The sequence below is a fragment of the Paenibacillus sp. FSL W8-0187 genome, from assembly GCF_037969755.1.
Taxonomy (GTDB): domain Bacteria; phylum Bacillota; class Bacilli; order Paenibacillales; family Paenibacillaceae; genus Paenibacillus_AQ.
In genome coordinates, this window is sequence record NZ_CP150206.1 from 4,546,014 (window position 1) to 4,603,684 (window position 57,671).

General features: G+C 48.9%; 50 protein-coding genes and 1 riboswitch (2 of these 51 cut by a window edge). Of the genes, 8 read left to right on the plus strand and 42 right to left on the minus strand.

The genetic code is table 11. From position 1 onward, the window contains the following. On the minus strand, positions 1-267 hold the 5' portion of the coding sequence (gene hxlA, locus MKY48_RS20340) for a 3-hexulose-6-phosphate synthase (RefSeq protein WP_339265881.1). The gene continues 366 nt to the left of window position 1, outside the view; the window shows 267 of its 633 coding nt (coding positions 1-267); it begins with the start codon at positions 265-267; its stop codon lies off the left edge, out of view. A gap of 385 nt (positions 268-652) precedes the next feature. Here hxlA and MKY48_RS20345 point away from each other — a divergent pair, with 385 nt between their 5' ends. After that, positions 653-1,198, plus strand: coding sequence for an AAA family ATPase (locus MKY48_RS20345; RefSeq protein WP_339290590.1), 546 nt, complete (start codon positions 653-655; stop codon positions 1,196-1,198). Positions 1,199-1,421: 223 nt separating this feature from the next. Here the strand turns inward: MKY48_RS20345 and MKY48_RS20350 are convergent, their stop codons facing one another. The 11 genes from MKY48_RS20350 to MKY48_RS20400 all read right to left on the minus strand — a co-directional run bounded on the left by MKY48_RS20350 (position 1,422) and on the right by MKY48_RS20400 (position 15,152). Next, positions 1,422-2,441, minus strand: coding sequence for an ABC transporter substrate-binding protein (locus MKY48_RS20350; protein WP_339293533.1), 1,020 nt, complete (start codon positions 2,439-2,441; stop codon positions 1,422-1,424). 108 nt (positions 2,442-2,549) lie between these two features. Continuing rightward, positions 2,550-3,518, minus strand: coding sequence for an ABC transporter permease (locus MKY48_RS20355; RefSeq protein WP_076321977.1), 969 nt, complete (start codon positions 3,516-3,518; stop codon positions 2,550-2,552). 34 nt (positions 3,519-3,552) lie between these two features. Further along, positions 3,553-5,052, minus strand: a complete 1,500-nt coding sequence (locus tag MKY48_RS20360; RefSeq protein WP_215154055.1) for a sugar ABC transporter ATP-binding protein — start codon at positions 5,050-5,052, stop codon at positions 3,553-3,555. A gap of 133 nt (positions 5,053-5,185) precedes the next feature. After that, entirely contained in the window at positions 5,186-6,166 is a 981-nt protein-coding gene (locus MKY48_RS20365) for a substrate-binding domain-containing protein (protein ID WP_339265888.1), read from the minus strand. Continuing rightward, positions 6,163-7,959 (minus strand): sensor histidine kinase, encoded by a 1,797-nt coding sequence (locus MKY48_RS20370; protein WP_339265890.1) that lies wholly within the window; start codon positions 7,957-7,959, stop codon positions 6,163-6,165. The genes MKY48_RS20365 and MKY48_RS20370 overlap by 4 nt, the downstream gene beginning before the upstream one ends. Continuing rightward, positions 7,956-9,575 (minus strand): response regulator transcription factor, encoded by a 1,620-nt coding sequence (locus MKY48_RS20375; protein WP_339265891.1) that lies wholly within the window; start codon positions 9,573-9,575, stop codon positions 7,956-7,958. Before MKY48_RS20375 ends, MKY48_RS20370 begins: the two co-directional genes overlap by 4 nt. A gap of 119 nt (positions 9,576-9,694) precedes the next feature. Continuing rightward, positions 9,695-10,237, minus strand: coding sequence for an NAD(P)H-dependent oxidoreductase (locus MKY48_RS20380; protein ID WP_339265893.1), 543 nt, complete (start codon positions 10,235-10,237; stop codon positions 9,695-9,697). A 103-nt stretch (positions 10,238-10,340) separates the two neighbouring features. Next, positions 10,341-12,053 carry a VOC family protein gene (locus MKY48_RS20385; protein ID WP_339290594.1) on the minus strand — a complete coding sequence of 571 codons (1,713 nt, stop codon included), beginning with the start codon at positions 12,051-12,053 and terminating at the stop codon, positions 10,341-10,343. Beyond that, a complete protein-coding gene (locus MKY48_RS20390; RefSeq protein WP_339290596.1) occupies positions 12,050-12,610 on the minus strand; it encodes an NADPH-dependent FMN reductase in 561 nt (186 codons plus the stop codon). Before MKY48_RS20390 ends, MKY48_RS20385 begins: the two co-directional genes overlap by 4 nt. Positions 12,611-12,789: 179 nt before the next feature. Next, positions 12,790-13,455, minus strand: coding sequence for a response regulator transcription factor (locus tag MKY48_RS20395; RefSeq protein WP_339290598.1), 666 nt, complete (start codon positions 13,453-13,455; stop codon positions 12,790-12,792). After that, positions 13,452-15,152 (minus strand): GAF domain-containing sensor histidine kinase, encoded by a 1,701-nt coding sequence (locus MKY48_RS20400; RefSeq protein WP_339290600.1) that lies wholly within the window; start codon positions 15,150-15,152, stop codon positions 13,452-13,454. Before MKY48_RS20400 ends, MKY48_RS20395 begins: the two co-directional genes overlap by 4 nt. A gap of 437 nt (positions 15,153-15,589) precedes the next feature. Here MKY48_RS20400 and MKY48_RS20405 point away from each other — a divergent pair, with 437 nt between their 5' ends. After that, on the plus strand, positions 15,590-15,871 hold the full coding sequence (locus tag MKY48_RS20405) for a CD3324 family protein (RefSeq protein ID WP_006211013.1): 282 nt from the start codon (positions 15,590-15,592) through the stop codon (positions 15,869-15,871). A 734-nt stretch (positions 15,872-16,605) separates the two neighbouring features. On the opposite strand, the gene MKY48_RS20410 is transcribed toward MKY48_RS20405, so the two are convergent. The 7 genes from MKY48_RS20410 to MKY48_RS20440 all read right to left on the minus strand — a co-directional run bounded on the left by MKY48_RS20410 (position 16,606) and on the right by MKY48_RS20440 (position 23,928). Further along, entirely contained in the window at positions 16,606-16,944 is a 339-nt protein-coding gene (locus tag MKY48_RS20410; protein ID WP_339265901.1) for a DUF3221 domain-containing protein, read from the minus strand. Positions 16,945-16,983: 39 nt separating this feature from the next. Then, the gene (locus MKY48_RS20415) at positions 16,984-18,264 is read right to left on the minus strand and encodes a S1 family peptidase (RefSeq protein WP_339290602.1); all 1,281 of its coding nucleotides are present in this window, start codon (positions 18,262-18,264) and stop codon (positions 16,984-16,986) included. Between the two features lie 413 nt (positions 18,265-18,677). Further along, a complete protein-coding gene (locus MKY48_RS20420) occupies positions 18,678-19,205 on the minus strand; it encodes a hypothetical protein (protein WP_339290604.1) in 528 nt (175 codons plus the stop codon). A gap of 20 nt (positions 19,206-19,225) precedes the next feature. After that, positions 19,226-20,722, minus strand: coding sequence for an amidase family protein (locus MKY48_RS20425; RefSeq protein ID WP_339290606.1), 1,497 nt, complete (start codon positions 20,720-20,722; stop codon positions 19,226-19,228). A gap of 281 nt (positions 20,723-21,003) precedes the next feature. Next, positions 21,004-22,782 carry an ABC transporter ATP-binding protein gene (locus tag MKY48_RS20430; RefSeq protein WP_339293534.1) on the minus strand — a complete coding sequence of 593 codons (1,779 nt, stop codon included), beginning with the start codon at positions 22,780-22,782 and terminating at the stop codon, positions 21,004-21,006. A gap of 28 nt (positions 22,783-22,810) precedes the next feature. Beyond that, on the minus strand, positions 22,811-23,401 hold the full coding sequence (locus MKY48_RS20435; protein WP_339290607.1) for a hypothetical protein: 591 nt from the start codon (positions 23,399-23,401) through the stop codon (positions 22,811-22,813). A 5-nt stretch (positions 23,402-23,406) separates the two neighbouring features. Beyond that, positions 23,407-23,928 (minus strand): MauE/DoxX family redox-associated membrane protein, encoded by a 522-nt coding sequence (locus MKY48_RS20440; RefSeq protein ID WP_339293535.1) that lies wholly within the window; start codon positions 23,926-23,928, stop codon positions 23,407-23,409. Between the two features lie 663 nt (positions 23,929-24,591). On the opposite strand from MKY48_RS20440, the gene MKY48_RS20445 reads away from it, so the two are divergent. Continuing rightward, a complete protein-coding gene (locus MKY48_RS20445) occupies positions 24,592-24,972 on the plus strand; it encodes a DUF4183 domain-containing protein (RefSeq protein WP_339290608.1) in 381 nt (126 codons plus the stop codon). Positions 24,973-25,024: 52 nt separating this feature from the next. Here the strand turns inward: MKY48_RS20445 and fucU are convergent, their stop codons facing one another. The 4 genes from fucU to MKY48_RS20465 all read right to left on the minus strand — a co-directional run bounded on the left by fucU (position 25,025) and on the right by MKY48_RS20465 (position 29,599). After that, positions 25,025-25,453 carry an L-fucose mutarotase gene (fucU, locus tag MKY48_RS20450; protein ID WP_339290610.1) on the minus strand — a complete coding sequence of 143 codons (429 nt, stop codon included), beginning with the start codon at positions 25,451-25,453 and terminating at the stop codon, positions 25,025-25,027. 81 nt (positions 25,454-25,534) lie between these two features. Continuing rightward, the gene (locus MKY48_RS20455; protein WP_339290612.1) at positions 25,535-27,046 is read right to left on the minus strand and encodes a rhamnulokinase family protein; all 1,512 of its coding nucleotides are present in this window, start codon (positions 27,044-27,046) and stop codon (positions 25,535-25,537) included. Positions 27,047-27,120: 74 nt separating this feature from the next. Next, positions 27,121-27,780 (minus strand): class II aldolase/adducin family protein, encoded by a 660-nt coding sequence (locus tag MKY48_RS20460; protein ID WP_339290613.1) that lies wholly within the window; start codon positions 27,778-27,780, stop codon positions 27,121-27,123. 25 nt (positions 27,781-27,805) lie between these two features. Then, a complete protein-coding gene (locus MKY48_RS20465) occupies positions 27,806-29,599 on the minus strand; it encodes an L-fucose isomerase (RefSeq protein ID WP_339290614.1) in 1,794 nt (597 codons plus the stop codon). 203 nt (positions 29,600-29,802) lie between these two features. Between MKY48_RS20465 and MKY48_RS20470 the strand changes: the two genes are divergently transcribed. Continuing rightward, on the plus strand, positions 29,803-30,660 hold the full coding sequence (locus tag MKY48_RS20470) for an AraC family transcriptional regulator (RefSeq protein ID WP_339290616.1): 858 nt from the start codon (positions 29,803-29,805) through the stop codon (positions 30,658-30,660). 220 nt (positions 30,661-30,880) lie between these two features. Here the strand turns inward: MKY48_RS20470 and MKY48_RS20475 are convergent, their stop codons facing one another. The 3 genes from MKY48_RS20475 to MKY48_RS20485 form a co-directional block, all read right to left on the minus strand. Beyond that, the gene (locus MKY48_RS20475) at positions 30,881-31,372 is read right to left on the minus strand and encodes a hypothetical protein (protein ID WP_339290618.1); all 492 of its coding nucleotides are present in this window, start codon (positions 31,370-31,372) and stop codon (positions 30,881-30,883) included. 4 nt (positions 31,373-31,376) lie between these two features. Next, on the minus strand, positions 31,377-33,662 hold the full coding sequence (locus MKY48_RS20480; RefSeq protein WP_339290620.1) for a PrsW family glutamic-type intramembrane protease: 2,286 nt from the start codon (positions 33,660-33,662) through the stop codon (positions 31,377-31,379). A gap of 415 nt (positions 33,663-34,077) precedes the next feature. Then, positions 34,078-34,464 (minus strand): 2Fe-2S iron-sulfur cluster-binding protein, encoded by a 387-nt coding sequence (locus MKY48_RS20485; RefSeq protein WP_339290622.1) that lies wholly within the window; start codon positions 34,462-34,464, stop codon positions 34,078-34,080. Positions 34,465-34,691: 227 nt separating this feature from the next. Here MKY48_RS20485 and MKY48_RS20490 point away from each other — a divergent pair, with 227 nt between their 5' ends. Next, entirely contained in the window at positions 34,692-35,966 is a 1,275-nt protein-coding gene (locus tag MKY48_RS20490) for a stalk domain-containing protein (protein ID WP_339265924.1), read from the plus strand. A 229-nt stretch (positions 35,967-36,195) separates the two neighbouring features. On the opposite strand, the gene MKY48_RS20495 is transcribed toward MKY48_RS20490, so the two are convergent. Next, complete coding sequence (locus MKY48_RS20495; RefSeq protein ID WP_076321999.1) at positions 36,196-36,672, minus strand: C40 family peptidase; 477 nt, start codon at positions 36,670-36,672, stop codon at positions 36,196-36,198. 3 nt (positions 36,673-36,675) lie between these two features. Beyond that, a riboswitch (cyclic di-AMP (ydaO/yuaA leader) is annotated at positions 36,676-36,804 on the minus strand. A gap of 358 nt (positions 36,805-37,162) precedes the next feature. Between MKY48_RS20495 and MKY48_RS20500 the strand changes: the two genes are divergently transcribed. Next, a complete protein-coding gene (locus MKY48_RS20500) occupies positions 37,163-37,690 on the plus strand; it encodes a hypothetical protein (protein ID WP_339290625.1) in 528 nt (175 codons plus the stop codon). Positions 37,691-38,096: 406 nt separating this feature from the next. Here the strand turns inward: MKY48_RS20500 and MKY48_RS20505 are convergent, their stop codons facing one another. From MKY48_RS20505 to MKY48_RS20555, 11 genes are all read right to left on the minus strand, one after another. Next, positions 38,097-39,050 (minus strand): ROK family protein, encoded by a 954-nt coding sequence (locus MKY48_RS20505; protein ID WP_339290627.1) that lies wholly within the window; start codon positions 39,048-39,050, stop codon positions 38,097-38,099. 35 nt (positions 39,051-39,085) lie between these two features. Next, a complete protein-coding gene (locus MKY48_RS20510) occupies positions 39,086-39,772 on the minus strand; it encodes a copper homeostasis protein CutC (RefSeq protein ID WP_339290629.1) in 687 nt (228 codons plus the stop codon). A gap of 29 nt (positions 39,773-39,801) precedes the next feature. Continuing rightward, positions 39,802-41,262 carry a leucyl aminopeptidase family protein gene (locus MKY48_RS20515; RefSeq protein ID WP_339290631.1) on the minus strand — a complete coding sequence of 487 codons (1,461 nt, stop codon included), beginning with the start codon at positions 41,260-41,262 and terminating at the stop codon, positions 39,802-39,804. Between the two features lie 38 nt (positions 41,263-41,300). Further along, positions 41,301-42,290, minus strand: coding sequence for a dipeptide ABC transporter ATP-binding protein (locus MKY48_RS20520; RefSeq protein WP_076322004.1), 990 nt, complete (start codon positions 42,288-42,290; stop codon positions 41,301-41,303). Further along, positions 42,287-43,291 (minus strand): ABC transporter ATP-binding protein, encoded by a 1,005-nt coding sequence (locus tag MKY48_RS20525; RefSeq protein WP_076322005.1) that lies wholly within the window; start codon positions 43,289-43,291, stop codon positions 42,287-42,289. Before MKY48_RS20525 ends, MKY48_RS20520 begins: the two co-directional genes overlap by 4 nt. A 15-nt stretch (positions 43,292-43,306) precedes the next feature. Then, positions 43,307-44,215, minus strand: a complete 909-nt coding sequence (locus MKY48_RS20530; protein ID WP_076322006.1) for an ABC transporter permease subunit — start codon at positions 44,213-44,215, stop codon at positions 43,307-43,309. A 12-nt stretch (positions 44,216-44,227) separates the two neighbouring features. Further along, a complete protein-coding gene (locus MKY48_RS20535; protein WP_076322007.1) occupies positions 44,228-45,154 on the minus strand; it encodes an ABC transporter permease subunit in 927 nt (308 codons plus the stop codon). Between the two features lie 114 nt (positions 45,155-45,268). Then, complete coding sequence (locus tag MKY48_RS20540) at positions 45,269-46,858, minus strand: glutathione ABC transporter substrate-binding protein (RefSeq protein WP_339265938.1); 1,590 nt, start codon at positions 46,856-46,858, stop codon at positions 45,269-45,271. 94 nt (positions 46,859-46,952) lie between these two features. After that, entirely contained in the window at positions 46,953-47,957 is a 1,005-nt protein-coding gene (locus tag MKY48_RS20545; protein ID WP_339265940.1) for an asparaginase, read from the minus strand. 28 nt (positions 47,958-47,985) lie between these two features. Then, a complete protein-coding gene (locus MKY48_RS20550) occupies positions 47,986-49,146 on the minus strand; it encodes an ROK family transcriptional regulator (RefSeq protein ID WP_339290633.1) in 1,161 nt (386 codons plus the stop codon). An 804-nt stretch (positions 49,147-49,950) separates the two neighbouring features. Then, entirely contained in the window at positions 49,951-50,187 is a 237-nt protein-coding gene (locus MKY48_RS20555; RefSeq protein ID WP_015736133.1) for a 4Fe-4S binding protein, read from the minus strand. A 287-nt stretch (positions 50,188-50,474) separates the two neighbouring features. Between MKY48_RS20555 and MKY48_RS20560 the strand changes: the two genes are divergently transcribed. After that, positions 50,475-51,122, plus strand: coding sequence for a metalloregulator ArsR/SmtB family transcription factor (locus tag MKY48_RS20560; RefSeq protein ID WP_076322011.1), 648 nt, complete (start codon positions 50,475-50,477; stop codon positions 51,120-51,122). Positions 51,123-51,344: 222 nt separating this feature from the next. Here the strand turns inward: MKY48_RS20560 and MKY48_RS20565 are convergent, their stop codons facing one another. Further along, complete coding sequence (locus MKY48_RS20565; protein WP_339293536.1) at positions 51,345-52,421, minus strand: PQQ-dependent sugar dehydrogenase; 1,077 nt, start codon at positions 52,419-52,421, stop codon at positions 51,345-51,347. Between the two features lie 32 nt (positions 52,422-52,453). Beyond that, positions 52,454-53,962, minus strand: a complete 1,509-nt coding sequence (locus MKY48_RS20570; protein ID WP_339290635.1) for a UDP-N-acetylmuramoyl-L-alanyl-D-glutamate--2,6-diaminopimelate ligase — start codon at positions 53,960-53,962, stop codon at positions 52,454-52,456. 963 nt (positions 53,963-54,925) lie between these two features. Here MKY48_RS20570 and MKY48_RS20575 point away from each other — a divergent pair. Then, positions 54,926-55,780, plus strand: a complete 855-nt coding sequence (locus MKY48_RS20575; protein WP_339290637.1) for an SDR family oxidoreductase — start codon at positions 54,926-54,928, stop codon at positions 55,778-55,780. A gap of 200 nt (positions 55,781-55,980) precedes the next feature. Here MKY48_RS20575 and MKY48_RS20580 read toward each other — a convergent pair whose 3' ends face one another. Together MKY48_RS20580 and MKY48_RS20585 are read right to left on the minus strand one after the other, a co-directional pair. Beyond that, positions 55,981-56,721, minus strand: a complete 741-nt coding sequence (locus tag MKY48_RS20580) for a lactate utilization protein (RefSeq protein ID WP_339290639.1) — start codon at positions 56,719-56,721, stop codon at positions 55,981-55,983. Then, positions 56,714-57,671 carry the 3' portion of a LutB/LldF family L-lactate oxidation iron-sulfur protein gene (locus tag MKY48_RS20585; protein ID WP_076322016.1) on the minus strand. The gene runs 563 nt beyond the window's last position, so 958 of the gene's 1,521 nt are visible here — the last part of the coding sequence; its start codon lies off the right edge, out of view; it ends in the stop codon at positions 56,714-56,716. Before MKY48_RS20585 ends, MKY48_RS20580 begins: the two co-directional genes overlap by 8 nt.

Below are 57,671 nucleotides of genomic sequence, written 5' to 3' on the forward strand. Positions count from 1 at the left end.
ATCGTCGGATACGCCAAGCACCGTAATGATATCCGCGCCCGCTTCGGATGCCTTCATGACCTCATAACCGCCCGCATCCATAATTTTTAGATCGGCCAGCACGCGCAGATGCGGGAAAGCCTCTTTAATCGCTTTTACGGCATGAAGCCCTTCGTTAATGACAACCGGCGTGCCGATCTCCACGATATCGATAAACTCGGCGACTTCAGCCACCACTTGTTTTGCTTCCGGAATATTCACCAAATCCAATGCCAATTGAAGTTCCATATTGTCAATCTCTCCTTATGAGTGTATTGGTTAATAACTACACAATTATTGTAGAGTAGACAGTTTACTTTACGGAAGTACGTACTTATAAGTGAGATACTTACGTGGAAGTAAGTAATATGGAGGGACAAGGGTTAGTTGCTTCATTTTTTTCTGTTATGCATGCTGTCTCAATGCGGCTGGTAAAAAACAATTAAGCCTGTTTGTTCACTTTCGACTGACATCCGGCTGTGGTTTAATATAATTGTCAGGCCGGACAAAATGATCGGAAAGGAGGCTGAACGAATTGATTCAGAATATGGAGGTGGCATCCGCATAAGCGGGTGTCACGTTTAGGGGAGCCCTATATAGGGCTCCCCTTCATTTGAAAATTGGAGGAAACGCGATGTCATATTTAGGTCAACCAGCCGTTATCGTCGTCACTGGCGTCATGGCCTCTGGTAAGTCGACGGTAGCCCAGCTGCTAGCGGAGAAGTTTGAACGCGGGGTCCATTTGCGAGGGGACTCGTTTCGGAAAATGATAGTCAGGGGCAGAGAAGAAATGCTTCCGGATGCTTCGCTAGAGGCGGAGAGGCAGCTCGCATTACGGTATCAGCTATCCGCCTCCGTTGCCAGAACCTATGCTGAAGCCGGTTTTCATGTCGTTCTGCAGGACGTCATTCTCGGCCCGGCGCTGCACCAAATAACCGAAATGCTAAACGGCCTTCCTGTTTTCGTCGTTGTGTTAAACCCATCCGAGAATGCTATTAGCGCACGAGAGCAGATACGTGACAAAAAAGGCTACGGGGTATGGACCATCCATGAGTTGAACCGGCGGTTAACCGACGAAACGCCAAGGATCGGCCTGTGGCTGGATACCTCCGATTTATCTCCTGAAGAAACGGTTGAAGAGATTTGGAAGCGGATGTGGGACGAGGGGCAGATCCGTTAAAATAAACCCGGTATCATTCATGACAAGGCTTCCTGGTAAAAAACAATTAAGCCTGTTTATTCACTTCATTCCCGGCGCCAGCCATGGTTTAATATAGATGTCCGGCTGGACCAAATGATCGGAAAGGAGGCTGAACGAATTGATTCAGAATATGGAGGTGGCGTCTGCGTAAGCGGATGTCACGTTTAGGGGAGCCCCATATAGGGCTCCCCTTCATTTCATCTTACTCGTAAATCACGGCTTTGATCTCGTCGCTATCGATATTGTTTTTGTCGTACCAGTAGAATCCCGTATCGATCTGCGGTTCAACCTTCTCCCCTTTGATGGCCGCCACAGCGGCTTTTACCGTCTCGTATCCGATGCCGACCGGATTTTGCGTGATGGCTCCCGCCATTGTCCCGTTCTTGATTGCGTCAATCTGTGCTTTTCCGGAATCGAATCCGACCACGATGATCTGACCTTCCTTTTTCATCTCCGTTACTGCGTTAATGACGCCAACCGCAGAACCTTCATTCGCCCCGAATATCCCTTTCAAATCCGAATGCGCCTGCATCATCGCCTTGGCCAGGTCTGTTGATTTCAGGTGATCCCCGCCTCCATACTGGATGTCAACGATTTCGATATTCGGGTACTTCTCTTCGATCTGCTTCTTAAAGCCGTCGCGGCGGCTAACCCCCGTTACGCTGGTCTGGTCATGGACCACCATCGCGATTTTGCCTTCATTTCCGATGAGCTCCGCCATTTTGTCTGCCGCAAGCGCGGATGCAGCCATATTGTCCGTCGATGCCGTCGTGACCGGAATGTCGCTTTCCACGCCCGAATCGAAGGCGATGACAGGGATGTTGTTTTCCTGGGCTTTTTTCAGATAAGGTATGGAGGCCTGGCTATCCAATGCGGCAAAGCCGATCGCGCTTGGTTTCTTGTCGAGTGCTGCCTGCAGCATTTCGATCTGCTTATCCACCTGGGATTCCGTCTCCGGTCCTTCAAAGGTAATCTTTACGCCAAGCTCTTCCCCTGCCTGCTCGGCACCCGCTTTTACAGCCTGCCAGAACTGGTGCTGAAAACCTTTGGAAATGATCGGAATGTAGATTTCCCCTTCGGCTGCCGAACCGGAGCCGGATCCGCCCTCGCTTGGACTGTCGGTTCCAGCAGCGTTCTTGCCGGATGAACCGCAGGCCGCCAGCATACTTGCAGTCAGCATGAGAATCAGAGCCAATACGGATAGCTTTTTCATAATCTTCATCTCCCCTTGTTTATCAAAATAGTACATCTATAGAACTTCCATTCAAGGAAGCTTCTAACCCGTTAACATTCGGCTAACTTAGCGCGGAACGCAGCTCTAACAAAGGCCCTACGCTTTGCGTCTGCGCAAAATATCCGCATACACCGCTAGTATGATAACGAACCCTACGACAACGGTTTGCCACTCCTGCGGCACGGACAGAATGCGTAATCCATTCGTCAGCACACTCATGATCAAAGCGCCGATCACCGTACCGATGATGGTCCCCTTCCCTCCGCTGAGCGAAGTTCCCCCGATCACGACCGCCGCAATGGCTTCCAGCTCATACCCGGCACCCAGGGCCGGATTGGCCGAATTCAGCCTCGATGCCATCATGACACCGGCCAAGCCGGTAAAGGCGCCGGTTAGGGTGTAAATGACGATTTTCCAGAAGCCCACATGGACGCCGGACAATCGGGTCGCTTCTTCATTGCTGCCCAGTGCAAAGTTATATCGGCCGATGATGGTCTTCGATAAGATGAGGTAACCTACAACCGCCGCAATGAAGAAAATAACGACCGCATTCGGAATATCGAGACCCGGTATCAACCAGCCCAGCACACTGCCTTGGGACACCTCGGCAAAGCTTTCCGCGTCGTTGAAATAGACCGGCTTGGCTCCGGAGATAATCAGGGCCAGTCCTTTGGCGATCATCATCATCGCCAGCGTTGCGATAAAAGGCGGGATCTTCATCTTCGCCACCGCCGTTCCGGACAGAAGCCCGCACAGCGCGCCCGTCAAGATGCCGCCAAGGATGCCGACAGGAACCGGTAATCCCCAGAAGGTGATGCATACGCCGGTCATAACACCGCTCAGCGTCATGACCGTCCCGACGGACAGATCAATGCCGCCGGTAATGATGACAAAGGTAGATCCCAAAGCCAGCACGCCGATCACCGCGGTCGAGAGAAGAATGCCCACGATATTGGAGAACTGAAAGAAATTGCTGGATGAGAACGTAAAGAATAGAATGAGAACGACCAGGCTGGCTAGAGCCAGCACTTGCTGCAGCGCACCCGATTTGATTTGAATGTTCATCTGCTTATTCCTCCTGACGTGTATGGATAACGGCTTACATTCTCGCTGTAGCCAGATGCATAATGCTTTCTTGGGTCGCCTCTTCATGTTCCAGCTCGCCTGTAATCCGGCCTTCACACATCACGAGAATCCGATGACTCATTCGAAGGATTTCAGGCAGCTCCGACGAGATCATGATGATTGATTTGCCCTGTGCCGTTAGATCGTTCAGCAAACGGTAGATTTCGCTCTTGGCCCCTACATCGATCCCGCGGGTCGGTTCGTCGAAGATCAGAATGTCGCAATCGCGGGTCAGCCATTTGCCGATGACGACTTTCTGCTGATTGCCGCCGGAGAGGTACTTTACTTCCTGGTCCACATGTGGTGTTTTGACCTTCAATCGCGACACTATTTCCTCTGCCTGCTCGCGAATCCTGGCCGTACTCATCCAGCCCCCGGGACGCACGAAGTTACCGTATGACGCGATAGCCACATTGCTCTTCACATCCAGATCGACAACGCATCCATAGCGCTTACGATCCTCGGATAGATAGCCGATCCCTTGCCGCACCGCATCGTGGGGGCCCTTGATCGTTATCTTGCGGCCATGAACGTGGATCTCGCCGGATTGAATGCGGTCGGCACCGAAGATCGCCCGGGCAAGCTCGGTCCGCCCCGCGCCAACCAGCCCTGCAATGCCAAGGATTTCTCCCTTTTTCAGAGTGAAGTTAATGTCCTTCAAAGTTCGACCTTGATTCAGTCCTTTAACCTCCAATACCGTCTCACGTTCACCTGCGCTCCTCTCCGGCTTCGAGGTCTCGTAGATTTGCCGGCCAACCATCTTGGAAATAATGTCCTGGGTGGTAACTTCAGCTGTGGATACCGTATCGATGTACTGCCCGTCACGCATGACCGTAATGCGATCCGTAATTCGCTTGATCTCATCCATCCGATGGGAAATGTAAACGATTCCAACTCCGCCTTCTCGAAGCTGACGAATGATGCGAAACAAATCCTCAATCTCGGTTTCGCTTAAAGCCGCAGTAGGCTCATCCATGACCAGCACGTCGGCGCTATAAGACAATGCCTTGGCAATCTCCACCATCTGCTGCTTGGCAACCGTTAGTTCCGAAACCTTGATGGATGGGTCCATGTCCAGTCCCATCCGCTCGAACAGTTCCTTCACTTGTCGGTTTAGCGCCTGCTCATCCAGAAACAATCGGAGCTTTCGTCGCGGCTCCCGCCCGATGAATATATTCTGAGCAACTGTCAGATCGGGCGCCAAGTTCAATTCCTGATGGATCATGCTGATCCCCGCGTCTTGTGCCGCTTTCGGATTCGTTAAATCCACGGGCTGCCCCTTGTACGTGATCGTTCCTGCATCCTTCTGGTATACGCCGGTCAGGATTTTCATCATGGTTGATTTGCCAGCACCGTTCTCACCCATAAGCGCATGAACCTCACCGCGCAGCAGTTCAAATCGGCAGTTATTTAATGCAAGCACGCCCGGAAATCCCTTCGTGATTCCTTCCATCTGTATCAATACTTCGCTCAAAACCCCTCACCTCTCAAGCTGGCACCTTTTATGAATCATTGTACAAATCGTTCCCCTTGCGGAGGAATGGAATATTCTCTGATCGATGTTGAATAATCTATGATCTGTTAACAGGACCCCATAAAGGAAGAAGCTACTCTTCCACAAAGGGAAAGAGCAGCTTCTGGTTCTCCTCGGTATACATATTGTCTTTGTTGATGACTACGGAATCGGTGTACACGTTGCGTGACACCTTGTCTCCTTCGATGATGGATACGGCTGTTTTGATGCCTAAATAGCCGATGTTGAAGGGTTTCTGAACGATCGTGGCTTGCAGGACTCCCTCTTCGAGCAGCTTGACTTCCTTCACCGAGCTGTCGAATCCGACCAGCTTGACCTTGCCCCCCAGCCCCAGTTCTCGAATCGCTCTGCCTGCCCCCACCGTAGAAGGCTCATTCAGTCCCACGATTCCATTCAGGTCAGGCCTCTCCAGCAGCAGCTTCTTCGTGATTTCATAGGCTCTCTCCTCCTTGCCTTCGCTATAGTAAGTGCCCACAATTTCCGTGCCGCTGCGCGACTCCAAAATACTTCGGACCCCTTGTTCCCTCTCGATCTGCGTCGAGGTCCCCTGTACGAAACTGACGATAGCAACCTTGGCATCTGCCGGGAGTAATGAAGAGAGCTCTTTGCCTGCCTTCTGTCCAGCATTCACATTGTCGGTCGCGATCAAGCTCTGCGCATAATCACCATTAACGGCGGAATCAATCATAATTAGCGGGATGTCAGCCTTACGAATGGACTCTGCTACGGGAACAAGGCGGTTATAATCTCCAGCGGCCATGACAATCGCATCCGGCTTCTGTTTGATGGCTTCCTCCAGCAATTGGATCTGCAAGTCCACTTCGATTTCCTGGGTGGGTCCTACCACCGAGACATCCACACCGAATTCACGAGAAGCCGTGTTCACCCCTTCAATCAGTACCCGCCAGAATTCAATTTCATCCAGTGCTTTAACACCCACGATGATCTTCTTGGCACCAGGCTCTGCCTTGGACCATTGAAAGGCGACATAACCCAGGATTAGCACCGAAATCAGCAGCAGTAAAATATATCGCAGTCTCATGTACGACTTCATGGCACATCCCCCTCCAAGCTCCGCCATTCCTCCGGATGAACAGCTGGAATGAGCACCTTTACGCATGTCCCCGATCCGGGCTCGCTCGTATAGCTAAGGCCATATTCCGCTCCAAAATATAACTGAATCCGCTGGTGGACGTTCGCAATCCCAACGCTGTTTCTCGCTGGGTTGCCTTCTTTGGACGTTAGCAGAGTCTCAACCTTGGACTGATCCATGCCGATGCCGTCATCCCTGACTTGAAACTCGATCCGGTTATGTTGAAACTTCCCTGTAATCGTGACCGTTCCCGGACCTTCCTTGTTCTTGATGCCATGATAAATGGCATTCTCCACCAGCGGCTGCAGCAGCACCTTCAATGTCAGATACGGGTAAAGTTCGCGATCGATAGCCAGGGCAAAACGGATTTTGTCCTGGTATCGCATTTGTTGTATTTTTAAATAATTCGTTATATGTTCCACCTCGGTAGCAATCGGTATCATCTCCCTCCCTTTGCTGAGCGAAGCTCGAAACAACCTTGCTAAAGCCGATGTCATCAGAATCACCTCATCATGCTTCTTGCTTTCGGCCATCCATATGATGGAATCCAGCGTATTATAGAGAAAATGGGGATTGATTTGGGCTTGCAGGGCATTCAGCTCGCTTTTCCTCTTAATTTCCTGCTCTACCACGATCTGATCCATCAATTCCTTAACCTTCAGCACCATCACGTTGAAGCTGCGGGCCAGGCCGGAGATTTCCCTGGAATGCCCCACGGGAACCCGGATATCGAAATTCCCCTTCTCCACTTCCATCATTTTCTCTTGGAGTTTCTTGATGGGACGCGTCAGGTTCCGGGAGATGACAACGGAAAACAGCACGCCCACGCCAAGACATAACAACCCCGCTATAGCAAAAGAAAGCTGCATTTGCTTCTTATTGTCCACCAGCTCATTCTCATAAAAAACGCCAACGATTTTCCAGCCGAAATCCGTATCCTTGATGCTGTATATCCGGCTTGCCCCGCCCTCCTTCACGACAAATCCCCCTTGCTTGTCCGAAATTACCCGCTCTAATCTCTCCGTCTTCAAATTGCTGTAGAGCAGCTGCTGCTGCGGGTGATACACAATCCGGCCTTGACGGTCAATCACAAACACGTAACCCCGGTTCCCCAGATCCAGCTTGCTGAGCATATCGTTAATCACCTTGAAGTTGAGATCGATCAACAGAATGCCCAGCCCATTCGAAGGATTCACGCCGCTGAGCTCGCGGCTCAGTGATACGACCCAGCGGTACTCTCCCTTGATGACCGGCTGTACATGGGACGAGGAGATCACTGTCTGTCCCTTGTTTTCCTTCGCCTGCCGATACCAGGGCTGCTCCGATAACGCAATATAGGGATTCAGTTCGGCGTCCGCCCGATCGGAGATAAAGGTGTCGCCGGCTCCAAAAATATTAATCGACGCAATATCTTTGCGCGAAACCCGAATCGAGTGGAAATATTCCGATATCTTCGCTTTCAATATAGCCAGTTCCGCAGGCTGCAGTTCATCGGCCGAGGCCAGATATTCTCTGACGTTCGGATTGTTCATCGCTGCGAGCGAGATGTCCTTCATGCCCGTAATGTAGGTTTGGATATTCGCATTCACTTGATTGATCAGCTCGGAGGTATAACTCTCCGCCGTTTCGCGAACAGCCGATTCGGACAGCCGATAGGAGATGAAGATCAGCAGCAGCGCCGTAAACAGCACTAACATCACGAAGGAGCTGGCGATGCGGGATTGAATGGTTTTGATTCGCTGCGGTGCCTTCATGGCCATACCTCGTCTGACGCCATTTTATTTCGGTACTCGGTCGGGGTATCTCCGGTATGTTTCTTAAACAGCACGCTAAAATATTGTGGATCCTGATAACCGGTCTTTGCCGCAATTTCATAGGTTTTCATCGAGGAATGCTTCAGCAGTTCCTTTGCTTTTTCCATACGGACTTCCGTTACGTATTCAACGAAGGTTCTCCCGGTATGCGTTTTGAACAGAGCGCTGAAGTAACTCGTGCTCATGAAGATCCGGCTGCACACGGTCTTAATCGATAACTCCGGATCCTCGTAATGTCGCTGGATGAAATCGACCGCCTCCAGCATCTGGGAGCGGGTCAAGTCCTTTCTCGTCTTGGCAACGTCCCTTAGCGCCTGCTCGCACACCTCGTTTAACCAACCCTCGATCTCATCCAAGGACCGAAAAGAATGTAGATCGGATAGCAGACTTTTCTCTTTGCCGATCAACTCGTTCTCATTGCAGCCGATTTCCATCAAAGTTTGAAGAACCGCAAGCATCACTCGTACGATCCGAACATAACAGAGCTCGATTGAAATTGAAGCGCTTCCAAGTTCGCTGATCAACCGCCGGATGCACGTCTTTACTTCGGAGTCCGTACCAGCCCGGATCGCGGAGATTAGCGCTGACTCGGTTTCGATCCCATCCAGGAGAGGAGCGTCCCCCCGCTTTTCAAGATCCGTGATATGGACCACCTGATCGCGGCCGATCAGGAGCCGGTATTCCAATGCAGCCTCCGAAGCCCTGCAGGAATAACGGATGTCCTGAAGCTCACGGCAAATCGTTCCGATGCCCAGCGTGACCGTGAATTTCATGAACTGTTTCGTAGATCCGCGAATTCCCTCCGCCAGCTCCTGCGCCCGAGCGTGCAGCTCCTCCTCGCCGAAGCCCGACAGAATGGCCATAACCTTGTTCTCCTTGTACCGAAAAACGGCTGCACCGGGCTCACCCGCCAATAATTCCTGCATGATATTGTATAAGGCAAAAGCATACAGCTCATTATCGACGTGCTCTTCATCCGAACGAAGCTCATCCCTATCCGCTGCTATTGCGATATAAAGCGGCCCCGGAAGCGGAATATCAAAGTAAATCAGCTTGCTCTCGATCTCGGATCGCTTCATCGGCGATGACGCCAGTCGTTCGAGAAATCGTTCCTTAAGCAAGACCAAGCTCTCATTCAACTGATATTTGAGCCTCTTCAAGTGCTCCGTACGTCCGTGTTCCTCATCCATCTCCAGCTTGAGTTTATCAAGCATCTCCCTTAATTCCGCCGAGGTAACCGGTTTCATAATAAAATCCGTGACCTGCAGCTTCACCGCCTGCTGGGCATATTCGAAATCGTCAAACCCGGTCAGAATGATGATCTTCGTCTTAGGAAAACGTTCTGTAATATGGCGGGACAATTCCAGGCCATCCATGTACGGCATGTTGATGTCCGTTAACACCACATCAGGTGGTTGGCGGGTGACAGTCTCCAATGCATCCCTGCCGTTCTCGCAAACTCCGATGCATTCAAAGCCATGGTCCGCCCACTGAATCTGGTTTCGAATCCCTTCCCTTACAATCGGTTCGTCGTCCACAATAAGAATCGTATACAATCAAAGCTTCCCCCGTTCATAAGCAAATCCCATTTGCTTAGGTTCTATCGTGTTACGAGGTGAATATACAGGAAAAGCCCTTTGGCAAGCAACTGCCAAAGGGCTCCATGACTTCATATTTATTTGCGGGTGTTCATCCATGTAATGAAATTGTTCACCACAATATCGAGGAAACCGATGGTTGGCTCATGGATTAACTTGCCAGCCTCATCCATCTTCTCGTGTACCGCGCCGATGTATACTTCATTGTTCGGAAGCAGCGGCGAAGTAATGCCGACAGAAAACAGAATATCCCGGAGATGCTCTTGAGCGCGAACCGTTCCAAGCTGTCCCATCGACGCCCCCATAATCCATGAAGGCTTCCCGTTCATGACCTTATCAACGCGCGATAACCAATCGAGCGCGTTCTTGAGCACGCCCGGTATGGAGTAATTATACTCCGGTGTGATCCACAATACCGCATCGGCGGCAGCAATCCGCTCTTTGAAATCCTTAACAACCGCAGGAGGATCCAGCTCAATGTCTTGATCATAAAACGGAAGATCTCGAAGCCCCAAGATTTCAAACGCAATCTGATCCGAGTAGCGCTGCTTCAAATATTCCGCCAGTTTCATATTGTACGACTCTTTTCTAATGCTTCCTACAACGATTGCGACTTTCATGATACCCTCCAGTTCTATGCCTTCTAAGCATATTTCAATCTATTTTTAACAACTAATTTTTAGCCTAACACCATATTTTACCAATGTCAAAATATCCTTTGTCCTACTTCATCAACGAGAGCAGTTTACATACGCCGCGTTCCATATCTGCTCTTCTCTCTGGCGGCACGTACCGCATCAAGGACAGTGCGGCATATGGCACCTTGATTGCATGCGGATCTTCATACAGCCCGCTCCAATAGGCCGAATCCGTAATCGAAGCTTCCTCTGCAGCCTCAACTCTCTGATTCGATAGCGCTTGTGGCTTTAAACGGTTGAGTTTTATTTGCAGCCTGTGATTGTTTTGACCAAGCTTAGCAAGCTGGGCATAACCGAGCCGTTCCAGCTCAATCAATGCGTGGGCGTGGGTAATGCCATGCTCAAGCTCACCTGCAAAAAAGTAGTACTTCCCTTCAACGTGTTGATCCGGCAGCACATGATCCAACTCGGATAAAGCACGAATGGCCAGATCGGATGCATTCCGGTACGGCGGTATTTCCGAGAGTGAGATCTCCGATCGATCCAGCTTCCTATAATCATCAATTCCGTAATACCTGGCAAGCTTGTGTTCAACTGCTGCATCTTCCATCAGCTTAAGTAAACCTCGCACGATTGACGGCGTCAGTAAGTCCGGACGCTCACGCAATGCTTTCAGTCCCAAGACGGCCAGGGTTACCCCGTGTCCGGAGGTACTCAGATTCGTCAGGTTAGGCAGCAGTCCTTCAATAAATCGATTCATTAATTCAGGCTGTGCAGGTTCGGGAGGATAGGGTTCGAACCAATCTTCATGCTGACTGCGCAAGTGCAAGCAATTGGAAGCCAACCCCTGCAGTACATCTTGCGGCAGATCAAACTCCTTCTGCATGTAATAAGCCGCCAAATACGCTCCGCCAACATGTCCTTCAAACCAGCCAATCTCGCCGCCGCGGCTCAAGGCTGTAAGACCATCCTCCAAATACCGGTCACTAATGACCGAATTCACCTCCTTCCCTTCAATTGCACTTGGCAGATTCAGCCTGACTGCAATGTCTTTAGGAAAGCTTGTGATCTTTAGTCGGATGCTGTAACCATACATTCTAAAATGCAAACCATCCTCGGTATCCGAAACCATCATCCGCCGATCCAGAGTGGATCGAACCCGGTCCAGAAACCGTTCGTTGGTTACTCCATAAGTTATCTCCAGGGATGGTGCCAGCGCATACATCGAAATCGGAATCCATTTGCGCTTTGTTGATACAACAACAGCATGGGCTGTTCCTCCAATGACAAAAGCGAATTGCTCCGACTCCTTGGCGATCGTTAAACCGAGCGTCTTCTGCATCCATAATCTTGCGGCTATCGGATCCTCCACAGGTAATCCCACCTCCCGCAAATACAGGACGCCATAGGTGCCGTTCGGCGCCAGTACCCCTTCCTTCAGATCATCGTGCGCGATAAACTCAAGCAAGTTTCCATCGCCATCCTTGAAGTACACATTCACGCCGGAATCAAACCGCTCAACCACTTCACCATCAGGCCATTTCAATAAAGGCATCTGCTCTGCGAGCTTCTGGATCATGGATTCAAACTGGGAATAAGGCACTTCAAACGCGATATGGGCAGGAGCTATAGATTCATACGCTTCTTCAAATGCGAGTGTGAAATCCGGTGTAGGCTGGAATACGATCTCAACCTCGCTTTCGCTTGCAATCGGGAAATGAAGTAGTCCGTTGTAAAATTGTTTCACACCCTGAATGGAGACCGTTTTTAATTTCAATCCGGCAAAATGAGTGATCATGAGGGCTCAACCTCCTCTTTACCGCTGACCTTCTTTACCAGCTCCATAAAGATGGATAGCGCCTCTTTAGCCCGATAATCCAGCACAATCGTGCCTTCTGCCGCTTCGGATTCGTAAATGGTCCGCTGAGAACCACCAATGGAAATCCATTCCGGACTATTAATCCCGTGCAAATTGCGTATGGTAGCCTGCATTTGCTGCAGTGAACTCACACCGACCGCCCCTCCCGCCGAGCTTACCGATAGAACCGGTTTACCTGAGAAATGCATCTGTCCCAAATGATCCAAAGCGTTCTTCAGGACTCCGCTCATCCCTCCGTGGTACTCTGGTGTCGTCAAAATAATGCCATCCGCCTCCATTAACAGACGCTGCAGCTCGCGCACGCCAGCATGGCGATTGAATATCTCGTCTGGTGAATAGAACGGGAGTGGTGTTTCATACAGGTTAAACAGCTTCACTTCCACGAACAACGTATTCATTTGCGCTTCCAAGGCTTTGGCCAGAACGGTACTTGTTGCTTCCTTGCGATTACTGCCAGCTATAATCACGATCTTCATGGTACTGCCTCCCTTGTTGGTATTGAATGTTTTGTTAAGTCCATTGTAGAGGAGGCAAGCCATGGAAATCGTCAACATTTGGAGTGATTTTACGAGCAAAAGCTCTCCTGCCTTCGGCTGAGAGCTTCTACAACTATAGTCTTAGATATGATCGTTATGTACGCCAAATACAGCAATCCTCATACGATTCCATGCTTGAGCGCATAAATGGCCGCCTGTGTCCGGTCGGCAACCCCCAGCTTATCGAGCAGATGACTGACATGGGTTTTAACCGTCTTCTCGGTGATGTAAAGCGCTTCGCTGATTTCCCTGTTGTTCATGCCCGATGCAATCAGCTGCAGTACCTCCTGCTCCCGGCGGGTAAGTTTATCCAACTGCGCTGCCTCTTCCTGATGGCCGGACAAGCTGGTCTCATCTGCTCCCGCTGGCGATGTAACATGCGTCATGAGCAGGCCTGCCGCATCCGGATGCAGTTCAACTTGGCCTTCATACACGCGCCTGATCGCAGCCACCAGATCCTCAGGCTCAATATCTTTAAGAAGATAGCCGCGTGCGCCTGCCCGAATGGCGGGCAAAACATGGTCATAATCGATAAACGAGGTCAGCACGATGACTTTAATGTGAGGCTGTTCTTTTTTTAACCGTGCGGTCGTATCGATTCCATTGAGGATTGGCATATTCAGATCCATTAATACGACATCGGGATTTAGATGTTTGGCCGTTTCCAGCGTCTCCTCGCCATTCGCGGCTTCGCCAACCATCTCGATATCCGGCTGCGTAGCCAGAAAAACCTGCAATCCCCGGCGTACCATGGCATGATCGTCAGCGATCAACAATCGGATCATCCGTTATCCCCCCCCTTCTCTGTTGATCTACCCCTTAAGGGCAGCGAAACCTCAATGATGGTTCCCTCTCTGTACACACTGTATAGACGGAATTGTCCTCCGAGCGATTCGGCCCGTTCCCGCATGCTCGACAACCCAATTGAATGCCGCGTCAGCTCGTTCAATCGTTGCTTGGTAATCCCGCGGCCATGATCTTCGATCCGAAGTTCAACTTCATTTTCCTGTAGAGTTAATACGACCGTTACTTCCTTCGTATCCGCATGCTTGCTTACATTGTTCAGCGCCTCTTGACCGATCCTCCACAAGGCTTCTTCCACGATCCGGGGCAGGTCCTGTATCCCGCTGATATGTGAACTTACATGAAGCTTCAATCGTTCGCCGTATTGTTTAAGGCCTGTCATAAGCCCTTCCTCAAGTCCGGGTGGGCGAAGCTGCATGATCAGTTCCCGCATTTCCTTAAGGGCGCTTTGCGATAAAAACTGTATATCATGGATGGTGTCCTGCAGCATGCTTTTCCGCTCATGCGGCTCCGCGGCAAGCATTCCCCCCACCCCCTTGGACATCATGACTAACGAGAACAGGGTTTGACTTACCGAGTCGTGCAGGTCTCGGGCTAGACGATTGCGTTCATCCATTCTTGCGAGCTCCCGCCGGTTCTCCTCCAGACGGATGCGCTGAAGGGTCATGCCGATATGTTCAGCCAGTGCCTCGATCACCTCCATATCCGCCCGGTACGCATCCCCGTAATGATCGTACCCTATCAAAAGCAGTCCAAAAAAGGTGTCTCCGGCAGCCGCCAGCGGAACCGCAACCGCTCGGGTGATGGAGGCTATCCATCCCTGTTCAACCAATAAATCCGCAAGCCGCTGCGCGTCTTCGGCACTGACCGGATCCGCAGAGACCTTTCCCTTGCCAGACCGGATTCGTGCGGTTTCAGGAAGTGGAAATTGGGCATGGGGCAGCGTCGTCTGACCTCCGCTGTATAGGGCACGCAGTGTCATTTCGTTACCGATAGGTTCCAGTAATGCGGCAACATGCCAGTCAAAGTAACGTCCCATTAAACTCATGACTTGCTTCGTTAATTCGGCCCGGTTAACCGCCTGGGAAGCATAAGCACCGAGAGCACTGCTATATTCCCCAAGCCGGGCAAACAAATCCGCGCGGCGCTGCTCGGCTGCGTACAGCCGCATGCGCTCAATGGCGCTGCCGATTTGGTAGGCTACCGATTCCAGCAGTGCCAGTTCCTCTTTGGTAAAATGCAGCTTCCCGGGTGCAGCGACATTCAGTACGCCGAACCTGCGGCTGCCGGATCGAAGTGGAACGGTTGCATGGTGGGTTATGCCCTCCGTATCCCCCCACTGATACCGAACGGCGTTATCCAGTCGTTTGCAATTCAAAATGTTCACTGCATTTTTCAGACGTCCGTCATCGTAACGCTCCAGGCACCAGCAGCTGCCGCATCTCATGGGTTCGTTATCATCCCGGCTCAGGGCAGGCGGCAAATTCCGGCTGGCTACGAATTCATGCGTTCCCCGATCTTCCACCAGGAACAGCCAGCCGGTCGTAAGTCCCGTTAGCTCCAGCAGCTTGGCAATTACAACGTCCAGCATGGGAGCAAGCTCATTGGACTCGTTCAACGTTTCTGCGATCGTTTTCAGCGTAATTAACTCCTGAATATGCGGATCGTGATTGGACATACACGAAAGCTCCTTCTTTTTTTGCATTCTGAAGTAACTATATTATATAATCCTGTCACACACCATCAAAATCCCCTATGAGCCCTTCGGCTTTTCATAGATCATTCACCCCATGAATTTTGGTAAAAAACAATTAATATTGTTTTATCTCTTGCAAATTTCCACCTACATATGGCTTAATATAGAAGTCGGGGCCGACGAAATGAGCTGAAAGGAGGCTGATTGCAATGATTCAGATCCGTGAGGTGGTATTCGCGTAAAGCGAATATCCGTTAAATGGGAGCCCGCTGCGGGCTCCCTATATCTATTTTTAAATCCAAAAATCTAAAAACCCAAAAAAACCAATATCACGAAAGGAGGAGGGCAAGCATGATCAATGCAATTGTTTTGAAACTCAACGATAGCTTAAATATGTATACAGAAAGAGGAGGGCATCGATGGGCCATTACAAGAACGGAAGAGAAGTGCTTCCCCCCGAGCTGCTGCAGCAAATTCAACAGTATATAGATGGAGAATTACTCTACATACCGAAACAGAGCGAGCAAAGAGCCGGCTGGGGAGAGTTAAGCGGTTCCAAACAACGCATCGAAAGTCGAAATAAAGAAATGTATCGCGCTTACTGCAAAGGACGGTCCATTGAGGAATTGGAACGGACCTACTTCCTGTCTGGAGAAAGCGTGCGCAAGATCATAAGTAAACTTACCCGCGTAGGGACCTGAATCGATGAGATTTAACGGTCTGTACACGGATTAACATAGGACTGTTCCCCTGGGGCGCAGTCCTTTTCACGTTGTATTGCATTAAAACTCACTTGTATCTGGCTAAAAACGTCAGCGCTATTAAGCATATCGATAACAAAGCATAATGAAGACTTAAAAATGCTGATCTTTGCATCCGGGATAAGCCAAGTAAGGCATAAGTATCGGATATAAACCGTGACTTGAAAATACTATTACGGAAGACAGTAAAAAAGGAGAAAATGAGACATTGAGTTAAACTTATTTGACCACCGAGTTCTTTGCGTCAGCGAAAAAGAAACCACGAAGTAGTGGTTTGTCACAATGACTTTGAAAAGTCCAAAACAGGGTAAAATTGTTGTTTTATGAGCCAGCCTTGTTCGATTCAAATCAGTGATTTCAATAACATGACACAAACTACGATAAGCATTTGACTGAGTAAATGAGAAAAACTGAGCATAAGCCGATGAGGGCAGTTGCTCTGAAATGACTGTGTATACCTTTTTCATTTCAAAAACGACGAAATTAGTCAGTGAAAATATATTTAAAAGAAAATACGGCGACCCTTCCCAAGTCAATCTCGGGAGAAGATCGCCGCATATTAAACTCTCTTTCTATGTCTAATCTAACGGACATTGAATAGCAGTCCATTCTCTTGTTTAACTGAGACTATGTTTTCATTGGATGATAATTCTTAGTCTGATCCAATTTATTTTCTAACGATCTAATCTATTGATTTTTTTCGCAGTGACCTGACCTGGATATGAATCTTCTATAGAATTATATACAATCTCAATTTCCTCACCGACTGTAAACATAGCAGGATCTGTTCCAGTTACCCATAGTACATCTTTATACTTTTTTGACTCGATTAAGACGTTAGAATCTTCATGTAAATCCTCATTCTTCAACCCAGAAATGACTAGGATTTTTTTATTGTCTATATCAATCTCTTTAACAACACCAATTAATGTCTCATAATCAGAACTTGAACCATTACAAGCAGTTAGTAAGCATAAACATAAACATATTAAAAATGCTTTTTTTTTATACATAATTTCGCTCCCAGTTAGTATTACTTAGAAAAAGCTGATTTAATTTAATATGGCGTTCATTTGAAGCCGACTTAATACATTGCCAACATGTGAATATGTTCCATCCCCATTATATCTCCCTTTATGAACGCCTTTTAAAATCGAACTATAATAGATTGGTCCTCCACTATCTCCTGGGTTTGAACTGTAACTTGCACTTCTTAAACCTGTAAAATTCACACCTTCAATCGTGTAAGAAACAGATTTACTTTTCAGCACTCCACAAGAAACTGGATTGTTAGATGAAGAAGCGCCTGAAATACAAATCATCTCCCCAACAAATTCATTACTACTATTTTGAACAAGATCAAAATATCCTCCTCTTGAATTATTAGTGTACAGATTATTACTATATGTTAATGAAGATATACCAATTGCCGCTGCATCTACATTACCACCGTATATTCTTGCACCCATTGAGCCAACGTTATTTGTCCCTTGTTTAAAATTATTTCCAGTACTTCCACAATGTGCTGCCGTAATGATATATCCAGAACTTGTACTTGGATATTTGGCCATAAAGCCAAGCGTACAAAGACCACCATTAGCATTAGTAATGGAAGTACCGGCTTGAAGAGGATTATATCCCAAACTTCTATTTTGATCTCTAACTAATGAAGATTCTCTTATCAATAACATATCAGAATTAAACTCTTCTTCCAGCACTTTTCTTTTTTCTAAATCTAGATTTTTGACTCCTACTTCTACTTTCTGTTCTGGTAGATTTATCAATGTATCAGTTATTATCACTCCATTATGCTCTACATTTAATAGCGTTAGTAATCTTTCATTAATTTTAATCAGTTCTTGCTCAGTATACTTAGTTATGAAAACGTTAATTAACGTGGGATCACCATAAATTTGTTTCAAATCAGATTCATACTTTGCTTTATCGTCCTCATTCTTAATTCCAACATTTAAGACTCCACCTAATTTTTGATCAATAAATACGATAGTATCATTTTCATAATTATTGGTGTGCAGGTAATTTTTCACCAAAGGCAACTTTTTTAATTGATGTTCAATACGTAACGATAGTTGCTCTTCCTCAACTCTTGTTAATTTAATACCAAATTTAGAATCATCCGTTTTGTCATTGTTAAACAGAATTATATTATCTTCGCTTAACTGAGTTTTCAATCCAAATTCTTCTCTGAATTTCAATTCATTTAAATAGCTATAGTAGGAATCAGTTTCGACTTCGTTTGCAATTACATTACCCGAAGAGAAAATAAGACTTATTATTACTATGAATGTAAAAGCTAAGTTTTTAATTTTCATGTTATTCTCCTTTATTTTAGATTTCAAAAATGTGTTTCGTTAGCAACCTTCTATCACTCTAAGGCAACCAAAAAATCCATACATATCATTCCCTTCCTAATTTTTACACTACACTATTAATGACTACTTAATTCAAGAGAAAGTTAAGGATAATTTTATTTTATTTTATTTTATTTTATTTTATTTTATTTTATTTTATTTTCAAAATTATGTATTTAATTCATTTAATTAAACACCAGAAAATGGGGATTAGGACTACTCCATTGGTGGCTCACTCTGGTTGCCAACACAAAAACACCTCCAAGGTGACACCCATATCTTACGACATGATTTGGCAGATTTCTCTTGAAGGTGTTTGGATTTATCTCGATTAAGAGGTCAGTCTCCTCTGAGGAGAATACCTTTTTAGTTTGCTATGCCTTCTCCCCCGCGACATCCCAACGATGGCGAAATTTCTCCAATCGCGGATGAAGCTGCGGCGGCTCGGACAAGAGGATGAGCCTCAGCTTCACAATCCATTCCTCGAATGAAGAAAAAGATGCAAACACATTGGCCATCTCAGGTGTCAGTATAAGAAAATGGGGACTTCCGTATTTCTCTACCAGATGACGAAGCGCGGTATCGATCGGCGTGTATTTTTTCCGTTTCGACTCGAAGGGTTCAATCACAACCGATGATCCTTCATGCTCCTCTATCCATTCCTGAAGCTGTTTCTCCCGCTTGTAATAAGGGCTAACCGGCTCCTTGAACATCCGCCTGGCCGTCTCTTCATGCAGCGGATACAGCACCAATTTTACAAATGACCGTTCTTCTAAAATGGCAGCAGCCTGCTCCAAATCCTTCTGGATCTGCTCGAAGAGATCGTAGAATATTAAGGTCCCTTTGGTTGTCGGCTTCGGGGGCTCGTAACCGTAAGGAACATACTCCAAATTGCGCGGCATGATGGAACTTCACCTCTCTTTTACTCTGATGACTGGGATGAAAGCTTTGGTGGAACCCGATGCTGGGTAGCCTGCTCAAAGCCGTAAGCTAATTGGATCAGTACGGGCTCGCTATATGCCGTCCCGATGAACGTAATACCCTGTGGTCCCTTCGTAATATAGCCTCCAGGTGCAATGACGCCATTCTCGGCATAACCGCCGGGAACGGTAACCGATGGATACCCTGCCCGGGCAGCTAAATCTGGTCCATATTCATTACCCAGGAACAGCAGGGCGTCCAGCTGATATGTCTGCAGAACATGGTCAATCCCTCTCGTTCCCGCCATTTCTTTATTCTTCTGTTTGCTCTCAAGATACTCTGCTTCGGTTAGCGTACCGCTCGCCTCCTCGGCCCAAATCAATGTCCCCTGTCCATATTTCAAGGCAGCATCGGCGTGTGCCTCATTATAAGCGATAACTTCAGCCAACGAATGAACCGGCAGAGACGCGTCTAGGTTCGCCAAATAATCATTGACATATTTCTTGAACTCATAGCGAAGGACATTGGCATCCCACTTGGTATCCTGGCAAGGCAGCTCCACCGGATCAATAATAGTGGCTCCTTGATCCCGCAGCACTTCAATGGCGGACTCTACAATATTTAGTCTATCCCGATCCAGGTGGTTATAGTAGTATCGGGGAATCCCGATTCGAGCTTTCTTCAAAAACTTTGAATCCAGAAACTTCGTGTAGTCCTCAACCCTTTTTTGGGGATCTATCTGGGTCACTTCGTCCAAATCATCGGTTCCCGCGATCACGGTAAGCAGAATTGCGGCATCTTCCACCGTTCTGGTCATCGGACCGGCCGTATCCTGCGTATGGGTGATGGGTATGATACCTGACCGGCTTACCAGTCCGATCGTCGGCTTAATGCCAACCAGACTGTTCTGGCTGGAAGGGCTGATAATCGATCCGGATGTTTCCGTCCCGATGGCCGCTGCAGCCAAATTCGCCGCCACCGCAGCACCGGAGCCTGAGCTTGAACCTCCAATGAACATTTCGCCAGGGCCGTATGGATTTAACGTAAGTCCATGTCTTGATGAGTATCCGGCCCACATCGTCGATGACATGAAATTCGCCCACTCGGTCATATTGCCCTTACCCAAAATAACAGCACCCGCCTTACGCAGCTTCGCTGCAACAAAAGAGTCTTTCGTGGCAAACGAATCCGCAAGGGCGATGGAGCCGGCGCTCGTATGCAGCCGATCCCCGGTGTCGATATTGTCTTTGAGCAGGATGGGAATCCCGTGCAGCAATCCTCTTGCTCCCTGGTCTTTGCGCTCCCGATCCAACTCCTCGGCAATTTGCAGCGCTTCAGGGTTCACTTCAAGAACCGAACGGAGAATTCCATCGTATAACCCGATCCGCTCCAGATACAATTGAACTAGCTCAACTGAAGTCATCCAACCCTCTGCCATCGCCTGCTGCATATCCGAAATGGTTGCTTCCACAATCCATGTTTTTTTATCCATGATCATATATAGTCCCCCTGACTACTTATCTTTCTGACCTTACGGTAGGTGATGGGGATTAATGTTTCATATTTTAGCCTCCAGTCTGTTTATATCCTTATTTAATTCGGAATTCAGGAACAAAATTCCTCTTATTATGCGTAATCCAAGCGGTACCTGTATGTTTTCGTCTTCCCTGATCTCTGCTTGCTATCTCTTTAATCGCCAACGAAACACAAAACGCGGACCAAGAATAGTTCTTGATCCGCTCCTGTCCCCATTCGAAATCTTCAACTTAAGGTACGATTCTACCGATACCATTGAGCCTGCTTGTTGAACATCTCGGCATAGTGGGCACCCTGCTCAATTAACTCCTCATGTCTTCCCTCTTCGACGATTCTCCCATCCTTGAGAACAAGAATGCGGTCCGCATGTCTGCAGCTTCCCAATCGGTGGGATATGAATATGGCAGTTTTGCTATCGGTCATGGACATCAGATTCTCGAAAATGGCGGATTCCGTCAACGGGTCTACTGCTGCTGTCGGCTCGTCCAGATAAATCACTTCGAAATCCCTATAGAACGCCCGGGCGATCGCTACCTTCTGCCATTGGCCCTGAGACAGTTCACGCCCTCCCGAGAAACGCGTTCCAAGCTGGGTTGTAACACCATCCTGCAGCGAATCCGCAAGTGAGGTCATCGATGCCTTTTCCATGGCATCGTTCAATTGGTAATGCGCTTGGCGATCATCCGGATCAATCTCCCGCAGCGCTATGTTGGCCTCAAGGGTCAATTCATATCGGTAAAAATCTTGAAAGACCGCCGTTACTCTACTGCGAAAGCTCGCAGGATCATAATCCTGTATCGGGACGCCGTCATAACGCACGACGCCATGCGTCGGTTCATATAGTCCCAGCATAACTTTTACGAGGGTACTCTTCCCCGCACCGTTCTCACCGACAATCGCGATCTTCTCTCCGGGCTTGATGCGAATCGTCAAATCCTCAAGAACAGGCTGTTTCTGATTCGGATATCGAAATGTTACGCCTTCCACATCGATTCCTTCCCGTAAAGGCGTGTCCATCGGCAGGGCTTGATCCGTTTGCGGAACCGGCGTATCCAGAAATTCAAACAGTTCGTGGATGAACAAGCCGTCATGATAGATTTGCCCGATGTTCTGACTGATGTTTTGTATGGAATAACGGGTGTCCTGTACCGCTTGATAGAGCGCGACATAGCTGCCGATGGTTAGTTTGACGCGGGAGGCGATCCATATGAATACAGCTAAAATACTAAAAGAAAAAATCGTGACGGCCGATTCCACGATCAGGCGATTCTTCATATTTTTCCGTTCGACGCCCAGCATTTCATACGTATTCTTGAAATAGATGCCCCGCCATTTGTTCAATAAGTAGTCTTTAGCATGAAACAGCCGGATTTCCTTGGCCGCTTCCTTCGTCTGCAGCAGCTGGTTCATATACGCCGCCATCCTGGATGAAGCGGTCTGCTGATGGATCACCACGAATCGGGAAGTGCCCTCTTTCTTCTGGATGATCAGCAGTGGTATGATCAGAAGCAGCATGACAATAGGCAATATGTAATGAAAGCTAAACAATAGAATGAGCAAACCGACCAGCGTAATGACGCTCTGTGCAATCGAGAACATGTAGAACACCATGTTAATACCGCAGATATTCAGATTGCGCAGAGCCCGCTGCAGCTTGTCATAGCTTTCTGGAGATTCAAAGAATACGAACGGAAGCTTGCTTAACTTCTCAGATACCTGAAGGTTAAACCAGAAGGAGACATAAGCATTCATCTTTCGCTCGGTATACTTTTGAAGGGAAGCCAGCACAATGCCAATCAGCATAGCCATCAGTTGAAGAGCCAGCCAATATAATGCGTTGATTGGAGCTTCGCCCCGAGTAAGAACGCCGGTAATGGCGTTTATGACTTGAGCTGTAACGTAAATCTGTGCTACAGGTAGAAAAGCTTGGAGTAAATATATCATCGTAGATCTAGTAAACATGCGTGGTGAGACACGGTACACCTGCTTCATAACCTCAAACATCAGGTTTGCATATTTCATGTTGTGCAACCTTAAGCCTCCTTCGTCATTATGCCGATTTGTTAAGGGCTGAAGGTTTTGCCTGCGGCAGCTGCTTGATCATTTGTTCAAAATGATGCAAGTAATTGGTTACGCTTTTGTTGATCACGATCTGCTCCTCAGATAAATAGAACGCCAACGGAAAACGGTTCACCTTAAACGAATCGATCAAAGCCCGATCAGCCCAGACCACCTGCAAATCCGTTAATCCGTTGGCACTGGCCATTTCAGCAGCCTCCTCGGCATCCTGGGCGTACAGAAACAACGTAATCGGAAGTTCCGGATGCGATGTCATGAACGTTTTGATAGCCCCGTATGTTTCCTTGCATGCATTGCAATGATTCATCGTGAACAGGAGGATTTTGGACTTATCGTCATACAGATTAAGGGGGTCCCCGTTCATGCTCACATAGGTTGTTCGGGGAATCTGCATGCCGAGCTCTAGTCCCTCCTTCGGAACGGTCGGTTCCTCATCACCGCTTACGGCTACCTGCGGCCTCAACTTCAACTCTCGAACATGCCGGTACAGCTTCATAACGAAGAAGGCCAAACTGAATATCAAGCCATATTGAATCACGAGTACAGTTGTAATCAAATCCATAGATTTTATTCTCCCCTCGCCTGTATGGAATCAAGAGTATAAACATTCAATGCAATTAACGAAATAGCGGCAATCCCGACGGAGGACAGCAAGGTGAGAACCGCCTCTTGGACCGGCATACTGAGTGGATTCACGGGTTCTGAAAAAAGCCAAATTAGCGCATTTAATAAACCTAAGCATGCAACTTTGACAACCGTATTCCTGCCGAGAGTCTCATTAGACCATGAGCCGAAGCAGCTGCATGTTATCTCCTGTTTCTGCACGATCCTTGCTTGGTAAACAGCGTAGCCGAACCCTGCCAGCAAAATAAAAATCACAATTTGCGCAAGCATCCTGCTCCAGGAAAACAATAAACCTGCCCCAGCTGCGATCTCAGAGGTGCAAATGAGAACAGGTACAATCGGTAAGTGACCTGCAGGCAGCTGCAGTCGTTCGATTGTCGTCCTGAAATCCGCTAACGACAACAGTTTCGACACTCCCGAAAACACAAAAATCAAGCTCAGATACATTAGGCATAGCGCACTCATGGACACCGTTCATTCTCCTTCCCGACAACCAGGGAGACCAAGCCCCCATCCGATGACATTGATATCTTGCTAACACTGCTCCTTGCTGTTTTTCTTCGCTGTTCACTGTCTCTCTTTCATATTGCAATTGCAATGGACCCGTCATCATAATTGATACCTCACTCTTCAACGGTGATAAGAAACCAGAGGACCGGCGCTAAATATAAACAGCGGAACAAGGAGTTCCGCTGTTTATGCATGCGCTTTCATAAAATGTTAGCAGCCGCAAGTATATCTCTCTTCGGAACCATTGCCGCAGTCCCATACCTCAAGACGAACGCCAAATTTATCACGTCCGCATTGCTCCGTTGTGTTACAGGAAGTATGACGAAGAATACACATAAATGTTCACCTCCTTTCAAGTCATGAAATTCATCCATATATATGAAAGGTGTTGCCGTGCTGAAGGATCGAGGTGTATTAAACGCTGGATGTAGGAGCTTTCATTTCATAAGCCGAAAATTCTGTAAGCGGGTTCAATTCAGAAGTAGCGTAAGAGGAGCTTGTCCTAACTAACTAGCTTTCAAGATACTATAAATATAATATATTTGTAATTTATTACAAGGATAATATCTTACAGTAAAATAATAGGATATTATCCCTAAATAGAAAAAGGAGACGACCGTGCAAATCCAGATCCGATTATCCAACCATCATCCCAAAGGCATCCAAGGATTACCCGGTAGCGTGATTGTGCCGGAGATCATTGTAATACCGACAACGCTTCGTTATTTTTACGTTTTGATGTCCGAAGTTAATCTGGATGCTCCTTTTGTCATATCTGTCCAGCAATTTACGGATGATGACGGAAACCATACATTTCAGAGCATTGAGGTCGGTCCGAACACCACCTCAACGGTTTATATCAATGGCATGATTCAGGAAGGCCGAATATACACCCTCACGCCGGGAGCACTAACCTTGTATTCTCCCGGCGATGTACTCCTGGCCGGCACGCCGATCTTGCTGGAGGTTTTATACCTCACCGTTCAGGTGGTGGCTTAACACACACAAAGACCCCCCACTCCATTTAGGCAGTGAGGGGTCTTTAGCGTAATTAAATGACAACGCCTTTTTTGAGGATCACATTTGCATACAGCGCCTTTTCACCTGTCGACACGATGGCATAAGCATTCTTCGCCCGTTCATAGAACGAGAATCGCTCTACCTCATCAAATTCTATGGGAACGCTGTGAAACTGCTGAATGATCTCAAGGTATTCACCCCAGATCGGAGTTTCCACGGTATCCCCAGGCGTCACAGCCATCAGCGCTACCGGGGACTCAACATACGTATCCAGCGGGAGTAACGGCAATATCGCGTTTAACAACGCAGGAATCCCGTGTCCGTCTGCCCGGACCAACCGCTGGGCATGACTGGCTGCCGGAAAATTGGCATCACCGAGCACAATTTCATCCGCGTGACCCATCTCCATCAGGATCTTCAGCAGCTCAGGCGAGAGCAAATGAGATATGCCTTTTAGCATGGTATGACATCCTTTTTCATCAGATTAAGATGCAAAGACTGAATCTACGCCAGGAACGTCAGTCCCAGGAGTCGATGAACCTCACTGTTGTACCTGCTGCTGTTCGACAATGGTCTTGTAATGTTGGAATGCTGCCTCCCAATCCTCGTTGGACTCAGGCTCGTACCAGGCAAGCGGAAAAGACCGCTTGACGAGTTCTACTCCCTCTTCCCGAGTGCGCAATGTACCATTCGCCACAAATTGAACCAGCATATTCCCGATAGCACTTGCTTCGATCGGTCCGGCCCACACCGTACGGCCCATGGCATTGGCCGTATACCGGCATAACAGCTCGTTTTGAATGCCGCCGCCAACCATATGAAGCCCATCGTAATACTGTCCTGTAAGAACCTCCATCCGCTCAAGCACTTCACGGTATCTTAGGGCCAAGCTCTGCAGTATGCACTGGACATACTCTCCGGTGCTATGCGGCATAGGCTGCCCTGTCTCCCGGCAGTAATCCCGAATTTCAGCCGTCATATCCGCCGGATTCATGAAGCGCAGGTCATCCGGGTTTATGAAGCTGCGGAACGATTCCGCAGCCTGCGCGAGTTCAACCAGCTCTGCAAAAGAATACGTTAATCCTTGATTCTCCCATTGCCGCTTGCACTCCTGAAGAATCCAAAGGCCCATGATATTCTTCAGCAATTGAAAGGTTTGATAAGCTCCACCCTCATTGGAGAAGTCTTCTTCCAGCACGCCTGTATGGACAAGCGGCTCCGGAAGCTCGGTTCCAAGAAGCGACCAGGTTCCACATACAAGATAGGCAAAACGGGGTGTGTTTGCCGGAACGGCTACCACGGCGGATTCCGTATCATGCGAAGCTACAGCAATCGCTTTAATCGCCGGAACGCCCAGCTCTTGCGCCACGGTATCCTGCAGCCTTCCAATCACGGTTCCCGGCTGCACAGGATCAATGAACAGGGATGCGGGAAGCCCCAGCTCCTCCATTAACGGTTCATTCCACTTGCCTTCAGTAACATGGTATAGCTGAGTAGTGGTTGCCATAGTAAACTCGCACGCCTGGACCCCCGTCAGAAAATAGTTCAGAAGATCCGGAGTGAGCAGAAACTTATCCGCAATTTCCAGCATCGGGGATTTTGACTTCAGCATCGCATTTAACTGGAAGATCGTGTTAAACGGCATGAATTGCAGACCGGTTTCTTGAAACAGACGTTCTCTGCCGACCTGGTCGCAGGTTTCCTCCACCATGCCTTCCGTCCGCAGATCCCGGTAATGATAAGGAACTCCGATGAGCTCTCCATTACGGTCAATCAGTCCATAATCGACGCCCCATGAATCGATGCCATAACTGACCGGTTGATAGCCGGCCTGGAACGCTTTGCGGATGCCATGCTTAACCTCCTGCAGCAGCATCGGGAAATTCCAGTGCAAATGTTTTCCCATCTGGACGGGTATATTGGCAAAGCGGTGAATCTCGGTAATCTTTAGCGTGCCGAGTGATTCATGATCAGAAGAGGTGATCTCGCCCAGCAGCGCCCGGCCGCTGCTGGCCCCCAAGTCAAACGCAAGCACCGCAGATGATTTGCTCATAAGCCGCATCCTTTCTCACCTTTAGTACTATACCGATCCGAGTTTTGAACAACCGGATCTGTTCCACAATCTTTCTATTTCATCTTCTGCAGAAGCTGAATACGATAATCTTCGCTCTCCAGCGCAGCAATATCGTCCACTTCCTGGTCTGTCAGTGGCACCGGTGTGCCGGCTGCCTTGGCGCTCAGATAAATTTTGGCGCTCTCTTCAACTACCTGAGTTCGGTAATACGCTTCACGCAGATTCCGGCCAGTTGTGACCAGTCCGTGGTTCCCCAGCAGGATTGAACTGGCTGCAGTTACTTTCTCCGCGACGGCATCTGCCAGCAAATCCGTCGTAGGAATGATGTAAGGGATATAGGCTGTACGTCCAACCAATGCCGCCTGGTCGGGAAACATCACTGGTAGTTCCTTCTCAACCAACGTGAAGGCAATGCAATGGGATGGATGTGTATGCACCATCGCCCCGATATCGGGGTTGCTGCGGTATCCATACAGATGCATCAGCACTTCGGAAGATGGTCGTAGACCTATATCGGTAATATCGCCGGTCGGGATATCCACTTCAATCCATTGCTCCGGTCCAATCTCCTCCAGCGCAAAACCGCTCGGGGACAAATACATTTTGTCCCCGGCTCTGGCGCTGATGTTTCCTCCCGGTCCTACAACGAGTCCACTGTCAACGATTTTTTTGGCATACTTGCAGAGCTCGTTTCTCGTGTCCATATTCAGCATGATGTCCTACTCCTCTCGATTGACCTTATTTATATAGAGGACCGAAGTTCTGACAAGCGCGGAAATCGGCGCTCTCCGGATCGGTCGTTCCGAACATCCCCCATGCACGCGGGCGGAACACCTCTTCGGCAGGCACATTATGCATGTTGACCGGAATACGCAGAACTGAAGCCAGGGTGATCAGATCCGCTCCGATATGTCCGTAACTGATCACGCCATGGTTAGCCCCCCACTGATTCATGACCTCATAAACGCTTGAGAACGCACCCTGTCCCGTAAGGTTCGGTACAAACCAGGTTGTTGGCCATGTTGGGTCAGTACGCTTGTCGAGCGTGTCGTGCACCTCCGCCGGCAGGTCCACGGAATAGCCTTCGGCGATTTGCAGGACGGGACCAAGCCCTTTTACCAAGTTTAGACGGAACATCGTCATCGGCATGCCGCCGCGCGTCAAGTAGTCGGTTGAGTAACCGCCGCCTCGGAAATACTCCAGGTTAGCCGGTCTCCATTGCGTGGCCTTCAGCGTACGATCAACCTCTTCATCCGTGATCTCCCAGAACGGTTTCATGGCCGGTTTGCCGTCAATCTCCTGCTCGCCCGTTCCATCCAGTGCAGCCGAGCCGGAATTGATCAAATGCAGGATGCCGTTCTCCGCTTTGCCTTCAAGCTTATAGCCGGTCACCCGTTCCACCGAAGCCGGACTCCAGTACGTCCGTACATCCGCAAAAATCTGTGCCGTATTGGTTAACAGGTATCCGAACAGCATGCCGACTCCATTGAGGCTGTCATTCTCCGTTGCCACGATATAAGGCGAACGTCTGCCGTTCCAATCGAAGGAGGAATTGAGGATGGTCTCCAGAAAGTCACCGTTAGGGGAATGATCCGTCCACTGGCGCTGACCTTGGAATCCGGAAGCGATTGCGCTGTGGCCCTGAGCTTCCTCTTCGAAGCCAAGCTCCTTCAGACGCGGATTGCCGATCATCAAATCACGGGTGATCAGCGTCATTTTGACGACGGTTTCCCACTCCATATCCTTGCGCTCCCGGCTGTTCTGTAGATGATCCGGATTGTTATCCGCTCCTTCGGTACAGTTCTCCTTCACCCAAGCGAGCGCCTGCTTATACTCTTCAGGGTCATAAATGCCTTCTTCCAAGCGGCGCGTAAACTCGCTCATGTCCACATATTCATTCCGCATGCCCAGATACTCCTGGAAGAAGCTGTCGTCCACGATCGAGCCGGCGATGCCCATCGACACCGAGCCCATAGATAAATACGATTGTTCGCGCATATACGCAGCAGCCAAGCCGCTCCGTGCAAAACGCAGAAGCTTCTCTTGAACGTCATCCGGAATACGGGTATCCCCTTCATCCTGAACGTCTTCACCATAGATACCGAATGCAGGAAGCCCCTTCTGGGCATGGGCCGACAATACAGCGGCCAGGTAAACCGCCCCTGGACGTCCTGTTCCGTTGAAGCCCCATACCGCCTTCGGACGGGAAGGATCGGCATCCATCGTCTCGGTGCCGTAACACCAGCAAGGCGTAACGGTTATCGTCAGGCCGACCTCGGCATTCTTGAATTTTTTGGCGGCTGCAGTCGCTTCGGCAACACCACCAATGCACGTATCCGCAATCACGCATTCAACCGGCTCGCCGTTCGGATATTTGAGCTCCTTCGTCAACATCTCGGCGACAGCCTTAGCCAGATTCATGGTCTGTTCCTCGAGAGATTCCCGTACCCCTCTCCGTCTTCCATCTATCGTAGGGCGAATGCCGATTTTCGGAAATCCGTCCCGCCATCTGTAATCGTTTTCAATTGTCATGTGTGTTACGCCTCCCTATAAGGATTATGACATCATTGTAAGATTATTCGGTGCAAGAGATAACCCACTATTTTGTTATATCGAATCATAATTTCAGCAAGACAGTGAACCATTCCGAATAGCAGATGTAAACGATATCCGCATCGAAGGGCATTTTGCATTATAATAGGTAGAGGATGTTGCTTTCCAGGAGGGACAAGACCGTGCCAAAGATCGAAATCTCACATAGCAAAAGCGATCACTTCCGCTTCATCAAAAATCCGCAGCTGCTCTTTGCCGGGCAGGTTGTGGACGAGGACTTCTTTTATGGACCGCCGCAAATTCATGATTTCTGTGAAATCATCTATATAGTAGAAGGACGCGGAGAATTCACTATTGCAGGAAAAGTATACGAACTCCACAAAGGCGATGTTGCGATTTATAACCCCGGCATTCCTCACGAGGAGAGATCTATCACGGACGGGCCTTTTAAGGTGATCTACTGCGGCGTGGATTCGCTTCACATTGAAGGGGTTCCCCAGGGCATGCTGCTCCCGGCTTATGTGGAGCCGGTCATATCCTGTGAGAAATACGCCTATAAAGTGGAGAGCTATCTTTCCGAGATCCTCCGTGAATGCGATTCTCAGGTGCTGGGGTATGAAACACTGAGCACCAACCTGCTGATGTCATTGATTACCGTGATCTATCGCATTGTGGACGTGAAGCACCAATTCCAGTCCTTGAAAGGCAAGAACGAAATTGCGCTGCGGACCAAACATTTTATCGACACCAACTATACCCAGAGCATCAGTCTCAAGGACATTGCCGATACGATGTATGTCAGTCAGCATTATTTATCCCATCTGTTCAAAAAAGAAGTCGGCGATTCCCCCTTCAATTACTTGATATCCCGCCGGATTGAAGAGGCCAAGCGCCTGCTGGCAGATTCCGAAATGCCGATACATGAGGTTGCTTCTCAAGTGGGTTACGGCAACGATAAGTACTTCTCGATGTTATTCAAGAAAATTACCGGACAAACGCCGAGTTCGTTCCGGGAACAAAGTAAATTGGCCATGGAGTAAGGTATTCATAGTTGTAGACAGTTTAACGTGAATCCTCCTTTAAGCAGCCTAGTTCGGTACTCAACCGCACTATGGTTGTTTAATTTTTCATGAAAAATGGTTTTCCCTTGAGACATACTCGCTTTCTACGCTTCAAAAAGGCATGCAAAAAAGGCTCATTTCTCCTTATCCAAGTTGAATGAGCCTTTGAGAGTTTATCAAGTGTTGGTTACTTAAATGATTATCCAAAACTTTCTCTAGGATTTTTATAACACCAATCTGAGTCAAATGGTAGGGATTTTAATTGTTGCACGTCTTCCCAGCTGTAAACCCAATCATAATCCGCAACCCAAAAATAGTCGTCAGGATTTATTTTGAGATATTGATATATAAATCGAAATACCAACTCTTCGACGCCAAAAATATCTTCAATTGCTCCTACTTGGTATAGTTTATGATTGGAATCCAAACCCACATCCTCATAGTAAAAAAAATCAAGTTGTGGATTATCCAATGCATCTACATAAAGTATAAACGATTCATTATTTTCTCGTACTTTCTTATCATTAATATTCAACGTCGTAGAAAGCAATTGTCCATTACTGGCATAGTTTTTACTGTTATGAAAGTTCAGCATTACATCCGCATGGAAAGCAGAAATGATGGAATCAGCTAAAAGACGCTCCGGTGTATACTTTTTTTGGTTCATTAAGATAAAAGCAGAAGTCCCCATCCGATTATATAACCCCCTTCAAATCCTCTAATGAGTTAATGATCGTAACACCTTTAGATTTTATGGTTTCCAGCATGGCTTGTTGTTCGGGTCTTAAATTACTCAATGACTTATCAATATACAAAACAACCTTTTTATTCTCTGGATTAAAGAATAAATCATGAGTTGGATCCGTAAATTTATTAAATTGATCTACTTTTACTGCTTTAATGGATGCTTTGACTTCAATAATCGCATCTTTTGTTACAACATCTAAATCACCGGCAACTTGACCATCACTCCTCATCACTTTTTGCGCATACGCTTTTACTTCTACATCTGTTTTATTTCTTACAAAGTCCGCAACCTTAGCCTCAGTTGCTTTACCAACGTTTTTACTATTTAAGAATTGGTCAATATCTCGATTAATATTTTTAGGAGATTGATCAACCCAAGTAAGTTCATTTCCAGCTGGATTCGTATATTTCGTTTTATTTCCTTCCTTAACTACGTCTCCAATGGTCTCATCTTGTTCCGTCCCCTCATCGGCTTTATCCTTATTCGGTGGCGAATCGTCATCCGACTTCTTGGGACCGTCATCCGACTCCTTGGGCTCGTCATCCGGCTTCTTGGGATCGTCATCTGGCTTCTTGGGATCGTCCTGATGCTTACCCGGGCCGTCATTCTTCGGAGGTTTCGGTTTAACCGGGACGTCGGTATCCGGCTTCCGGGATCCGAGCTTATCCAGAAGCTTACGCACATAGCTGCGCCCTTTTTTACCAGCCCAGCTTAACGCTTTGCCGAATGGAATTCGGCTTAGTACAATGCCTATAGCGACAGAAAGCGCATTTTCGGGAGCCAACAGCTTCTTCGGATCGCGGATATAACCGGCAATCTCATGTCCGCTCCCGGCGATTCCCATCCCTGTCATTGCGATGCCAAAAGCCGGCCAGAATCCGACGAATAGCAGTGACAAGGCAAGAGCTCCAAGAAGGATCGCGCCCTGTTCATACCAATCCAGCCGATCCCACCAATCTTGCAGCGAGTCGAACATACAGGCAAAACATGCCGTTTCTCCACCGCTCGCATATGTCCCGATACCTGTGAACAGACCGGCCACGAGCAGAATTATAGCGAACCCGGTTAACGCCTGGCAAAGAGCTTTTACCCGAGCATCGATAGGTTCCTGTCTACTGGCTGCTTCTTCATTTCCATAAAGCAAATGAAATCCAAGCTCCCTGCGCTCCCGGTAAAATCCGAGCCAATAGACGAATTTTCCCCGGTCCAGACAAAAAGAGCGGGTCATATTCCACAGCTCGGTAAACGGATTAAGCAGCGGCTCGTTCGGCAGCGACGGTAGACGGTTTCGTATTTTGTTCAGCGACCAGTAGTCGGCAAAAATCGATGCGGCCAGCATCAGCAGGAAGGTCGGCTGAGTTTTATAACCGCTGCCGGTCCAATCATGAAGTTGGAGCACCCAACCCGGCAGCTGATGCTGACCGTTATATGCCGCGTGATCCAGGATGGCCCACAGCAATATGATTACCGGGAACAGAAAAACCCATTTCGTCAGTTTTGTCCGCAGCCGATAGGCTATTCCGCACGCAAGCGCGATCATGGCGGTATGCACAGGATGACCGATGGTCATCAGCGTCGGAAAGACACTTTCTTCGAAACGCCCAGGAAACAACGAGAACAAATCCCAATGGATCGTTTCGCCGCCCAGCCATGTAAAGCTGTAGCCGAACTTTTCCTCAAGCGGGCCGGAACTTAGCCATCTTCGGGAGAGCTCTTCCATCAGTTGGAAGCCAACGCCAGTCGCCGCGCCGATGAGCGTGTAATCGCTTAAACTCAAAGCGGAAGCTCGACGCGAGAACAACAGAAATATGCCTAGCGGAAGGAGCTTCCACAATTCTTCGAAAATTGGCGTGATCACGGCAATGGACCAGGTGTCAGATGTGCTTCCGCCGAAAAGCACGTGGAGAGCATTGACCGTAAGCGTCGTAAAAGGTACGACAAGAAAAACGCCCGCCAGAACAAACAGCACAATCTGCTTCCACGGTATCGTTTTGCTTCGGCATAGAAACCAAAATTGCAGGAGTACATAAAACGACCATAAATATTGAACCATCATGGTACGCGATTCTTTAACGAAAAACAAGCTTAAAACAAACAGGATTAGCGACAACCAGGAAAATATCGTATACGCCGTTTTAATAAATGGATATTTCTCAATCCAGGACCGGCCAGTTCGATAGATAGAGTCCAGGAAATCCCGAATTCCGGTTCGGATGGACCAGATCGAATTCATAACGGTCGCCTCCTTTGAAAGCGGCTTCGTGCGAGCAGGACGTCTCCCTGGATATCGGTCCGGCCACGAGTAATGATAAGAACTCATAAAACCATGGTCACCGATCGATCGCAGCGTAGTTTTTTTGAGTTTCTCCGCAAATTATCTATAGTCTGTTTTTTACAAGATATTAGTAGTATAGTCATTCTAGTAAAATGTGGCAAAAGGCGCTGGTCTCAAATCTGATGGATATTTTCAACAATATCCCGTGAAACGAAGTTTGATTATCAAGGGTGGCTTACTTTTGTTGACCATGAAAAATCCCCTCCAAGTAAACGGATGTGCTCTTTCTTCGCACTGTCTACTTGAAAGGGATTATGTCCATTGTACGGCTGCCTGATTTTTTAAATATGGACGGCATCCGTCTTCTATGTCGTCAAAAGTATGGGGAATGCTTGATTTTGATGGGACCGACCGCTTCGATCTTGCTCTGGCATCCCAGACGATATCCTTCTTCGATCTCCTCAGGATCCAAGCGTTGTTCTTCGGCCAGATTGGGCTCGGACAAATACTCGATTCCCTCCGCCACCATGCAGCGGCAGCGCGCACAAGTTCCTCTTTTGCAAAAAGAGTTCCAGTCCACGTCATTCCGTTCGGCCAGATCAAGCACCGTCATGCCAAGAACAGGCGCCACACTGCGGCGAACCTCGCGACCTGATAGTTCAATGATCCGATCCGGTACGGCTTCGATCATCTCTTCCGGGATGGGCGAGTTGTTGGCTTCGCTATTCCTGCCCTTTTTGTTTTTCCAGAATTTAAACACGCGCGTTATCCCCCTATGCATGTAATCATCAGGTTATGTATAAAATCCTTCATTTATTATACCGGAAAGTTTAAAAAATCAACATGCTTACTCTTATCTATTCTATGACATTGACATCATGGAATTGGAACTCTATGAAAATTTTGCTATACTAGCGTATGCTAGACCTAATTCCATATTCTATGAAATCATTCTATTATTTAATGGATCGGAGGAAATACCAAAGCATGCTGCATAAACAAATAGGAAAAACAGCTGTCGCTGCCGTTCTTGCCTTATCCTTGCTCGGCACCGCACCCCATGTTGGTCAGGTATATGCTGAGCCTGCCATATCGGTAAAGCTGGATGATGTTACGCTAACCTTCGATGCGGCTCCGCGGGTAGACAAAGGGGTCACCTACGTTCCATTCCGGACGGTCGGTGAAGCGCTGGGCATTCAAATCACTTGGAATAGCAAGACGCAAACCGTAAAGGCCATCGGCAGTGTGAAAGGCCAATCGACTGAAGTGTTACTTCAGGTGGGAAGCACGACAGCAACGGTCAATGGAAAACAAGTGAAGCTTGCGGCCCCGCCGGTTCAACGGGAAGGCCGTGTACTGATCCCGCTTAGCTCGTTCAGCAGCCAATTCGGTGTCGATGTGGGCTGGAATCAGGCAACTCGCACGGTCTCCCTTGTATCGCCGCAGCGCGAGATGCATTTGAGAGCCTTCTATGCATTGCAATCTTTCCAAGAACGGGATCTTGTTGCATCTATGAATTCAGTCGCCTTTGGATGGAGCCGCATCGATCGTGAGGGTCAGTTCACGCTTCAAGGCGACGAGTACCGCCTGCCCGCTGCGGCCGGTGACGTTACGCCGCAATCGATGGTAGCAGATGCTGCGGACCAGAAGATTAAACCATACCTCATGGTCTACGCCTTGGATGGAAACGGCGAATTAACCAAAGTACTGAGCGATAGCAGCCTGCGCCAAAAGTCCATTGAAGGCATCACAGCCGCGGTAACGGAGAACGGCTTCGGCGGCGTTGTACTTGATTTTGAAGGGCTCGGTTTTAAACTGGATGTCGTAAACCAGCAGAAGCTGCTCAATGATTATGTCAAGCAATTAAAGGCAGCATTGCCGCATGACATTGCTCTGTCCTTAGCGGTGCCGCCATTGAACAGCGCCTATAAAGGCTATGATTACAAAACGCTTGCTTCCATCGCCGATGATCTCATCGTTATGGCTTATCAGTACAATCCGGTCGGAACCAAATCTCAGGTTCCCGAACCAAACAGTCTGGTGGACCAAGCGATCCAGTTGGCACTCCAAGCAGGTGTCCCGAAGCAGAAGCTTTTGCTCGGCATCAGCTTAAGCAGCGAAACAGCCACTTCCGTAGACGATAAGCTCGGTTTGGCCAAACGCTATGATCTGAAAGGCGCTGCTTTCTGGCGTCTTGGCCTGTTCCGTCTCTATAATAACGGGATGGAAGCAGCTGTGAATGCCTCTGTTGTTAAGGAGTAACCGAACAACCCCTGTGGGATTGACAGACTTATAGTAAGAAAAACTTCTATCGACGCTACTTTCACAGATGACAGACCACAGTTAGTAGACGTTTTTCTTGCGATATCAGGAAGTCACAAGCTTCGAAGTTTATACTTTCTGATATCTAAAAAAAAGAAAGCCTGACAAGGACAACCCTTTGTCAGGCTTTCTGGTTATGTATTGAACCCTAAACTGCAATGTAATCCAATTAGCTTGCGCTTCCTACCAGCCTCGCATAATTTTCTTGACTCAACACACGACGTGCCGTGACATAACGTGGCTCGTAATATGAATCGCTAAGCTTGCTGATTCTGACTCCCTTGCTGCTGGAAGCATGCGCAAATTGTCCGTCACCAATGTAAACGCCTGCATGAGAAATTCCGCTGCCGCTTGTATTGAAGAATACCAAATCTCCAACCCGCAGATCTTCGCGATCCACATGTTCACCGGCTTGAGCCTGGCTTTGGGAAGTGCGTGGAAGATCCATATCGAAATTTCTAAACATGTACAGAATAAATCCGGAGCAATCAAACCCGCTAGTGGTCGTTCCGCCCCATTTGTATGGCGTTCCTACCAATTGCTTCACTTGATACTGAAAATTCGGTTGTTGATCAGCAAATGCTGATACGGCACCAGAAGAAAAAATAATTGCAGACCCTAGCAAAGTGATGACAAACTTCTTCAAAATATGTTCTCTCCTTCGATGCCTACGGAGTTAGCTAAGGGTTCGGTTGAAGGTTCCCTATACTCTCTATACAAGAGTAATTCACCCAAGACGGTTCCCCCGTTTTCAAACGAAATTCGGCAAAATTCATTAACGTTTTGTAACCTTCTCTTAATATAGTATACAAGCAAGGATGCTGTCAATCATATCCTAAAAATCTATCGTTTTATGTTTGGAGCTGTCGTAAAGATGGTTAATTCCGGCCGACTATTTGTTAACCATCTCACACAGTCATGACAATTATGTAACTCTGCTTTCCTTCTCAAATTGCTTGTTACTCTCTTATTCTGTTCTCTTAAGCTGTTAATCTTTTATCTTTTGAACTTGGGAGTTTTAGCCACCCAGCGGAGGTTTGAGGATAGCCGATCCTTTGGGAGTCCGTTTCTACCCTACCTATTCATTCCGGAAACGGACGGACAACAGAGCGGATAGCATCAAACCGGAGCGCCCTATGAGTCAAATCACGATGGCTGAAGCTTTGGCAGTCCGGGCAGCAATCAACCGTCTCATGAATCAATTGATGTCGGAACGCTTGAACAACAGCAGCACAATCATTGAAAAAGGGGAAACGGCGGAATATCCTGCACGCAGTGTGGATGCCATTACGGAAGAAATCGAGGCCGCCGCTGCGGATTACAGAAAGCTGGATTTGCTGATGGCAATCTCCAATACAACGCAAACCATTAGCTGGAACGGCTCCGACATGACCATCATGGAAGCGATCGAGCTGGCCCAACAGATCCGCAGCGATATCGGACAACTTGCTCATCTCGGCTCCCGCAAGAAGCTGGAGCGGCAGAGCAGCCGTGGTAGCGGAGATGGTGCCGTAACGCTGTTCAACGTCGCTTTATATGATCCGGAATCTTATCAGGCGCAAGCGCGCAAGAAGGAACGCGAAGTAACCAAGCTTTCTTCACTGATTGAACATGCCAATCATACGTCCATGATTACGTTTGACGCATCCAAGTACATGGAATAGCGGCAGCCGCCGGCTCCAAGCCTGCAGGTCATCCCACGTGCGGGTTTGGAGCCGGCGGTTTCCGCCGGCATCGCGGGAAAGTGTGAGCAACCGCTTATTGTTTGTCGGATACAAACAAACCTAACCAGGAAACCAAAAATCGCCTTCAGTGAAAACGGATGACGGCTTACGGTTCACGCCTATCACTTGTCACATGTTACGGACTTATAATGAAAAAAATGATCGCTCCGTTTCCCGCTCTCTATGAATAAGTGGAAAGCCGCCCCCTGAAGGGCGGCTTTTGTCTAATTCGCTTAAGCTCGGTTAACATGAAACTACGTCGCCGATCCGAACGCTTTTTATCTAACCTCTATTCCATCCTTTATCCTATCCGTAACGTTCTCTTTACACCTATTTTACACCTATGCTACTGGAACAAGGCCGCAGCTCCAACCAGACCAACATCGTCCCGAAGTCCTGCAGGAACGATCTCGTACGTGCCTAAATAGGATGGCATGACCAGCTTATCTGTCATTTCCCGCAGCTGTGGGAATAAAAGATCGCCTGCTCTGCTTACTCCCCCTCCAATCACGATGCGATCGGGGTTGAAGCTGTGAATGACGTTAACCAGTCCTAGCGCCATATAGTAGATGGCTCGATCGATGACCTCTACTGCGACGGGATCATGAAGACGTTTTGCCTCAAACACATGCTTGGCGTTCACTCCCGCCTCGGCTGCGGCCAGTTCAGAAATTACGCTGGGCTGGGTGAGCATCCGCTCGGATGCTGCCTGGCCGATGGCCGTTCCTGAAGCAAATACCTCCCAGCAGCCGTGGCTCCCGCAATTGCACTGCGGACCGTTCGGATCAATGATATGATGTCCCAGTTCCCCAGCAAATGAACTGCTGCCCAGGAACAGCTTCCCATCCAGCACGATCCCTGAGCCGATGCCGGTGCTTAGCGTCACGTACACCATGTTCGTCGACCCTCTTCCGGCACCTCTTACATACTCTCCCCATGCGGCTGCATTGGCATCATTCAGCACCTGTACTTCCGTATGCAGATCACGTTCCATCCAGGCTTTGAGGGGGACATTCGTCCATTCCGGCAGATTCGTACCATGAATGACAATCCCCTCCCTACTGTTAACTGTTCCGGGTGAAGCCATCCCTACGCCTCGAAGAGGGTGGCCGTCCGACACGCTGCGGATCATGTTCGTAATTCTCGCGACCACTTCTTCAGCCGTACGCGCACCCGCTGTCTCCATTTGCTCCCGGTTCAGCAGCTGTCCTTCGGAATCAAAGAGCGCTGCCGCGATCTTCGTACCCCCAAGGTCAACGCCAACCACAAATTCTTGCTGTTTATTCCATACGGTTTGCAATTTTTGTTCACCTGTTTCCGATAGGTTTGCTACTTCTATTGATGTATGCTCTCAGCCAGCGATCGCAGCTCGACCGGATCGATGGGCTTCAGCCCTGATCGACCGTACCGAACAGCTGAGCCGAAATGGACCTCGCTCACACCGGTCCGGTCGATAAAATCGTGTATGATTTCCCACTTCAGACCATTGCCGGCCAATATTTTAAGTTCACTGCCTGCCGTTTGTTCTACAAGCTCCCGAATTCTCGGGATGGCCTGCGGTGCAGGCTGCGGCCCTCCTGACGTTAGGACACGGGTAACCGACGGGTATTTCTGCAATGTACGCAGTCCTTCGAACTGATCCTCCAGTTCATCAAAAGCCCGGTGGAACGTCACTTGCATATCTCCTGTCCATTCCAGCATTTTGACCAAGGAGTCCTCGTCAATCTTCCCTTCCGGAGTCAGCATGCCAAGCACAACGCCAGCTGCACCTGCCTTGCGGATCGCCTTAACCTCCGCCATCATGGTAGCTATATCATGTTCGTTGTACACAAAGGATCTGCTATGAGGTCTGACCATGACATGTACAGGAATCTGAACGGCTTTCACAACCTCTTCAACAAGCCCGATTCCCGGCGTAAGCCCGCCTTCGGTTATCGCTGTGATCAATTCCAGACGGTCCGCGCCATTCTTCTCTGCTGTGATGGCATCATCCACGCATGTTGCGATTATTTCAAGCAGCATCGTCGTCACTCCTTACTGAAGTTGATTCTTTATGCATGGAGAAACTGCTTCTCCACATAATCGGCGAGCAATCTTGCACCATAGCCGGTAGCCCCCGCTGCGGAGTGGGGGAATTCCCTTTTATACTGGACCGTGCCCGCCATATCGATGTGCACCCATTTCATGGAATCCGCCACAAAATGACGGATAAACAGCGCAGCCGTTATAGCGCCTGCCAAAGTTGACGTACCCACATTTTTCAGATCGGCATAATCGCTTCTGAGATCCGATTCGTACTCGTCCATCAGCGGCATAGGCCATAGGCGCTCTCCGTTACGCTCACCGATCTCAACCAAATCGGCCGTAATCTGTTGATCGCCCCAGATGCCCGCAATCTCCAAGCCCAGTGCGGCTCCGACATTACCGGTAAGGGTTGCGATATCAATCACCTTATCTGCGCCAAGTTTCGCTGCATGCAGCAGCGCATCCGCAATGATCAATCTCCCCTCCCCATCCGTATTCGCTACCTGAACGCTTAAACCATTCGGATAATGAACAACGGAAGAAGGAAGCATTGCATCCGGTCCCGATAAATTATCCGCAACGGCTATAAGAGCCGTTACGCGTACCGGAGCTTTTTGCGATACCAGAATATCCATGGCACCCACGACGGCTGCAGCGCCTCCCATATCCATACGAGCATCGCTGATGTCTCGGCCGATTTTGACGTTCATCCCGCCCATATCAAAGGTTACGCCTTTGCCAATGAGCACAATATGAGGACTTTCCTTCTCGGAATCCACCCCATTATAGGAAATCTCAATCATGGCAGGCTCGTATTTGCTGCCAGCACCCACAGCGATCAGACCGTTCATCTGCCGATCATGGAGCTCTTGTCCGCGATACGCATGAAGCTGAACGGGTGCCTTCTTGAAACGATCCTCGACAACCGCAACAAACGCCTCCGGATTTAGCGTTTCCGGTGATTCATTCACCAGGTCTCGGGTGAGCTGTGTCCCTACGATTCGGATTTCTGCCGTCTGGATGATGGCTTCCATCTCTTCACGGGAAAGCCCCTGCCAATCTTCCTGTCGAAGATTTAGGGACAGAACTTGCAGATTGGCCGTAACTCCACGATGCTTATTGAATTGATACAATCCATACATCCAGCCTTCAACCCACGCCTGGAGTTCTTCCTCTATAGATATCCGGGAAGCAGCCCCACCATCACGGGCTGAAGCTCGGATCAGTACTGCGCTTGATTTGTTTTCCTTGAGCAGTGCTCTCGCAGCGGATGCGCCTGTTCTGCGCATTTGCTCCAACGTAAGATTCGAGCGTTGCCCCATTCCAACTACGAGATCGTCCGCTTCTTGATCAGAGCGGCCATAGAACCAAGTCAGCTTCATGCTATGCTTTCGAGATTCCGTTAAACGAAAATGAGACTCCTCGCCCTCATAAACCACATAAATCGAAGTATCTGCCAATGAAGCTTCATCTATTGTGATATTCATATCGAGGCCTTCCCTCCTATATAAGAGAATCAACGCTGTTAAGCATTTTTCATGATTTCTTCGTCATATAAATGGCATGCCACCTGATGGCCCGGCTCCACCTCACGATAAACCGGCGTAATCTGCTTGCACACTTCCATACAGGATGGACAGCGTGTATGGAAGCGGCAGCCTGTCGGCGGATTCACCGGACTCGGCAGATCTCCCTTCAGAATGATCCGTTCCTTCTTCTGCTTCGGATCCGGAACAGGTACCGAGGACAGCAGGGCTTGAGTATAAGGGTGCAGTGGGCGGTCGTACAGCGTATCTTTATCGGCCGTCTCCACGAGCGCGCCCAGATACATGACACCAATCCGATCACTGATATGCTCAACCACGCTGAGATCATGGGAGATGAACAGATAAGTCAGGCCGTACTCCTCCTGAAGATCCTGCAGCAGGTTCAACACCTGCGATTGGATGGAAACATCCAGTGCAGATACTGGTTCGTCGGCTACGATCAGATTCGGACGCACGGACAGCGCTCTGGCAATGCCGATCCGCTGCCGCTGACCGCCGCTGAACTCATGGGCAAAGCGTTCGGCGTGGAAGCTGTTCAATCCGACCGTTTCCAGCAGCTCGCAAGCCAGTTTGTCCCGCTCTTTGGTGCTCAGCTTGGTATGAATGAGCAAGGGTTCTGCGACCAGTTCTTTGACCTTCATTCTTGGATTTAGGGAAGCGTATGGATCCTGGAAGACCATCTGCATGTCTTTGCGCAGCGGGCGCATCTGATTCTCATTGTATCCGCTAATATCCGTTCCGTTAAACAGGACCTCGCCGCTATTTGGCGCCAGCAGACGGGTCACCAAGCGGCCTGTCGTCGATTTGCCGCAGCCGCTTTCGCCAACCAGACTGAAGGTCTCGCCCTTATGGATCGCGAAGGAGATTCCATCCACGGCACGAAGCTGCTTGGACGTACCGAAGAATCCTTTTTTCACCGTGAACGATTTCTGCAAATTCTTTACTTCTAATAGAGGTGTTTCTTTCATGCGGTTTCTCCTCCCTTCGAGTGACCTTCCTGTGTCAGCCAGCAGCGGCTCTTGCGATGTTCTTCATGTGCGACAGGGAGAAGCTCCGGCTCCTGGGAGAGGCACTGCTCCATTACGAACGGACACCGTGGGGCAAACTTGCAGCCTTTCGGCATGTTCCGCAGATCCGGCACATTCCCTGGAATGGATTCCAAACGGCGCACCTTTTGTCTAAGCTTGGGCACTGAATGAATGAGTCCTTTGGTGTACGGATGCTGAGGGTTCTCGAACAGCTCTTCAACCGTCGCCTCTTCCACGACTCTGCCTGCGTACATGACAACCACCCGGTCGCACATTTCGGCCACGACGCCAAGATCATGGGTAATAAGCAGCATGCCCATTTCCTGCTCGGTCTTCAGTCGATTCATCAGATCCAAGATCTGAGCCTGAATCGTGACGTCAAGGGCGGTGGTCGGCTCGTCGGCAATCAGCAGCTTCGGATTGCAGGACATCGCCATCGCAATCATGACCCGCTGTCGCATACCGCCGGACAATTGGTGCGGATAGTCATCCACAACTTCATCAGCCCGCGGAATACCCACGAGTTTGAGCGAGTCGATGGCATGCTGCCGCGCTTTCTTTCGGCTATAGCCCAAGTGGAGCATGATGGATTCCTCCAGCTGTTTCCCGATACGAAGGACGGGATTCAGCGATGTCATCGGCTCTTGGAAGATCATGGCCAGCTCGTTTCCACGATAGCGGCGCATTTCTTTTTCCGACATTTGTACGAGATCCTTACCCTCAAAGCTTACCGAGCCCCCGGATATTCTGCCGGGCGTATCTTTAAGGAGCCTCATGATGGACAGGGAGGTCACGCTTTTGCCGCATCCGGATTCACCCACGAGTCCAAGCACTTCGCCTTTATTGATGTGAAAATCGACCCCTGCTACGGCAAGCACCGATGAGCCATCGCGTTTGAACTCGGTTTTGAGGCCTTTTACTTCAAGCAATGTTTGCGTCACGATCTATCCCCCCTATTAGTTTTTCGTTTTCGGATCAAGGGCATCATTCAGTCCGTCACCGATCAGGTTAAATGCAAGCACGGTCAGGAATATCAGAAGTCCCGGGTAGTACACGATATGCGGTGCAATACTCAAGTAATCGCGCCCCATGCTAAGCATGGCGCCCCAGTCCGGTTCCGTCGGCTTGGCACCGAGTCCGAGGAAGCTTAACGAAGAAGCAGCCAGAATGGCGCCGCCGATTCTCATCGATACGTTGACAATGATGCTGGGAACCGTCTCAGGAAAAATATGCTTCCATATAATCCGGTTATGTTTGGCGCCCATGGACCGTGCTGCCTCTACATATAAAGACTCCTTCGCGGAGAGTGTCACGCTTCGGATGATTCTGGCAAACGACGGCGTCCCGAAGACCGCCACCGCGATCACCACATTGGATAAGCCCGGCCCCAGAATCGCTACGATTCCGATGGCAAGCAGCAGGTCAGGAAATGAGAACATGACGTCACTTCCCCGCATAATGAGACGGTCGATCCAGCCGCCATAGTAGCCGCTGATCAGGCCGAGAATCGTACCGAGAACCGCGGATATAAATACAGCGCTTAAACTGACCGCCATGGTCAACCTTGTTCCGTCAATCAAGCGGCTCAGAATATCGCGACCGTACTCATCCGTACCTGCCCAATGGGCAGCCGACGGGCCTTGCATCATCGCATCATAGTTCGGCTCATTCGGAGGATACGGAACGATTTGCGGACCGATCACCGCCAGCACTAGTAGTAACAAGATAAATCCGCTTGATATAACAGCAAGCTTTTGCTTCATGAATTTAGACGTGAACGCTTTAAATTTGCCAGTTGCCTGACTCTTCGCAAGCGTATCCTCCGGTACGGAGGAATTGACCGTCACTGTTGAATTGTCGCTCATGGGTTCCCCCTCCTATTTCGATGCATACCGGATTTTTGGATTCAGTACACCGTACAATAAATCGACAATCAGGTTAATCAGAATAAATTCGGCTGCAAACAGCAGTAATAGCGCTTGAATGACGGTATAATCCCGGAACGCAATCGAGTCTACCAAGAGACGCCCCATGCCGGGAATACTGAATACCGTCTCAACCATAACCGAGCCGCCCAGCAAAAATCCGAACTGCAGCCCCGCAACGGTTACGACCTGAATCAGGGAGTTGCGCAGCGCGTGTCTGCCAACAACGACGAATTCCCGCAGACCCTTCGCGCGTCCCGTCCGGACATAATCCTCACGCATCGTCTCGAGCATCGACGTACGGGAGTATCTTGCCAGCATGGACATAATCCCGGCCCCCAGCGTAAAGGAAGGCAGAATGTAGGACTGCCAGCTGTCGACACCGCCTGTCGGGAACCAGCCCAGCTCGACAGAGAAAATTTGAATAAGTACAAGACCAAGCCAGAAACCTGGCAGGGAAATACCGGATATCGCCGTCAACATCCCGATATAGTCCGGCCATTTTCCGCGGTTGACGGCAGATACGATACCAATGATCAGACCAATGACCAGTGCCCAGCCAAGGCTGGTAAAGGTCAGGACAATCGTCGGGAAAAAGCGGCTTTCCAACATGTCCGTCACCGGCAAACCGGAAGTAACGGATACACCCAAGTCACCCTTCAACAGATCACCCATGTAGTTCACATACTGCTGCCATAGCGGCAAGTTTAAGCCTAGCTGCTCTCGAATCCCGTTGATCTCCTCAAGGGTGGCATCCTTACCTGCAACAAGTCGTGCCGGATCTCCAGGAATAAGGTGAATGAACATAAATACAAGAATAGATACAACGAACAACAGCGGGATAACACCCAGCAGCCTCTGAATTGCATATCTTCCCAAAGGATGTGCCTCCTTTCAACATGCCAGCTTTTAAAATACGATGGGCCGCTTCCTTATTGATTCAAGAGGCGGCCCACCACAAGGTATACGTTTAGCAAGCTCTTCGCTGCCTGATTATTTGACTTCTGCGTTGATCACGCTGATCGATCCGTCCGGAAGAGCTTTAACGCCTTCAAGATAAGCTCTCTTGCCGGTGATGACCTGATCGACCCCGAGGAATGCCCAAGGAGCGTCTTCCCAGATTTGTTTTTGGATGTTTGCATAGATTTCTTTTGCATCTTCAGCTTTTACGGATGCGTTAGCATCCTTGATCCATTGATCTACATTGTCGTTCTTGTAGTATGCTGTATTGGAACCAGCTGGCGGGAAGAATTCACTGCTGAACAGACCCTTTGTCGCACCGTCAGCATCACCTGACGAAGGGGACCAGCTTACATACCACATTTGAATTTTTGCGTTTTCCGGCGTAGCCGAGTTAATCTGATCGGACAGGGTAGCACCCTCCATCGATTTCGGTTCAACTTTGATTCCGACAAGCGCCAGCTGCTGCTGAATGAACTGCATGCCTTTTACCGTTTCGGAATCGTTTTCTCCCCAGATCTCAGCTTCGAATCCATCTGGATAGCCTGCTTCCGCCAAGAGGGATTTGGCTTTCTCCGGGTCATACTCATAACCGGATTGCTCAGCGTAATACTGCGTCATGGAGGACATGGAAGAGTTCAGCTTCGAGCCCAGTCCGGATTTAACTACTTTAATGTAAGCATCTTTATCGATAGCATAGTTGATGGCTTGACGAACCTTCAGATCGTCATAAGGTTTCTTCATGGTGTTAAGCGTAATATAACGAACGATGGTGGAATCGGTCTTATCAATGACGATATTGGAATCGCCTTCTACTTCAGAGACTTGCTCGGTAGGCATTGGATAGATGAAATCCGCTTCGCCCGTCTTCAGCATCGCGATCCGGGAACCGTTCTCCGGTACCGGTTTGAACGTAATGCTGTCTACCTTCGGAAGACCTTCTTGCCAGTAATCTTCATTCTTTACAACAACAAGGCGGTCACCTTGAATCCATTCCTTGAACTTGTATGCCGCCGTACCAACAGGATTCTTCGTGATGTCAGCACTTTCCTTGAGCGCTTTCGGGCTGATCATCAGCGCCATCGCGGTTTTGTTCAAGAAAGCGTTGTACGGTTGGCTAAGGGTGATGACAACCGTGTGGTCATCCGGAGTTTTAACATCGGCGACGGTAGAGAAGCTTTTACGCATTCTAAGATTGTTCTTTTCATCCATGATGCGATCCAGGTTGACTTTTACAGCTTCTGCATTGAAATCTGTTCCATCATGGAACTTTACGTTCTGGCGCAGATTGAATGTGTAGGTCAGGCCGTCTTCGCTGATCTTGTAGTCTTCAGCCAGCACAGGAACAAGTTCCATCTTCTCGTTGAAGCCCATCAAACCTTCGTACATCGTGCGTGCACCGGAAATGGAGTGCGTGTCTCCGGCATTGTGAGGGTCAAGCGTAATGAAGTTGGCGTTAATCGCAATGACAACATCTTTGTTATCTTTTGTCACCGGCTTACTCTCGCCGCCGCCTTCACTTGCCCCTTTGCCGCTTCCGCTGTTTCCGCCGCAGCCTGCCGCAACAATCGTAAATGCGAGCAGCAGCATGAGCAGTGACCATGTTCTACCTTTGAATCTCATTGTTTTACTCCCCCTTTGATGTAGTGAATATCTATAGATTCACTCGCCACGTCAGCATATAACATCCTGCCGATCGCCTTGAGTTCCTCACAGCTTAAACATTCCATTCATACACCGCGCGTCGCTTCCCAACCAGCGTACCGCCATCGTTGAAAATCTCATTCGGAACAAGCGCATACAAGCGGTCGATCGTAGCCTGATCGCTGTAGCCGAGACGCTCCAGGATGGAAGCGATGATGCAAGGCCATACTTGCTCGGAGCCATCGGATACTTTAAGCGAGATCGCCAAGCGTTCTTTCCGAAGCCCGATGCCATACACACCCTTAGCGCCGCCCTTGGCTGCCAGATTGTGGTCCCGGAGCAAGGCGGAGCACACAAACTTCGTGTCTGCAATGATATCCGGATACTCATTCATCAGCTTTGCCATTCTGGCAGCTGCATCCGCCGTCTCCGCGTCCTTGATCAAATCCGGGCAGGCCAGCTTAAGGAAAGCGTATCCGATACGGTCCAGCGGAAGCGCGAAAATGGGAAGCCCACAGCCATCAATGCCTTGCGGAATCGAGGAAACCGGAACTTCGGCAAAATAAGCCAGCGTCTCGATGATCTCTTGCTGAACCGGATGCTCCGGCTTGTAATACGTGCTCTCGTCCCAGCCCATATGCTTACACAAAGCAATCAAGCCGCTGTGCTTACCCGAGCAGTTATGGAAGATCCGCCGCTTGTCCTCATGATCTCGATGGCGCTGCGCCTTGGCATCCTCGTTCAATGGATAAGTTGCGCAGCAGTGTAGCGTTTCTTCCTGAATCCCGGTTTTCTTCAAAATAGATTCCAAGGCATCAATGTGGAAGCGTTCGCCCCGGTGGGAAGCGGCAAACAAGGCCGTTTCTTCCCCCGTAAGTCCGTACACCTCGTCAATCCGGCGTTTCATTACCGGTATTGCTTGGAATGGTTTAGCCGCCGATCTCAGAAAGGTCATATGATGCGGATCACCCGCTGCATAAACCACCTTTCCGTTCTCGTCTACAACGCTGATCGCTCCGTAGTGAATGTTCTCCAGTACGTTTCCGCGATATTCCTCTACCAATGGCACAAATCCCATGATTTTGCTCCCCCGATCTCCAGTTGTATTAATTCAATCGAAAATAACGATCCTGTGCGACAAGTCCCGACCCTATGATGACCCCATGTTCGTGAAGCTCGGAGCGGACAATCGTGAAGGAATCCTGAAGCGGTTCCCAGATATACTGTGAGTAGCACAGGTCGGTGATCTCTTCATATACTTCAGGAAACTTGTCCAGAATCTCACCACTCAATATGACGCTGTCCGGATTGTACATGCTGACGACGTTATTAATCGTAATCGCCATATACGCGAGTGCCCTATCGATTAAATAGGTCGCCCATCGTGTTCCAGCCCGTCTTTCCGCGAACAGTTCCTCAATCGTACGAACAGGCTTAATCTTGCTGGCTTCCGACAACAAAGACGGTATATTGATATAAGTTTGGAGGCAACCGGCTTTTCCGCAGTCACACATCATACCTTCAGGATCAACGGTCGTGTGTCCGATTTCCCCCGCGCTATTGGTCACCCCGCGGTAAATCTCCCCTTCCAGGATCAGCGCTGAGCCTACGCCATTACCGAACCCAAGGAGAACCGTCCGGTTGGAGCCGTATGCCGAGCCTTTAAGCTGCTCTGCCAACGCCTTTACCTTCAGCTCATTGTCTACGACCGCTTGAAGCCCGGTTAATTCCTTGAGCCTCTCGGCAAGCCTCACATTCTTCCAACCAAGCTGTACCGAGAAATTAACCACTCCGGCATCAACATCGATGATGCCCGGCAGTCCAACGCCAATGCCCACCACCCGCCTGCGATCGATATCGCATTCCGTGATGAGTTCTTCAATGGTGTCTGCAATTCGAGCCACCGTGGCTTCGGCTGTATCCTCCGACGATCTCGGAAAACTTCCGCTGCACAATACATTTCCCTGAACATCGATGAAGCCAATATGGGCTTGATGGCGATCGAGCTCAACGCCAATCGAGATGACCGCCGTATCCAGCAGTCTTATTAAGGAAGACTTTCTTCCGCGTCCCGCCGAGGCTTGTTCTTCCGTTTCGTGAACGTACCCTTCTTCCGTCAGCTCCGATACGATCCGGCTGACCGTTGTCGGACTCATTCCCGTCTGTTTGGCAATAGCTGCTCTTGAAATCGGCTGTTCGTTCTTGATGATTTGGAATACTGTGAGTCTGTTCTGCCGCTTCATAAAGTCTTGATCATGCTTTTTCATGAAGACATCCCCTATTTAATTTCACCAGTAGATTAATTAGATCATTTTTCCAAATAAAACGATCCGAAATCATCAAAAAACCGTGATTATTATCAAATTTATTATTTTTATTCTCCAGTGATATTAATAATAAAACGTGTTTTGTAAATGTGTCAATATATATGACACATTTAAATTAATATTTTTTTGCTTCTGGAAATGTAAGTGTTTCAATCTTTTGCGAAAGAAATTCAATCTCGTACATACATACAGATGACCGCGCTTCGCGCACAACATGACATAAACTTAACACGAAGTCTCTTAAAATGTAGATAACAACGTCATTCCACCTCATAAATAAAGCCATCTGAGGAAAGAATGATTGGGGCATTCTTCATCTCGGATGGCTTCAAAAGGAGGAAATCTATGATATTTCCGGTATTGTCCCAGGTCTTTAGTTGCTTCCCTGCATGATCCGCCTAAAACGAATTAAACCACCCGAGAAATAAATTCGAGGTGACCCTCAAATGATCCCGGATGGCTTATGTATAGAGAACACGCATTTTGATTATCATGAAGCAGGTTAACGCTCAATTTTCCAACTAATTATCTTAGCCGCCTTTATTTGTTTACTAGTCTTCTATCTTTAATTAATCTTTTAATCTCTTATCTCTTTATCTTTAATCTTTTGATCTTTCCCACTAGCGGAGGTTTGAGGATAGCAGATCCTTTGGGAGTCCGTTTCTACCTTACCTATTCCAATCCGGAAACGGACGGACAACAGAGCGGATAGCCTCAAACCGGAGCGAACCAAACCGGAGCGACCTACTTGTTTTTGTAATATTCAACCGCTTTATCAAAATAATGCTTCTGGTCTTCCGGCAGATCCTCAAAATAGAAAATGGCCGCAACCGGACAAGCCGCTTCGCAAGCCCCGCAGGAGATACAAATATCGGTATCGATATAGAACTGGTCATCTCCTTCTTCTATGCAATCCACAGGGCAAACGTCAACGCATTCTCCCGCTTTCTCTTCAATACAAGCTGAGCCAATAACATACATCCGTATTCCACCTTCCGTAGTGTAATAATCTTTCAAATATTCGACTGGCTATCATTGCAAAAAGCTCAAACTTCATCAATTCCTTAGTTTTCTATACTTTTTATACTAAAATATATCATAATTATGTGGTTAATCATGCCAATTGTCAATAAACCGCGTGATGATAGCCTCAAAACAGCCATTCCGGTTGACTTATAGAAAGTAAAGACATAAGATGAGACATATTGCTTTTTAACCTTTTTTGTTAAAAAAGAAAGCATTCATCGAGAAACAAGGCGGTGATTATAGTGGATCAAGAAGTCGCATACAGTACTCGCGAGTATATCATGCAAATGTTAAAAATAAATGGTGAACTCAGCACAAAATCCATTACCGAGGCACTGGGCATAACAGGGATGGCCGTTCGGCGCCATCTGGAGAGCTTGAAGAGCGAGGGTTACATCACCTATCGAACCGTGAAACAACCGATGGGAAGACCCGTCTCCTTATATAGTCTTACGGAATCCGCCGAAGATTTTTTCCCTAAGAACTATCATGCACTTGCACTCGATCTGCTGAACGAGCTGCAGGACGAGGCCGGTGATGAAATGATTTCACGGCTGTTCGACAAGCGTAAGGATACATTGCTGAACAAGTACACGCCTACGGTGAAAGCCGATGCGCTCGAAGATCGAGTTGCAGCCCTGGCCCAGGTTCAGAATGACAACGGATATATGGTGGATTACAAAAAAGTCAACGAAGAAGAATATCTCCTCGAAGAACTGAACTGCCCCATATCCCAAGTAGCCAACCGGTACCAACACGCATGCCGCTGTGAGCTTGACCTGTTTCAATCCTTGCTGGAGGCGGATGTGGAACGTACCGAGTGCCTTGCCAAGGGTGACAAAAAATGCGTCTACCGTATTCGAAAACAAACCGAAGCCAAACAAACATAATATCTGTTATTGCCACTTCAGGCTCCTTCCATACAGGAAGGGGCCTTTTTTTGTTAAGAGATAAGAAAGTATAAACTTCAGAGGCTTACCCACCTTATCTCGCAAGAAAAACTTCCGCTATATGCGGTCTGTCTTCTGAGAAAGTACGTCGATAGACGTTTTTCTTATTGTACTTGTCCTATCTTATTCTCTTAAATTGCAAGACATGTACAATTCTTTGAATTATTTCAGCACCAGCAGTCGATCATCCTGATCGGAGGGCACCCCACGGCCATCGGTATTGTTGGTAATGACATAAGTTTTGCCATCATGGACTTTGACGTCTCTTAATCGGCCTTCCCCCTCCAATACCAACACAAGTGAGGCATTCTCCGGCTGAAATCGGTACAGCTTCTGGCCGCGAAGGGTGGCCACGTACATGTGATCCTCCTCATCAAAAGCGATGCCTGATGGAGCAATAGCCGTTTCACTGCTGTGGTAGAGCGGGGATTTCATTCCCTCTTGCTGTTCATCTCCAATAATCTCGGGCCAGCCGTAATTGCTGCCAGCCGTGATCTCATTAATCTCATCATGTCCGCCGGGTGTGCCGGACGGTCCATGCTCTGAGCTGTAGAACTCACCTTCCGAATTCCAAGCCAACCCCTGCGAATTCCGATGCCCTAACGTATAGACATAAGAGCCTGCAGTGGGATTATCCGCCGGGACCTTGCCATCCAGCGTCAATCGCAATATTTTGCCTGCTAGACTTTCCTGGTTTTGCGCAAGCTCTCCTTCACCTGAATCTCCCGTTGTTACGTAGAGCATCTCGTCGGGTCCGATCGCAATTCTGCCGCCGTTATGTACGTTAGAGCCGGGAATGCGCTCAAGAAAGACATGCGACTCTGTCCATTGATTCCCCTCCTGCTTTAGAAGGACCAACCGGTTCATGACTTTTCCATCCTGATTATAGGTGTGGTAGGCGAAGGCCTTGCCGGAATTTTGAAAATCAGGGGCTAACGCAAAGCCCAGAAATCCGCCTTCTCCTTGATGAGCGACCGGCTTCTCGGTATGTACCGACTGTCTGGTAAAAGTGCCGTCCTGGATCTGAACGATATTTCCTTCCCGCTCGCTAATATAAATCGTATCGCCGTCAAAATCGATAGACCAAGGTGTCCTCAACTGCTCTGCAAGCACTTGATAAGCGGAATCATTTTTTTCCTCCCGATGATCTTCCTGCCTCCCTTCTTCCTTAGAAGGAGAAGACTGTGTACAGGCAGTAATAAGCAGCAAAGCTGCAATTAAAGTTGCCCCAACCACCATTCGTTTCAAAATCCAGCACCTCCCGGGTAATTTTATAGCTCCGGTGTCATCATCTGGATGCCTTGCTCCATGTCCAGCAAGGAACGCAACACAATATCCTCATCGCTAAACGATTCGATCTGGCTGCCTGCTACATAACGGGTCTCATGTCCTCGTCCGGTAATAATGATCCTGTCCTCGTCACCTGCCAATTCCACAGCTCGTTGAATGGCTTCTTTACGATTCAGGATCACCTCCCAATTTCCCGCTTCATGCGAGGTTAAGCCACCCAGCATCTCAGCCATAATCTGCTCCGGATCCTCCGAGAACGAATTGTCTGTCGTGAACAATACATAATCCGAATACGAAGCTGCAATATCCGCCATGAGCGGACGTTTCAAGCGATCTCTTTCGCCCCGGCAGCCCATCACGCATATCATTTTTCCTGAAGTGATTTCTTTGGCGGATTGCAAAGTTGCCTTAAGTCCACCTGGATTATGCGCATAATCCACAACCACGTGAAATCTTCGTCCTGTTTCTATTTCTTGAAATCGTCCATGAACCCCTGCAAATTGGTGAAGACTTCTACGGATTTCTTCAAGCGTTACCCCTTCCAGCAAACAAGTGGTCATGGCAGCAAGTGCGTTATACACATTGTGAACACCATGCACCTTCAGACTGAAGTCGCCGTGTCCCCATGGCGTTTCTACATGGAATGTGCAACCTTCACGCATGTTTTGAATTTGTGTTGCCCGAACATCAGCCTCGTTACGAATGCCATAAGTTACGATCTGTGCGGATGTACGTTTTGCATAATAGGACGATGCTTCATCATCCGCATTCAGGACGGCCTTCTTCAGCATATCACGGTTACTGTTACCGATCTGGGCGAACAACAGCTCCTTCGTATTGCGATAGCTCTCCATATTCTGATGAAAGTCCAGATGATCATGCGATAAATTCGTAAAGACCACGGTTTGAAAATCACATCCGCGCACTCTCCCCATATCCAATCCGTGCGAAGACACTTCCAATACGGCATACTCCCCGCCATCGGTGACCATCGTGTGAAAATAACGCTGCAGTTGGATCGTATCCGGCGTGGTATTCAGCGTCTTCTCCATATGATCTCCGATCTTCATATACAGTGTGCCAATAATGCCCGTTTTGCGGTGAGCGTCGTTCAGTATCTTTTCTACCATATGGGTTGTCGTTGTCTTGCCGTTTGTCCCGGTAATTCCGATTAGTTTCAAATGCTGCGTGGGATCTTCAAAAAAAACGTTTGCGAGAATCGGCAGAATTCTTCGGGTATCCGGTACCGTTATACGCGTTACGTTTCCTGGAAGCACCGGCAGCTCCCGCTCAGCTACGATGGCAACAGCGCCGTTGCGTATCGCATGCCGGGCATAGTCATGGCCGTCCACATGAAAGCCCGGAACACAGACGAACAGGCCGCCAGGCCGGATCTCTCTTGAATCTGTATCCAGGTTCGTGATATCCACGGAAGTACTGCCCGTTATCGTCTTAAGTATCAGCCGCTCCGTCAGTGATTTCAGAATCATGTCAGGTTCCTCATCTCGTGATGTAATCAAAATCCCATGGTCAGTGGCAGTGTGATATATAAGATGTAGAATTTACTACGATGTATCGTTTTAACCAGTATTTCTTATTAACCTAACCAAGCAAACGCATTCTGAAACTGAAAAAGGAGGATTCCGTGATGATCAAACTCGATCGTGCGCACAGGGAGCAGTACGCACGATGCCTACTAATCCTCCCATATACTGGAACCTTCATTTGGCTCCTGCGTATTTAACATCAAGGGGTTGATCTTATGTTTTTACTAATACTCTATGCTCTGATCATAACGGTCAACGTTCTGATCGTTTTGTTCGGCTTGTATGTCTTCAATCATCCAGATAATGATTGGTTACGAATGTTCAATGGAATTCCTGAGGATGTAGAACAAGATGATATTGATTTATTGAAAATTAAATTCAGGGCTGTAATCGCAATAATAGTCGGTCTGATCATGGGTTCGTTTTCGGTATTGCAGGTCATCGTTACACATATTGGGTAGGGAGGTAAATCATTTGTTTCCAATGCTAGTTGGCGTGATAATGAAATAGACGATCATGACATTTTAAAGGTGCAAGCACTTGGAATTTTAATTCCAACAAATTCATTTGAAATGAGGTAAATATATCATGAGAAAGATTAACTGGCCCGGACGAACCAAGTTAGAAAATTCATCAGGTAACGCTTCTCTGGTTCTGGATGTTATTCTCTATATCCCTCGTTGGATAATGAGGCTTTTTTAGTGGAGGGTATTCGCTCCATCACCTTGTCCGGTTGCAATCGGGAATCACTTAAAGAATGTGATGACTGGAAGCGTTAACCATGTTACGCTGGAGGTAAGCGGTTGCAATACCAATGTTGCCAGATGTTAATGCAGCCTGCCAATAAAGGATGTGTACAGAGGATCCGCTACGCTATTCCATATCTGCTTGAAAGGAGAACCATCGATGGGACCGTTCACTGACGATTTGCTTCAAAATAAAGTCGTATTGATCACGGGAGGCGCCACAGGGCTGGGGCGTGCCATGGGGGAGAAATTCGCCCAGCTTGGCGCCAAACTCGCCATCTGCGGACGCCGTGAGGAAGTTCTGCAGCAAACTGCCGAAGAATTAAGACAGCAGGGCTGTGAGGTATGGTACAAGAGCTGCGATGTACGGGACCCTGCACAGATCTCGGAGCTTGTTGAAGCGGCAGAGCAGCATTACGGAGGCATTGATGTGCTTGTCAACAATGCAGCCGGGAACTTTATCAGCCCCACGGAGCGTCTCTCCCCTCGGGCTGTAGATGCCGTGCTGAACATTGTGCTGCACGGCACCTTCTACGCAACCCTTGAAGTCGGCAAACGCTGGATTGAACAGGGCAAAAGCGGAACGATGCTCAACATCGTCACAACATATGCCTCGACAGGCTCTGGCTACGTGGTCCCTTCGGCAGCTGCAAAAGCGGGCGTGCTTGCGCTGACACGGTCCCTCGCGGTGGAATGGGCTCCTTACGGCATCCGTCAGGTAGCGATCGCCCCGGGTCCGTTCCCGACCGAAGGCGCTTGGTCAAGATTATCGCCTACGCCGGACCTGGAGCAAAAAATGATCGACCGCATCCCCCTGAAGCGCGTAGGGGACGCAGAAGAACTGGCTAATCTTGCCGCTTATCTCATTTCCGATTATGCCGGTTATATTAATGGTGACGTGATCACCATCGATGGCGGCGAATGGCTGAGGGGTGCGGGGCAATTCAACGACTTGGCGGAAGTGACCCATGAGCAATGGGACCGTCTGGCCGAACTGACACGCAAAGGCAAATAACCTCATATGTAAGAAAAACATCTATCGACGTACTTTTACTACAGCAGACAGACTGCCTTTAGAGGTTTATCGAAATTTTCAGCTTCACTGAAAACTTATCCATTCCATAATCTTATAATAGCCCCAAGCCGTGAGCATGTCATGACTGCTCCCGCTTGGGGCTATCCGGTATCCTGTGTTTCCTATGTTATTCGTTATCGTTAACTCTCATAGGTATCGACCAGCAGGGCATACACGATCCCTGGCCCGTGAACGCCAATCGTAAGATCGTTCTCAATATCGGCGGAACGGCTCGGACCCGAGATGAAGTGGATTCCCGCCGGCAGCTGCTCGCGTCCGGACTGATCGAACTGAACCAGAATCTCGCCTAGTCGGGTAACCATCCGCTCTACAGGGATGATAGCCATCAACACGGTCGGCAGCAGGCTGACGGATCTGCCTTTATGCGGGGCCGATTTCACCGTAATCGAACCGGTATAAGCCGCTGCGTAATCCGCCATGACGACGCCAAAATCAGCCCTGGCCGCTACAGCCCTCCAGTCCGTGTCCGCTGCATCATTCCAGGAGAGAACAAGAGCCTCCGGCAGGCTCTCCTCCAGCCCCAGGCGGTCCAGTACCTCTTCCTGCTGACGAAGAATCGTAGCCGCACTCATCTCCTTCGCTTTGTCCCTGATAAACCGGCTGACCTCTTCGCGATTGCTCAGCCTTACCACATGGCCCCCGGCCGCTTCAAAGTTGGCGGTAAACTGTGTAATCCTCTCCTCAAGCGGCCACTCAAATTCATTCCAGAAGTCGGGGGCACCGCGGAAAGGGTGTTCCGGGGCGGTGCGAACCCGGTCTCTCCCCAGCTTCGCGGCGATTCCATCCATGAACTGCTCCTGCTTCTTGCGAGACTGTTCTTCAAGACGGTTCAGCCAGCTGCGATCAGTTTCGTTAGTCATGTGCATTCTCCCCCTTTCCGGACTTCTGCTGCTGAAGCCGCTCCTTCAATCGGTTTGCGATTTCAGGGTCCATCGACCCGGAGGTTCTGCGAATATCCTGCTCCATCTCCGACCATCGGTCACGGAAGGATTCCTTAGGGAGACTCGGCGTTACCCTGTACGAATTCCACCCCTTCAAAGGACCGATCCTCGTTCGGATCTCCCCGCCTCGCACCACCAATTTCTGCCCCCACTTTCCGAGGGATACCACACTACGGTAACGCTTGGCATTCCCCATAATCGCCGAGAAGCCCTTCATTCCCATCGCTTCCAGCTTGTCACCGCGCCCAGCTTCAATCTTCCGGCGGCGCAGGGAAACCAGCATATCATGCAGCGGAATCTTCACGGGGCATGCTTCATAACAGGCCCCGCACAGGCTGGATGCGTTGGCGATATCGTCCCATTCCGCGACATTCTTGTTCAAGGCCGGTGTTAATACGGCACCGATGGGGCCGCTATATGTGCCTCCATAGGCGTGCCCGCCAATATGGCGATATACCGGACAAGCATTCAGGCATGCGCCGCAGCGTATGCAGTTGAGCAGCTCCTGAAATTCGGGGTCGCCGAGCTGGAGAGAACGTCCGTTATCGATGATGATAATATGCATTTCATCCGGTCCATCGGCATCCAATTCTCTCTTCGGACCACTGATTCCAGACATGTACACTGTCAGCTTCTGACCGGTCGCCGAGCGCGGCAGCAAGGTAGCCATCACTTCGAGATCCGCCCATGACGGGATAATCCGCTCCATACCCATCAGGGTAATCTGTGTCTTGGGCACCGTCGTCACCATGCGGGCATTGCCCTCATTCTCAAACAATACCATCGAGCCTGTCTCGGCGATCGCAAAATTACAACCCGTCATGCCAATGTCCGCTTCTAGGAATTTCTCGCGCAGCTTCATGCGGACA

Bases quoted from the DNA above. Each gene is read 5' to 3' on its own strand.
- MKY48_RS20425 (WP_339290606.1), bottom strand. From the start codon at position 20,722: ATGATCATGGATAAAAAAACATGGATTGTGGAAGCAACCATTTCGGAT.
- MKY48_RS20410 (WP_339265901.1), bottom strand. From the start codon at position 16,944: ATGTATAAAAAAAAAGCATTTTTAATATGTTTATGTTTATGCTTACTA.
- MKY48_RS20405 (WP_006211013.1), top strand. From the start codon at position 15,590: ATGGGCCATTACAAGAACGGAAGAGAAGTGCTTCCCCCCGAGCTGCTG.
- MKY48_RS20530 (WP_076322006.1), bottom strand. From the start codon at position 44,215: ATGAGCGACAATTCAACAGTGACGGTCAATTCCTCCGTACCGGAGGAT.
- MKY48_RS20345 (WP_339290590.1), top strand. From the start codon at position 653: ATGTCATATTTAGGTCAACCAGCCGTTATCGTCGTCACTGGCGTCATG.
- MKY48_RS20390 (WP_339290596.1), bottom strand. From the start codon at position 12,610: ATGAAGATCGTGATTATAGCTGGCAGTAATCGCAAGGAAGCAACAAGT.
- MKY48_RS20355 (WP_076321977.1), bottom strand. From the start codon at position 3,518: ATGAACATTCAAATCAAATCGGGTGCGCTGCAGCAAGTGCTGGCTCTA.
- MKY48_RS20385 (WP_339290594.1), bottom strand. From the start codon at position 12,053: ATGATCACTCATTTTGCCGGATTGAAATTAAAAACGGTCTCCATTCAG.
- MKY48_RS20460 (WP_339290613.1), bottom strand. From the start codon at position 27,780: ATGCTGAATATGGACACGAGAAACGAGCTCTGCAAGTATGCCAAAAAA.
- MKY48_RS20350 (WP_339293533.1), bottom strand. From the start codon at position 2,441: ATGAAGATTATGAAAAAGCTATCCGTATTGGCTCTGATTCTCATGCTG.
- MKY48_RS20380 (WP_339265893.1), bottom strand. From the start codon at position 10,237: ATGAAAGTCGCAATCGTTGTAGGAAGCATTAGAAAAGAGTCGTACAAT.
- MKY48_RS20420 (WP_339290604.1), bottom strand. From the start codon at position 19,205: ATGCCGCGCAATTTGGAGTATGTTCCTTACGGTTACGAGCCCCCGAAG.
- MKY48_RS20575 (WP_339290637.1), top strand. From the start codon at position 54,926: ATGGGACCGTTCACTGACGATTTGCTTCAAAATAAAGTCGTATTGATC.
- MKY48_RS20365 (WP_339265888.1), bottom strand. From the start codon at position 6,166: ATGAAGTCGTACATGAGACTGCGATATATTTTACTGCTGCTGATTTCG.
- MKY48_RS20550 (WP_339290633.1), bottom strand. From the start codon at position 49,146: ATGAAAAAGCATGATCAAGACTTTATGAAGCGGCAGAACAGACTCACA.
- MKY48_RS20455 (WP_339290612.1), bottom strand. From the start codon at position 27,046: ATGAGCAAATCATCTGCGGTGCTTGCGTTTGACTTGGGGGCCAGCAGC.
- MKY48_RS20415 (WP_339290602.1), bottom strand. From the start codon at position 18,264: ATGAAAATTAAAAACTTAGCTTTTACATTCATAGTAATAATAAGTCTT.
- MKY48_RS20500 (WP_339290625.1), top strand. From the start codon at position 37,163: ATGAGTCAAATCACGATGGCTGAAGCTTTGGCAGTCCGGGCAGCAATC.
- MKY48_RS20515 (WP_339290631.1), bottom strand. From the start codon at position 41,262: ATGAATATCACAATAGATGAAGCTTCATTGGCAGATACTTCGATTTAT.
- MKY48_RS20430 (WP_339293534.1), bottom strand. From the start codon at position 22,782: ATGAAATATGCAAACCTGATGTTTGAGGTTATGAAGCAGGTGTACCGT.
- MKY48_RS20540 (WP_339265938.1), bottom strand. From the start codon at position 46,858: ATGAGATTCAAAGGTAGAACATGGTCACTGCTCATGCTGCTGCTCGCA.
- MKY48_RS20475 (WP_339290618.1), bottom strand. From the start codon at position 31,372: ATGGGGACTTCTGCTTTTATCTTAATGAACCAAAAAAAGTATACACCG.
- MKY48_RS20480 (WP_339290620.1), bottom strand. From the start codon at position 33,662: ATGAATTCGATCTGGTCCATCCGAACCGGAATTCGGGATTTCCTGGAC.
- MKY48_RS20400 (WP_339290600.1), bottom strand. From the start codon at position 15,152: ATGTCCAATCACGATCCGCATATTCAGGAGTTAATTACGCTGAAAACG.
- MKY48_RS20395 (WP_339290598.1), bottom strand. From the start codon at position 13,455: ATGATCCGATTGTTGATCGCTGACGATCATGCCATGGTACGCCGGGGA.
- MKY48_RS20510 (WP_339290629.1), bottom strand. From the start codon at position 39,772: ATGCTGCTTGAAATAATCGCAACATGCGTGGATGATGCCATCACAGCA.
- MKY48_RS20465 (WP_339290614.1), bottom strand. From the start codon at position 29,599: ATGACAATTGAAAACGATTACAGATGGCGGGACGGATTTCCGAAAATC.
- MKY48_RS20570 (WP_339290635.1), bottom strand. From the start codon at position 53,962: ATGATTCTGAAATCACTGACGGAGCGGCTGATACTTAAGACGATAACG.
- MKY48_RS20435 (WP_339290607.1), bottom strand. From the start codon at position 23,401: ATGGATTTGATTACAACTGTACTCGTGATTCAATATGGCTTGATATTC.
- MKY48_RS20580 (WP_339290639.1), bottom strand. From the start codon at position 56,721: ATGACTAACGAAACTGATCGCAGCTGGCTGAACCGTCTTGAAGAACAG.
- MKY48_RS20555 (WP_015736133.1), bottom strand. From the start codon at position 50,187: ATGTATGTTATTGGCTCAGCTTGTATTGAAGAGAAAGCGGGAGAATGC.
- MKY48_RS20490 (WP_339265924.1), top strand. From the start codon at position 34,692: ATGCTGCATAAACAAATAGGAAAAACAGCTGTCGCTGCCGTTCTTGCC.
- MKY48_RS20370 (WP_339265890.1), bottom strand. From the start codon at position 7,959: ATGAAGGCACCGCAGCGAATCAAAACCATTCAATCCCGCATCGCCAGC.
- MKY48_RS20565 (WP_339293536.1), bottom strand. From the start codon at position 52,421: ATGGTGGTTGGGGCAACTTTAATTGCAGCTTTGCTGCTTATTACTGCC.
- MKY48_RS20440 (WP_339293535.1), bottom strand. From the start codon at position 23,928: ATGAGTGCGCTATGCCTAATGTATCTGAGCTTGATTTTTGTGTTTTCG.
- MKY48_RS20545 (WP_339265940.1), bottom strand. From the start codon at position 47,957: ATGGGATTTGTGCCATTGGTAGAGGAATATCGCGGAAACGTACTGGAG.
- fucU (WP_339290610.1), bottom strand. From the start codon at position 25,453: ATGCTAAAAGGCATATCTCATTTGCTCTCGCCTGAGCTGCTGAAGATC.
- MKY48_RS20520 (WP_076322004.1), bottom strand. From the start codon at position 42,290: ATGAAAGAAACACCTCTATTAGAAGTAAAGAATTTGCAGAAATCGTTC.